Consider the following 56,262-nt stretch of genomic DNA (forward strand, 5'->3'; position numbering starts at 1 on the left):
GTCCATCAGCACCCAGGCCTTGGATACGCTCGGCACCGGCGCCGGGGGGGTGGCAACGGTGGCCGGGGCGGCAGCGGCGGCGGCAGGCGCAGGCGTAGCCGGGGTCGGAAGCGGCGTCTGGGCGGAAGCCAGGCCCACCACCAGGGTGGCGGCCAGGGCGGTGGCGGCGGAACGGAAATTCATTGGACAGCAGGCTCCAGGGGACGGCCAGGAATGGAGGGTGGAACGAAGCGGCCATTGTAAGGCCGGGCGAGCCTGGGCCGGCAGCACCAGCCCAGGCGGGTCAATCCTTGACGATCTGCGGCGAACCCAAGCCCAGACCGGCGATGCGGCCGACAAGTTCCGCGGCACTGGCATGGTCGCTGGCGGGAACGCGCAGCCGGAACAGGGTGCGGCCACCGGCGGCGATGTCGCTGATGGTCGCGCCGACAATGCCGGCCGCGTTGAGCTGGCCCATCGCGCGGTTGGCATTGTCGCGGCTGGAGAAGCTGGCGACCTGCACCATCACCGCGCCGACCACCTGCTGCGACAGGCTGGGGGCTGCTGCGGTGGCGGGCACCGTACGCACTGCGGCCGGCGCGACCGTGCGCGGCGCGGCGCTGGCGACTGCAACCGGCGCCATTGTGGGGCTGCGCACCGGCGGTGCGCTCGGCGGCAGGCTGCTGACCGCCACGTCCGGCACCGCGCTGGCCACGCCCTGTGTGGTGGCCGGCTGGCCACGCGCAGGCGTGGCGTCGGCCGGAAGGCGCTTGACCAGGCGATCGATGTCGCTGTCGGCGGTGGCACGCGCAGCCGTTACCGGGCGCGTACTGGCCGCCGCGACAGCCGTTTCGGCGGCACGGCGCTCGCGGCGCGACGGCTTCTGCGCTAGCAGGTTGCCCTCGCCCGGCTGCAACGCGCGCACCTCCACATTGCCGGTACCGCGCTGGGTGATGCCCAGCCGCACTGCGGCGGCATAACTGAGGTCGACCACACGGCCATCATGGAACGGGCCACGGTCGTTGACGCGCACAATCACCGACTCGCCGTTGTCCAGGTTGGTCACACGGGCGAAGCTGGGCAGCGGCAGCGTCTTGTGCGCGGCGGTGAACTGGTACATGTCGTAGACCTCGCGGTTGGAGGTCAGGCGGCCGTGGAACTTGGCGCCGTAGTACGACGCGGTACCGCGCTCGACATAGTTGCGGGTGTCGTCGAGCACCTTGTACGACTTGCCCAGCACCACGTACGGCGACTTGTTGCCGATGGCCGAACGCTCTTCGGCGGTCACTTCCGGCTCGGGAATGCAGGCGACGTTGGGAATGTAGTCCGGGGTGCTGTCGCGCACGCCTGGCTTGTACAGCCCCCCGGCGGTGTAGTTGCCGCGCGTGTTCGGGTCTTCCTTGGCCGCGGCATAGGGCGAGCCTTCCGGGCAATGCGCCGGGCGCGAGCCCCGACCCTGCACCACCGTGCCGCTGGGCTTGCCACCGTGGCCGGCCGTGGCCGGCTTCTTCGGCGCACTGCTGCAGGCAGCCAGCGCGAGGACGATCAAGCTCGGGACCAGCCATCTGATGTTCATGCCGGGGGCAGCTCCTGTCCGGCGATGGCCTGCGACAACTGGAACACGGCCATCGCGTACATCTTCGAGAGGTTGTAGCGGGTGATCGCGTAGTAGTTCTGGAAGCCCAGCCAGTACTGCTTGCCGGTGCTGCCCTCAAGCGTGATCGGCGTTGCGGTGGCGCCCGGCTGCACCGCAGCGCTGGGCTGGTAGCCGCGCTGGGCCAGGTCGGCCAGCGACCAGGTCGGCATCCATTCGGTCGGGTTGAACTCCTCGCGACCCGGCGCCAGCGTGGCCGGTACGGCCACCTGGCCACCACGGACCCAGCCGCCCTTCTTCACGAAATAATTGGCGATGGACGAGAACACATCGTCGTAGCTGGTGAACAGGTCGCGACGGCCATCGCCATTACCGTCCACGGCGTAATCGAGATAGCTGGACGGCATGAACTGGCCCATGCCCATCGCACCGGCATAGCTGCCCTTGAGCGTGGTGATGTCCAGCTTTTCCTCACGGCCCAGCTCGAACAGCTTGGCCAGCTCATCGCGGAAGAACAGCTCGCGGCGCACTTCGCGTTCCAGCTTGGCCGGGTCGCCACTGCGCGGGTAGTAGAACGCCAGCGTGTACAGCGCATCGAGCACGCGGTGGTTGCCGGCATTTTTCCCGTAACTGGTCTCCACGCCGATGATCGCCACGATCACCTCGGCCGGCACGCCGGTGCGCTGCTGCACGCGATCCAGTTCGACACGATGCTGGGCCAGGAACGCGCGGCCGCCATCGATGCGTGCCTTGCTGATGAACATCGGCCGGTATTCGTTCCACGGTTTGACCCGTTCGGCCGGACGCGACATGGCGGCGATGATCGGCTGGCGCACCTGCGCCTGGTCGAGCACGCTGCTGATCTGCTCCGGCCTCAGGCCATAGCGCTTGGCGGTATCGGCAATGAAGCGGGCCCGTGCAACCTCGAACGGCACCGGGGTGAGATCGACCGGCGGTGCGGTGGCGGCAGCGGCTTCAGGCGCGGCCTCGGCCGGACCATGGGCCTTGGCGGACGGCTGGCGCGGCGTGCTGCTGGCCTGCGGCGAAGACGGTGGGGACTTCGGCTGGGTCGCGCAGGCGACCAGGCCGAGGGTGAGCATGCAGGCCAGAGTGCGTCGAATCATCGTCGCAGGTTAGCAGGTCATGGATGAATTAAAACCCCTAACACCATGAATCACAACGATTTGCCCCCGTTCAGCGGGAAATGTGAAGACGTCGTGATCGGGCTTCCCCATTCAGATAGAGGTGGCCGGTTGCGTCCCCATCCCCGCAGACGCAACCGGCGACCGGATCCGGTCGGTACCTGCGCGGCTGCCGCTCCCCAGTGACAGTTCCCCGCGCTCCCTGTACCCGTTGGATCAGTACTGCTCCCGCCCGACGCCCCCTCGCGCTGCATCGATTGACGGCGCGCCGTGCCGAACGGGCCGCCATTGTGCAGGCCGATTACGACAAGTCCATTGATCAAGATCAACGCGGCGTAAAAATGTGAACCAGCTAACGTTTTTTGCGGACTTTGGTCAGCGGGTGTGCTGTCGTGCAGCGTTGTGAGAACGCTTCCATAACCGGCGTTGCGCAGAGTCAGGAAGTTTCCAGCCGTCGGCTCAGCCCCTCGTGGGTGGTGTCTGGGTGGTCGCGGAAAGGAGAAGCCGCGGGTGGGCCGGTCGGGTTGGGTGCGCGGGGGACGCCGTGAATCCGTCCCTGGAGGCTTGGCAGCCGCATCCATGCGGCTGACACCCCCGCGTACCCAACCCGACCGGCCTCTGACAGATTTCGGAGGTCTGCCACCCACGGAGAAGAAAAAGAAGATCAAAAGATCGCGACGCTGCGCTTGCTCGTGACCCGAGCATGGATCGGCTCTACACAAGGCAATGAAGCGACCCGCCAGGCCGACCTGTCCGTGGCCGGGTAGATGGGCTGCGCAGGGGCGTGAGCCGCATGGATGCGGCGACCGAGCTTACATGGATGTACTTGCAGCGTCCCCTGCGCGGCCCATCTACCCGGCCCCACCCATGAACTGCTTTGCGCGGTCATCCACGAGGGGCTGCGCCGTTGGCTGGAAACCCTATCCCCCGTGCACGGGTCGGTGCCCGCGCACCGCCATCACCAGCCCGATACCCGCCAGCAGCGACACCGCCGAGGTACCGCCATAACTGATCAACGGCATCGGAATGCCCACCACCGGCAGCAGGCCGGAAATCATCCCGCCGTTCACCAGTACGTACACGAAGAACGCCAACCCCAGGCTGCCGGCCAGCAACCTTGCGTGCGTGTCGCGGGCGTGCACCGCGATCCACAGGCAGCGGCCGACCACGAACAGGTACAGCGCAAACACGGTGGCCACGCCGATCCAGCCGAACTCTTCGGCCAGCACCGAGAACGCGAAGTCCGTGGTGTACTCAGGCAGGAAGTCCAGCGTGGCCTGGGTGCCCTGCCCCCAGCCACGACCCTGCCAGCCACCGGAACCGATCGCGATGCGTGACTGCAGGATGTTCCAGCCGGTGCCGAGCGGGTCTGCCGCCGGATCGAGGAAGGTCAGCACGCGATCCTTCTGGTACTGACGCAACAGACCGAACCATGCCAGGGGTGCGGCCACCGCAAGCCCTGTTGCCCCGGTCGCCACCCATCCCCAGTGCAGGCCCGCCAGCAACAAGGCGAACACGCCGCTGGCGGTGACCAGCGTTGCGGTACCGAGGTTGGGCTGCATCAGGATCAGTACTGCAGGCATGCCGATCAGCACCGCAGCCGTCAGTACCGTGCGTGGCGACGGCGGCAGCGGTTGGCGATGCAGGTACCAGGCCATCATCAGCGGCAGGCTGAGCTTGAGCAGTTCGGACGGTTGCAGGTAGAACACGCCGAGGTTGAGCCAGCGCTGCCCGTATTTGCCGGTGCCGACCACGTAGACCGCCATCAGCGGCAGCATCGACAACGCATACAACGCTGGTGTCCACGCCCGCAGGCGCAGCAGCGAAACACGCGACAGCAGCCACATCGCCACCAGGCCACCGGCAAAGCGCGCCGCCTGCCCGGCCACGGGGCCGGACACGCTGTGCAGCACCGCCAGGCCGACGCCCATCAGGATCAACAACGCAACCAGCAACGGCAGATCGATCGTGCGCACCGCCTCACGGCAGCCGCCAAGCAGTCGTTTCCATTCCACACGGCCACGGTAGCAATGCGTGCTTGCGTGAAGCTGTCAGCGCGGTGCCGCATTTGTAGAGTCGAGCCATGCCCGACTGCCTTTCATACAGCAGAAGCAGCCGAGCATGGCTCGGCTCTACAAGAATCAGGAGCAGGAAGCGCGGCGGCTAGCCGTAGCCGCCGTGCACCGGGTTGTGGCTGCGCACCGCCATCACCAGGCCGAAGCCGGCCAGCAGTGACACCGCCGAGGTACCGCCGTAACTGATCAGCGGCATCGGCACGCCCACCACCGGCAGCAGGCCGGAAATCATCCCGCCGTTGACCAGTACGTAGACGAAGAATGCCAGTCCGGTGGCCCCGGCAAGCAGGCGCGAATAGGAATCGCGCGATTGGCTGGCAATCCACAGGCAACGCCCGATCACCAGCAGGTACAGCGCCAGCACGGTGGCCACGCCGATCCAGCCGAATTCCTCGCTCAGCACCGAGAACGCGAAGTCGGTGGTCTGCTCGGGAATGAAGTTCAGGTGCGACTGCGAGCCCTCGCCCCAGCCCTTGCCATCGAAGCCCCCGGAACCGATCGCGATCTTCGACTGGATGATGTTCCAGCCGGCGCCAAGCGCGTCCATTTCCGGGTCCAGGAACATCATGATGCGGTCCTTCTGGTACGGCCGCAGCAGCCAGAACCAGGCCACCGGCGCGACCGCGGCCACGCCGCCTACGCCCAGCCCGACCCACCACCACGGCAGGCCTGCCAGCAGCAGCACGAACACGCCACTGGCGGCGATCAGCACACCGGTGCCGAAGTCCGGCTGCAGCATCACCAGGCCGGTCGGTACGCCGATGATGACCAAGGCCACGAGCACGGTATTGAAGCGCGGTGGCAGCGGCATCCTGTGCAGGTACCAGGCCACCATCATCGGCAGGCTCACCTTCAGCAGCTCGGCCGGCTGCAGGTAGAAGAACTTCAGGTCCAGCCACTGCCGGCCATACTTGCCGGTGCCGAGCACGAACACCGCCAGCAACGGAATCATCGAGATCGCATAGATCATCGGCGTGGCCGAGCGGATGCGCAGGATAGGCACGCGCGAGATGCCCCACAGCGCCGCCATGCCCACCGCGAAGCGCGCGCCCTGGGCCATCACCAGGCTGTCGCCTCCGGCACTCTTCAGGGTCGCCAGGCCGATCACCATCAGCGCGCCGAGGGCCAGGCACAGCACCCAGTCCAGCGTACTGAAGAAGCGGCGCAGCATGTCGCCGGCCCAACGCAGGAACACTCTCATCGTGCGGGCTCCGCAGGGGTCAGCCGTGGCGTGGCCGGCAACGCGGCGGCCTGCGCATCCGGCTGCGGCGCGGGTGCAGGCGCCGGTGCAGGCACGCCGATCAGCACCGGATGTTCTCCCACCTGTGCAGCGGCAAGGTCGCCGGCCTGGCGCGCGCTCGCGTCTTCGTTGTCGAACGCGGTGGCGCCGATGGCAGTGGTGCCGCGCTCGCTGTCCAGCGGCTGCATGCCTTCGGGCATCTTGCCCAGCAGGTAGGCATCGAACACCTTGCGGGCGATCGGCGCCGCGGCTGAACCACCGTAGCCACCGCCTTCCACCGCCACCGCAATCGCGATCACCGGGTTTTCGACCGGCGCGAAGCCAACGAACAGCGCGCGGTGGCGCAGGTGCATCGGCAGGCTCTTCGGGTTCACTGCAGCAGTGCCCTTGCGGCTGATGACCTGTGCGGTACCGGTCTTGCCGGCCATCACGTACGGCGCACCCACCGCCACGCGCCAGCCGCTGCCGCCGGGCCGCATGGTCGCCATCATGCCCTCGCGCACGGCCTGCACGTTGTTGGGGTTGGGGCTGATCGGCTTGCTTTCGCCGGCCGGCATTGCCGTCCAGTCGCTGTCGAATCCTTCGCGCTGCTGGATCACCAGGTGCGGGGTGCGCAGCTGGCCGTCGGCCAGCGCGCTGACGCCGCGCGCCAGCTGCAGCGGGGTGACCTTCCAGTCGCCCTGGCCGATGCTGATGTTGACCGTGTCGCCCGGGAACCAGGCTTCCTTGCGGGTCTTCCGCTTGTAGGCCGGCGACGGCAGGATGCCGCCGATTTCGCCGGTGAGGTCGATGCCGGTCGGCTGGCCGAAGCCGTAGTACTCCATGTAATGGTCGAAGCGCTCGATGCCCAGGTCCAGCGCCAGCTTGTAGTAATAGGTATTGACCGATTCGGCGATCGACTTGCGCAGGTCGGTCCAGCCGTGGCCGCCGCGATGCGCATCACCCCAGCCACGTGAAGTGCCGGGCAGGTAGAACATGCCGGTGGACAGCACCTTGTCTTCCGGGCGGCGCACGCCCGAATCCAGGCCGGCCAGGCCGATCAGGGGTTTCAGCGTGGAACCGGGGGCGACGCCACCGAGCACCAGGCGGTTGAACTGCGGCCGCGACGGGTTTTCGTTCAATGCCTTGAAGTCGGCATGGGAAATGCCGTTGACGAACAGGTTGGGGTCGTAGGACGGCAGGCTGACCATCGCCAGCACTTCGCCGGTACGCGGGTCCATCGCCACCGCCGAGCCTTCCTGGTCGCCGAAGGCAGCCACCATCGCGCGCTGCAGGTCGGCGTCGATCGACAGCCGCAGGTCCGCACCGGACTGCGCGGCCACCCGGCCGATGGTGCGGATCGCGCGGCCCTGCACGTTGGTCTCGACCTGTTCATAGCCGACCCGGCCACGCAGCTGCTGCTCGTAATAGCGCTCCAGGCCGGATTTGCCGATGTGGGTCAGCGCGGCATTACCTTCGCCGAGGATTTCCAGATCCTTGTCATCGACGCGACCGACGTAGCCGATGATGTGCGCGAACAGATCGCCATACGGGTAGCGCCGGGTCAGGTAGGGTTCCAGCTCGACCCCCGGGAAACGCCAGCGGTCGACGGCAAAGCGCGCCATCTCCTCGTCGCTCATGCGCAGCTTCAGCGTGACCGGCAGGAACTTGCGGCGCGCCTTGCGCGACTTGTTGAACGCTTCCAGCTCTTCCGGGCTGATGTTGATGATCTTCGCCAGCCCTTCCAGGGTGGCGTCCATGTCCTTGACCTTGTCCGGGGTCACGTCCAGGCGGAACGCCGGCACGTTCTCGGCCAGCAGGCGGCCATTGCGGTCGTAGATCATGCCGCGCCCGGGCACCACCGGCCGCGGCTTGATGCGGTTGGCTTCCGAGCGCGTGGCATAGACGTCGTGGTCAAGCACCTGCAGCTTGAAGTACCAGCCGCCCAGCCCCAGCAGGCAGACCAGCACGCCCAGGAAACCGAGCGCCGCGCGACGGCGGAACTGCTCGGCTTCGGCGTGTGGATTCTTGACCTGGCGGCGCGGAATCATGGCTCAGCGCCCGCGCTTGCCGAAGCGCACCGCGTCCAGCAGCACGAACACCAGCGGCCACAGGCCCATGCCCAGCAGCGGGGCCCACCAGTACGACCACGGCAGGGTCGGTTCGCCCACCAGGATGTGCACCAGTGCGCTGACGATGCGGTCGTTGAACAGCAGGCCGCCGATGGCCAGCATCTGCTGCGACATCGGGAAGAAGCGGATGCGCGCGCGGAAGCGCTGCAGGATGAAAGCCAGCATCACCAGCCGCAGTGCCTGCTCGCCGAGGACACCGCCGTACAGCAGGTCGGCGATGACGCCGCTGGCGAAGGCGATGCCCAGGCCGACGCGCTCGGGCGCTTCGATGACCCAGTACGCCAGCACCAGCGCCAGCCAGTACGGGCGCAGCGGCTGCAGCAGCGCCGGCAACGGCAGCAGGCCCAGCAGCAGCGCCACCACCAGGCTGGCCGGCAGCACCCATGGCTTGTCGCGCAGGCGGCTCATCGCTGCGCCTCCGGCGTGGTCGGTTGCCGGCCAGCGGCCGGCACTACCGGAGCAGCAGGATCAGGGGAGGATGCGGGGGCAACAGACCTCGTTTGCGACGAGGGCTGTTGCCGGCCAGCGGCCGGCACTACCGGGGCGCTGACCGGAGCTGGCGTCGTTGCCGCTGGCGCGGTTCCCATGGGCACGGTGGCGCCGGTGGCCGGGCCACCCGGGGCGGTTTCTTCCAGCTGCAGGCGCAGCTCCGGCGGAATGCGGATCGCCGCGCCCGGGCGCAGCAGCAGCACGTCGCGGCCGCGGTCGAGCTGCGCCGCCGGCTTCAGTTCGCCGACCAGGAACGCATGGGTGTCGTCCGGTCGCAGGCCGGTGATGGTGCCGACCGGGAAGCCGGCCGGGAAACGACCGCCAAGACCGGAGGTGACGATCTCATCGCCCACTTCCACCCCGGCGCTGAGCGGAATATCGCGCAGTTCCAGCGTGTCGCCGCGGCCATAGACGATCAGGCGAACGCCGTTGCGGGCCACGGTGACCGGCACGGCATGGTCAGGGTCGGTCAGCAACAGCACGGTAGAGGTGCCGCCGGTGACGCTGATCACCTGGCCCATCAGGCCGCCGGCGTCGATCACCGCCTGGCCGACATGCACGCCCTCGCGGCTGCCGGCATCGAGTACCAGGCGCTGTTTGACCGGGTCCAGGTCGATGTCCAGGATCGGCGCCAGCTGCACGTCCAGGCCACTGCGCTCGGCCACGTTCAGCAGTTCGCGCAGCTGGGCATTGTCCAGTGCGGCGGTCTGCAGGCGGGTCAGGCGCGCGTTGGCCAGCAGCAGCTGGTTGCGCAGTTCGCGGTTCTCGGCGACCAGCTGGCTGTGGCTGGCGGCAGAATCCTTGACCTGGTTGCCGAGCTTGCCGGGCAGGCCGGCCAGTGCCCAGACCGGCTGCACCAGGCTGTTGGCCTGCTCGCGCAGGCGCGCCAGCCAGCCGGCCTGGTCATCGAGCACGATCAGCGTGATGGCCAACGCGAGATAGGCCAGCAACCGCAGGGGGCTGGCGGCATCACCGGATCGGGAGGCGACGGGAGGACCGGCGTAGGGCGGCACGGCAACGATTCAACTGGCAGAAGGCGGAAGGGAAACACGCGGGCGCCCCGCCGGTGCCGGCCCGCCATCACGGCGGGCCGCACCCCGGAAGGGCGCGGCGGGCAGGAACGGCCGGGACGGCTTATTCCGGCGCAAAGAACTCGTTGCCGTGCATGTCCACCAGCTCCAGCGCACGACCGCCGCCGCGGGCCACGCAGGTCAGCGGATCGTCGGCCACCTGCACGTGCAGGCCGGTTTCCTCGGAGATCAGGCGGTCCAGGTCGCGCAGCAGGGCGCCGCCACCGGTCAGCACGATGCCGCGCTCGGCGACGTCGGCGCACAGTTCCGGCGGGGTCTGCTCCAGCGCCAGCTTCACCGCGCTGACGATGCCCGACAGCGGTTCGTGCAGGGCCTCGAGCACCTCGTTGGAGCTGATCTTGATCATCTTCGGCACGCCCTCGGCGAGGTTGCGGCCGGAGATTTCCATCTCGATCACTTCCGCCTGCGGGTAGGCGCAGCCCAGCTCGACCTTGATGCGCTCGGCGGTGGCTTCACCGATCAGCATGCCGTGGTTGCGGCGCACGTAGTTGGTGATGGACTCGTCGAAGCGGTCGCCGCCGATGCGGACCGAGGCCGAATAGACGATGCCGTTGAGCGAGATCACCGCCACTTCGGTGGTGCCGCCGCCGATGTCGATGACCATCGAGCCACGGGCTTCGGTGACCGGCATGCCGGCGCCGATCGCGGCGGCCATCGGCTCTTCGATCAGGAACACGTCACGGGCACCGGCTTCCTCGGCCGATTCCTTGATCGCGCGGCGCTCGACCTGGGTCGAACCGGCCGGCACGCAGACCAGCACGCGCGGGCTCGGGCGCAGCACGCGCGACTTGTGCACCTTCTTGATGAAGTGCTTGAGCATCGCCTCGGTGTAGGTGAAGTCGGCGATGACGCCGTCCTTCATCGGGCGGATGGTGGTGATGTGGCCCGGGGTACGGCCCAGCATCTGCTTGGCTTCGGCGCCTACGGCTGCCACCGAGCGGGTGCCACCGATGGCACGGTCCTGGCGCACGGCCACGACCGATGGCTCGTTCAGTACGATCCCCTGCCCGCGCACGTAGATGAGGGTGTTGGCCGTGCCCAGGTCGATGGACAGGTCGTTGGAGAACATGCCACGGAGTTTCTTGAACATCTGAGGAAGGAGTCCTGAGGGGTGTCGTGCCCGCCGCGGGATGGCGAAAAAATGGGCAGAAATCGAGGCCGACAAGCCTAGCAACCCGCCTGCCGCCGAGCAAGGAAAAAACTAGCTGAACCCGCGTCTTCACAGGCTTTCGGCCTGATCAGGTCTCACCCGGTTCTGGCCCTGAGCGGCACCAGCGGGTAACCTTTGCGCCGTCGGGCGCCCAAGGGCGCCGTTTGCTTGCCCGCTGAACCGGGCCGGCCCACCCCAAAATTCACCGCATAGGCTTACATCGATGTCCGCTCTGATCTGTGGTTCTCTTGCCTTCGACACCATCATGGTGTTCCCGGACCAGTTCAAGAATCACATCCTGCCGGACAAGGTGCACATCCTGAACGTGTCGTTCCTGGTCCCACGCATGCGCCGCGAGTTCGGCGGCTGCGCCGGCAACATCGCCTACAACCTGCACCTGCTGGGTGGCCAGCCGATCCCGATGGGCACGGTGGGATCGGACTTCGGCCCGTACCGCGAGTACTTCGAAGGCCTGGGCATCGACCTGTCGCGCGTGCGCGTGATCGATGAGCTGTTCACCCCGCAGGCGTTCATCACCACCGATCACGACAACAACCAGATCACCGCCTTCCACCCGGGCGCGATGATGCGTTCCTACGAGAACCACGTGCGTGGCGTGCCGGGCGTGACCCTGGGCCTGGTCGGCCCGGACGGCCGCGAAGGCATGATCCAGAACGCGCAGGAATTCCACGAGGACGGCATCCCGTTCATCTTCGACCCGGGCCAGGCCATGCCGCTGTTCAACGGCCCGGAGCTGCGCGCGTTCATCGATCAGGCCGACTACGTGGTGGTCAACGACTACGAGTCGAACCTGCTGCAGGAGCGCACCGGCTGGGACGAAAAGGAGATCGTCAGCCGGGTCAAGGCCTACATCACCACCCGTGGCCCGAAGGGTGCGGTCATCCACACCCCGGAAAAGAGCTACGACATCCCGCCGGCGCACGAGCGCCGCGTGGTCGACCCGACCGGCTGTGGCGACGCCTTCCGCGCCGGCCTGATCTACGGCATCCAGAAGGGCTACGACTGGCTGACCATCGGCCGCATGGGCAACCTGATGGGCGCGCTGAAGGTCGAACACCCGGGCACGCAGAACCAGCGCTTCACCTTCGATGAGTTCAACGAGCAGTTCAAGCAGCAATTTGGCTACGCGCTTAGCGCGTAACCAAATTGCTCGCGCATTCCACCTTATCCCCGCGCCTTCGGCGCGCCCCCTTGAACAACAAGGGGGCTTTCCAGCCGATGCGCTGCTGGGAATGCTGTTGGTAGGTGTCGACCTTGGTCGACACACTGTTTGATTCCTGTAGAGCCGAGCCATGCTCGGCTTGCGCGCGCCAGCGCGATCTGACCGGAGAGCAGCCGAGCGTGGGCTCGGCTCTACATCATCAGGCGCCCTGCCAGGCAGCCAACAAGGCGCGGCAATCGGCGAAATGCCAGTCGGCACGGCCCGGCCACGGATTTTCCGGCAGATTGACCAGCACGGTGTGCGTGCCTGCGGCACGGCCGCACTCCAGGTCATAGGCGTGGTCGCCGACCATCACCGCCTCCTCAGCCCCGGTCCCCCAGCGCCGCAGATGCTGCCGCAGTCCATCCGGCGAGGGCTTGGGCACCGCCTCATCGCGGCCGATGATGTCGGCGTCATCGAACAACGCCCCGACCCCGATCGCCTCCAGCGTCAGCTTCGCCAATGCATGATCGTTGCGGGTCAGGATGCCCAGCCGGCAGCCCGCCGCCGACAGTGCGCGCAGCAGCTTCACCGCACCCGGTGCCGGCAGTGCATCCTGGGCCAGCGCGCGCTCATGATCCAGCAGCCACGCGCGCTTGGCCTGCGCCGGTGCGTCCGGCAAGGCCGCAATATGGTCAAGGATGTCTTCCTCGGCGGCAATCTGCAGCGCGCGGCGGATCGCGGCGAAATCATGCACGGCGACGGTCAGCGTGCCATCCAGGTCGAACACCCAGTGCCGGATCGCGGACAACGCGTGCACTGCGCTGCCCGCCGCAACCCTTACTGCCACCACTGCGGCATGCGGCTGGCGTCGACGCCACCGGTTTCGAACACAGCGGTGCGGGTGCCACCGGCCTTGACCGGGAACTCGATGCTGATCGATTTGCCCTTGCGCGCCAGCTTCCACAGCGCCTTCTGATCGGTGATGAACAGGGCGATGGCTTCATCGGTCTTCGGGCGCCACGCGGCCATGGAAATCGGCTTGCCGTCGTCCACGGTCACTTTCACCGTGCACTGCGGGCAACGGAAATCGCCGGCCTGCAGCACCAGGTACGCATGCCGCTTCCACTCCGGATGATCGCGGAACACCAGCTGCACCGGCTTGGCGCCGCTGCCATCCACGTCCACCCGTTCCTTGCTGTAGATCTGCGCCGAAACCTGGTTGCCCTTGTTGCCCACCGGGATCTGGTTGTACTGCCACAGCGCCTGCATGCGGCGCAGGTCGCGCGCGGCATCGCCCTTGGCCTTGACCTCGTCGAAGCCTGCGGCGATGCGCTCGGCGGCCGCGGTGTCCTTGTACTGGTCCAGCAGCGAGGCGCCGTGCAGGCGCGCGCGCTCCCAGTCCTGCGCGGCCACGGCCATGTCGTACTGCTTGGCCACGTCTTCGGCCTTGGCCTCCTTCTGCGCCTGCACGGCGGCTGCGGCGGCTTCCTGCGCCTTGCGTTCTTCCTCGGGGTTGCTGCAGGCGGCCAGCGCCAGCGTGCAGGCGGTGAGCAGGATCAGTCGTTTCATGGCGGAGGTCCTTTGCGAGTGCATCCCGATTCTATCGGCAGCGAAAAGCGGATACACCAACGGCGGGTTTCCCCGCCGTTGGTGGTGAAGCAGTGACCGGTTGCCGGCCAGCGGCCGGCACTACCGCTTACTTGGCTTCAGCCTTGGCCAGCATGTCCTGGACCGAGGCGGTGGTGATCGGGTGGTAGCCCGGCTTGGCCCTTTCGAAGGCCTGCTTGGCCAGCTCCAGCCCCTTCGGGGTCTTCACCAGTTCGGCGTAGATCGGCAGGATCAGCTTGCGACGGCCGACGCGCTCGATGAATGCCGCCGCGCCTTCATTGGCCTGCTCGTAGCCGCTGCGGATCGCCAGCGGGTACCAGCGCATGGCGATTTCGCCATTCGGGGTGCCGGTGAAGTGGAAGGCCTTGTCCAGCGTGGCCAGCTTGTCCAGCGGCTGGGTCGCGCCCAGGCCGTCGATGAAGCGCACCCATTCCTGGGTGCTCCAGTCGGCGATGACCTGGCTGCTGGGCACGGTGCCGGCGCTGGCAAAGGCGATGCGTGCGGTATCGACGCTGCTGAAGTTGCGCGACTGCGCCTTGGCCGCAAACGCCGGGATACCCGGCTCGTCCAGCCATGCCTTCAGTTCGGCCTCGGTCACTGCCGACGGATTCTTCGGCAGCAGGTTCTTCTTCATGTAGTCGACGAACTGGTCGGTGTTCGCGCTCTGGAAAGCATGGTCATCGAACCAGCCGCGCAGGAACGGATCGAAGGTCTCGCGGCCGAAGCGCTGCTCCAGGAACTCCAGGAACCATGCACCCTTGACGTAGGCGACCTGGCTGAGCGCTTCGTCGGGGTCGCGCTCGTTCAGCGGCGGCAGCGCCAGCGCCTGGTCGGCCGGGCTCATGTCCTTCACTTCGGCCAGCAGGTCGGTCTGGTCGATCTGCTTCTCCATCTCGGCCATCTCCTTGCCGTACAGGGCTTCGGTGATGCGGCCCTGGACGTAGGTAGTGAAGCCTTCATTGAGCCAGATGTCCTTCCAGCTGGCGTTGGTCACCAGGTTGCCCGACCAGCTGTGCGCCAGTTCATGGGCGACCAGCGAGACCAGCGACTTGTCGCCGACGATCACGGTCGGGGTGGCGAAGGTCAGGCGCGGGTTCTCCATGCCGCCGAACGGGAACGACGGCGGCAGCACCAGCATGTCGTAGCGGCCCCAGCGGTATTCGCCGTACAGCTTCTCGGCGGCACCGATCATCTTCTCGGTGTCCTCGAATTCCTTGGCGGCCTTGTTGACCATGGTCGGCTCGGCCCAGACGCCGGAGCGGCCGGAGATCGGCTCGAACACCAGGTCGCCGGCCGCGATGGCCAGCAGGTAGGACGGAATCGGCTGCGGCATCTTGAAGGTGTAGTCACCGTCACGCGCGGCCTTCGGATCGTTGTCGGCGCTCATCAGCACCATCACGTCCGGGCGCGAGACCACGTGCGCGCTGTAGGTGAAACGCACGCTCGGGGTGTCCTGCAGCGGCACCCACGAACGGGCGTGGATGGCCTGCGACTGGCTGAACATGAAGGGCAGCTTCTTGCCCTCGGTCATCGACGGTGCCAGCCACTGCAGGCCCGAGGCGGTCGGTGCGGTGTGGTAGGTCACTTCCACCTTGGCCGGCTGTTCCGGGGCCTCGATGGTCAGCTTGCTGCCGAACACCTTGTCGGCCGGGGCCAGTTCGAACTTCAGCGGGCTGCGCGCGCCGTCGGCGGCAACGGCCTCGACCTTGGACACGGTCAGCTCGCGGGTGTCGAGCACCAGTTGCCTGGCGTCCTTCTGTTTCCATTCCAGGGTGTAGGTGGCGGTACCGCCGATCTGCTTCTGGTCGAAGTCCAGCTTCAGATCCAGCGCGATGTCCTTGATGACGACCTTGTCCGGCTCGGCGTACGAGCTTTCGTCGTGGCTGCGGTTCTCGGCGTTCACGGGGGCGGCAGGGGCCTTTGCGGCAGTCGGGGCGGCGGCGGGCGCGGCCGCCTCCTGGGAGCAGCCGGCGGCCAGGGCCACGGCCAGCGGAAGGAGCATCAGCGGATTACGCATGAATCGGGACCGTTACGGGGATCAAACCCCAATGGTAACTCCCTCCGGCCGCGCAGGCGTTGCGCGGTGCGGGGTAATGGCGGCCCACAGCACCGGTAGTGCCGGCCGCTGGCCGGCATCCGCACGGACGATGACCGGGCACGGGGATGCCGGCCAGCGGTCGGCACTACCCGGACACCGGGCTTACAGCTTGTAGCCCGAGTGGATCGAGACGATGCCGCCGGTCAGGTTCTTGTAGTGGCAGCGCTCGAAGCCGGCCTGCGCCATCATCGCCTTCAGTTCGTCCTGCGGCGGGTGCTTGCGGATGCTCTCGGCCAAGTACTGGTAGCTGTCCGAATCGTTGGCGAACAGCTTGCCCAGCTTCGGCAGGATCTTGAACGAGTGGAAGTCGTAGATGGGCTTGAACCAGTCCGCGGTGACTTCGGAGAACTCCAGCACGCGGGCCTGGCCGCCCACTTTCAGCACGCGGTACATCTCGCGCAGGCCAGCGTCCTTGTCGGTCACGTTGCGCAGGCCGAAGGCAATGGTGACCAGATCGAAGCTGTTGTCCGGGAACGGCAGGGCTTCGGCGTTGCACTGCACGTAGTCCAGGCCGAGCACCAGGCCGCGGTTGGTCAGGCGGTCACGGCCGACCGACAGCATGCCGGCGTTGATGTCGCCCAGCACCACCGAGCCCTCGGCGCCGACGCGCTCCTTCAGCAGGGCGGCGATGTCGCCGGTGCCGCCGGCCAGGTCGAGCACGCGGTCGCCCGGCTTCACCTGCGCGGTCGCCACGTAGTAGCGCTTCCACGCCCGGTGCACGCCCAGGCTCATCAGGTCGTTCATCAGGTCGTAGTTGCGCGCGACCGAGGTGAACACCTGGCCGACCAGCTTCTGCTTGTCCTTGGCGGCGACGTCGCGGAACCCGAAATGGGTGGTACCGGCTTTGTAGGGGGATTCGCTCATGGCCCCGATTATCGCACCGCCGGGGGCCAGCGGCACCCCCTGCCCGTATCATGGCGGGCCACGACTTACCGGAGCCCCGCATGATCACCACGCCCGACTACCAGGCCCTGCTGCAGACCGCCATCGCCGAAGCCCGCCAAGGCCTGGCCGAGGGCGGCGTGCCGATCGGCGCGGCCCTGTACCACAACGACGGCCGCCTGCTTGGCTGCGGCCACAACCGCCGCGTGCAGGAAGGCGACCCGTCGGTGCACGGCGAGACCGATGCGTTCCGCAAGGCCGGCCGCCAGCGCCGTTACCAGGACACGATCATGGTCACCACCCTGGCACCGTGCTGGTACTGCTCTGGCCTGGTGCGCCAGTTCAACATCGGCACCGTGGTGGTGGGCGAATCGCGCACCTTCCAGGGCGGCATCGACTGGTTGCGGGAAAACGGCGTCAACGTGATCGACCTCGACAACCAGGAATGCGTCGACCTGCTCGGCGATTTCATCAGCCGCCATCCGGACATCTGGAACGAAGACATCGGTGAATGAGCCACACACCGTCATCCGTTGAACCCGTTTAATGAACGCTTCAGTGCCGCCACCTCTTAGTGCGGACAGCGTTTGCGGCCATTGAAGTGACCGCGCGCACAGTCAGCTGGACTGCGTGCACACACTGCGGTAACACCCCACCCGGCTGACACGCCTAGGGTGGGGTTACCGGGGCTCGTTTCCCCGGCGGAGCCAGCCATGTGCGCGCACGCCGTACGACTTACGCCCGACCCGATCCTCGAATCCATCCGCGAACGCCTGCAGCAGCACTTTGCGCTGCACCGGCGCAGTGCGTCGTTCTGGAGTGCCTACCAGGGCCTGCAGCTGGAACTGGTGCGCGGCCAGCCACGCGATCACGAGCGACTGTGCAACGCGATGGCCACCATGGCCGAGCAGATGGGGGCGGTCGAGCACGCGCAACTGATCAGCAATCGCCACACCGGCTCCACATCCCGCTGACGCGGCATGCACCGGCAGATACGCCACACTCCGATGAACCCCCACTCCCTTTCCACTCAACCGAACTGGATTGTCATGCACGCTGAATTCCCCACCATTCCTCCGGTCATCAACGTAGACGCCGAGCTTGACCACTGGCGCCGCCAGCATGCCGAGGGCGCACTGCCGCACAACTCGTTCGGCTCCTACGTGCCGTGGATCAAGTTCGCCTGTGATTCGCTGATCACCCAGCCGCGCGCCAGCGAGGCCGAACGTGACGAAATGTTCCAGACCCAGTACGCCCTGCAGATCATGCCGCGGCTGAGCGAAGCACAGGCCCGCGAGTTCGTCGACCTCTGCTGGCAGCACGTCTATCAGAGCAGCCCGGTGCGCAGCCTGCAGGCGCCACGACTGCAACGCATGCGCGCCTGACGGCCGCTGCACGGCGCCTCCACGCGCCACTGCCGATCATCCTCGTCACCTGAGTGGGACGACGACGATGAAAGCACGAAACCTGTTCAATACGATCGCCAAGAAGGCCGCGGCCGCCACGGGCTCGCCGTGGACCTTCCTGGCTGCAGTGGCGATCGTGGTGATCTGGGGCATCAGTGGCCCGGTGTTCGGCTTCAACGACACCTGGCAGCTGGTGATCAACACCGGCACCACCATCATCACCTTCCTGATGGTGTTCCTGATCCAGCACACGCAGAACGCGGACACCGCCGCGATGCAGATCAAGCTGGACGAGCTGATCCGGGCAACCGCCGAGGCCAACAACGAGCTGCTCGATCTGGAAGAACTGGACGAGGCACGCCTGGAAGAGATCCGCGCCGAGTACGAGCAGATGGCGCGCGAAGCCGGCGATGCGCTCGCGCGGGTGCGCGCCTGCCATGCAGCGCGGCGCGACGATGAAGCGATCTGACGGTAGCGCCGGGCCATGCCCGGCGAGCGCGATACCCGGAAGAATCCCACACGGGCCATCGCCCTCGGCTGATAACGGCGGACATCCCATCAGTGCAGACTGGCGCCATGTCCAGCCGTCACCTGGAACGCAGCCTCCACTCCCGTATCGGGGGCTACTACGTCCTCACCACGGTCGTACGCCACCGGCGTCCGGTCTTTGAAGATCCACGTTGTGCAACGTGTCTTGTGGATGCATTGAGGTATGTTGAACGCATGGGCCTCAGTCGGTCCTTTGCTTGGGTCGTCATGCCTGACCATCTGCACTGGCTGATGCAGCTGCGCGACGGATCACTGGCGCGCATGATGGGAACGGTGAAATCCCGCAGCAGCCGGTTGCTGGGGCAGCAGTTCGGCATACAGACGCCTTTGTGGCAGCCGAGCTATTTCGATCACGCGGTACGCAGCGAGGAAGCCTTGAGGCGCCATGCGTTGTACATCCTGGGCAACCCCATCCGAGCAGGGTTGACCCTGCATCTCGATGAATATCCGTTTGCATGGTGCCGTTGGCCCATGCGGTAGCGCCCGGCCATGCCCGGCGAGCACGAAGTGCGGTCCGCCCAGACGTCAGGCATGCAGGAACGAAAAGCCGCCGGGCGTGGCCCGGCGCTACCGGTATCGAATTGCTGCTCAGCTGCGCTCGTGCCAGCCACCGCCCAGCACCTTGTACAGCGTGATGCGGTTGACCTGCTGCGCCAGCTGCGCCTGCAGCTGGGTCTGTTGTGCGTTGTAGGCGGTACGTCGCGCATCCAGCAGGGTCACGAAGCTGTCCAGGCCCGCGTCGTAGCGCGCCTGCGACAGGCGGTTGGCCTGTTCGGCCGCTTCCACCAGGCGCTGCTGTGAACGCACCTGCTCGTCCAGGCTGACATTCAACGCCAGCGCATCGGCGGTTTCGCGGAAGCCCACCTGGATCGACTTCTCGTACTGCGCCAGAGCGATATCACGATCGGCGTTGGCGATGGCCAGGTTGGCGCGCAGCTTGCCGCCCTGGAAGATCGGCAGCGTGATCTTCGGCAGGAAGCTCCACACGCGCGTACCGCTGTCGAACAGGTTGGACAGTTCGCTCGAACCACTGCCGATGCTGCCGGTCAGCGAGATGCTCGGGAAGAACGCCGCGCGTGCCGCACCGATATTGGCGTTGGCCGCCAGCAGCTGGTGTTCGGCGGCCATGATGTCCGGGCGCTGCAGCAGCACGTCGCTGGGCAGGCCTGCCGGCGGCGGTGCCAGTGCCAGCAGCTGCGGTTCGATGCCGTCCGGCAGCAGTGCCGGATCGAGCTGGCCACCGGCCAGCAGCGCCAGCGCGTTGCGGTCCTGGGCCAGCTGGCCACGCAGGCGCGCAGCATCGGTGCGCGCGGTCTCGACCAGCGTGCGGGTCTGGGTCAGTTCCAGTGCCGAACTGCCGCCACGCTCGTGGCGGGCCTCGGCCAGGCGCAACGAATCTTCGTAGGTCTTCAGCGTGGCCTCGGCGATCTCCAGGCGCTGCGCGTCGGCACCATACGTCAGCCACGCAGTTGCGGTCTCGGCAACCAGGCTCAACTGCGCGTTGCGGCGGTTGGCGGCCACCGCGAAGTACTGCTGCAGCGCGGCTTCACTGAGATTGCGCACGCGGCCGAACAGGTCCAGCTCGAACTCGGCCACGCCAACGCCGGCGGTGAACTGCTCGCTGACACCGGCATCGGTACCGCGACGGTCCATCTGGCCGGTGACGGCCACGCCAGGCACGCGATCAGCGCGCTGCACGCGGTACTGGCCGCGCGCGCGTTCAACGTTGAGCACGGCCACGCGCAGATCGCGATTGTTCTGCAGCGACTGCTCGATCACCTGCTGCAGGCGCGCATCGGTGAAGAAGTCGCGCCAGCCGACGGCGGCGGCATCGGCCACCTCGCCCTGCGCGGCCTCGGCCGGCCACTGCGCCGGGATCGCCGGGGCGACAGCGGTGTTCTTCGGCACCAGGGTGGAGCAACCTGCCAGCGCGAGCGCGGCGGCCAGGGATACAGCAAGAGAAGAGAATTTCATGGCGACACCTTGGGGGTCACGGTGGTAGCGCCGGGCCATGCCCGGCGGCTACGCGGTGAGGCATCCGCCGGGCATGGTCCGGCGCTACCGGATTTCATCACTCGGCGGTCTTGCGCTTGAACACGCGCTGCACCACCACGAAGAACAGCGGCACGAAGAACACGCCGAGCACGGTGCCGACGATCATGCCGCCGAGCACGCCGGTGCCGATCGCCTGCTTGGCACCGGAGCCGGCGCCGGTGGAGATCGCCAGCGGTACCACGCCCATGCCGAAGGCGAGCGAGGTCATCACGATCGGGCGCAGGCGGTCGCGCACGGCGTGCATGATCGACTCGATCAGGCTGGCGCCCTTTTCCAGGTTTTCCTTGGCGAACTCGACGATCAGGATCGCGTTCTTGCTGGTCAGGCCCACCGTGGTCAGCATCGCCACCTGGAAATAGATGTCGCGCTCCAGGCCCTTGAAGGTGTTGGCCAGCACCGCGCCGAGGATACCCAGCGGGGCCGCCAGCAGCACCGCGGTCGGTACGCTCCAGCTTTCATACATCGCGGCCAGGCACAGGAACACGATCATCAGCGACAGTGTGTACAGCAGTGGCGTCTGCGAGCCGGCCTGGCGTTCCTGGTAGGACATCGCCGTCCACTCGATGCCGAAGCCCGCCGGAAGCTGCTTGGCCAGCTGCTCGATCTCGGCCATGGCATCGCCGGAGGCGACACCCGGGGCCGGTTCGCCCTGGATCTCCATCGCCGACACACCGTTGTAGCGCTCCAGGCGCGGCGAACCGTAATCCCAGTGCTTGGTGGCGAATGCACTGAACGGCACCATCTCGCCCTTGTCGTTCTTCACGGACCAGAGGTCGAAGTCCTCCGGGACCATGCGGAACGGCTGGTCGGCCTGCACGAACACGCGCTTGACGCGGCCACGATCGACGAAGTCATCGATGTACGAGCTGCCCCACGCAGCGGCCAGCGTGCCGTTGATCTGGTCGATCGACAACCCCAGCGAGGTCGCCTTGGCCGCGTCGATGTCGATGCGGAACTGCGGCGTGTCCTCCTGGCCGTTCGGGCGCACGTTGGCCAGCTTCTTGCTGCCGGCGGCCAGGCCGAGCAGCTGGTTGCGTGCGGCGACCAGTGCCTCGTGGCCCTGGCCGCTGTTGTCCTTCAGGAAGAAGGTATAGCCCGAGGCAGTACCCAGTTCCGGAATGGCCGGCGGCGGGAAGGCAAAGATGAAGGCATCCTTGATCTGGCCCAGGGCCGCCATCGCACGACCGGTGATCGGCATCACGCCATTGTCGGCGTCACGCTCGCTCCAGTCCTTCAGCTTGACGAACGCCATGCCGGCGTTCTGGCCCATGCCGGCGAAGCTGAAGCCCTGCACGGAGAACACCGAATCCACCGCATCCTTCTCGTTCTGCAGGAAGTGGTTCTCCAATGCCGCGATCGATTCCAGCGTGCGCTCCTGGGTGGCGCCGACCGGGGCCTGCACCAGCGCCATCAGCACGCCCTGGTCTTCGTTGGGCAGGAACGAGCTGGGCAGGCGCACGAACAGCACGCCCATCAGCACGAACAGTGCCGCCACGATGCCCATGAAGCGCCACGGACGATGGATGATGCCGCGCACACCACGCTGGTAACTTTCGCTGGTGCGGTCGAAGCCACGGTTGAAACCGTTGAAGAAGCGACCGACCAGGCCGCGGTGGGCAACATGATGCTCACCCTTCTTCAGCGGCTTGAGCATGGTCGCGCACAGTGCCGGCGTCAGCACGATCGCCACCAGCACCGACAACGCCATTGCAGAGACAATCGTGGCCGAGAACTGCCGGTAGATCACGCCGGTGGATCCGCTCATGAAGGCCATCGGCACGAACACCGCCGACAGCACCAGGCCGATACCCACCAGCGCACCGGTGATCTGGCCCATCGACTTGCGGGTCGCTTCAAGCGGCGACAGTCCTTCCTCGGACATGATGCGCTCGACGTTCTCCACCACCACGATGGCATCGTCCACCAGCAGACCGATCGCCAGCACCATCGCGAACATGGTCAGCATGTTCACCGAGAAGCCCAGCATCGCCAGCACGCCGAAGGTACCCAGCAGCACCACCGGCACGGCGATGGTCGGGATCAGGGTGGCGCGGAAGTTCTGCAGGAACAGGTACATCACCACGAACACCAGCACGATCGCTTCGAGCAGGGTCTGCACCACGCCCTTGATCGACACGCGCACGAACGGGGTGGTGTCGTACGGGATCTCGGCCTTCAGTCCGGCCGGGAAGAAGCTCTTCATGTCTTCCAGCGCAGCGTCCACGCCGGCCGCAGTATCCAGCGCGTTGGCGCCGGTGGCCAGGGTGACCGCCAGGCCGCTGGCCGGCTGGCCGTTGTAGCGGGTGACGAAGTCGTAGGACTCAGCCCCCAGTTCGACGCGGGCGACATCACCCAGGCGCAGCTCGGCACCGTCCTGCGCGCCGCGCACGATGATGTTGCGGAACTGTTCCGGGGTCTGCAGGCGCGACTGCGCGTTGATGGTGGCGTTGAGCTGCTGGCCCTTCACCGACGGCGCACCGCCGAGCTGGCCGATCGCCACCTGGGCATTCTGTGCCTTGATTGCCGCAGTCACTTCCGCGACGGACAGGCCATAGGTATGCAGCTTGTTCGGGTCCAGCCAGATGCGCATGGCGTACTTGCCACCGAATACCTGGATGTTGCCCACGCCTGGCACGCGGCTCAGGCGATCGACGACATTGGAACCGACGTAGTCGGCGATGTCGTTGGCGTCCATGCTGCCGTTCTCGGACACGAACGCGATGACGTTCAGGAAGCCCGAGCTGGACTTGGCCACGTTGATGCCCTGCCGCTGCACTTCCTGCGGCAGCAGCGGCATGGCCAGCTGCAGCTTGTTCTGCACCTGCACCTGGGCGATGTCCGGGTTGGTGCCGCTCTCGAAGGTCAGGGTGATGGTGGCCTGGCCGTTGGACGAGCTGTTGGAGGAGAAGTAGATCAGGCCATCAAGGCCCTTCATGTTCTGCTCGATGATCTGCGTCACCGAGTCCTCGACCACCTTGGCCGATGCACCCGGGTAGGTGGCGCTGATTTCCACCGCCGGCGGCGCGACGTTGGGGTACATCGAGACCGGCAGCTTGAACAGGGCCAGGCCGCCGGCGAGCATGATGATGATGGCGATCACCCACGCGAAGATGGGTCGATCGATGAAAAAGCGTGCCATGGGGTTCTCCGCTTACTTCGCGTCGCCGGCCGGGGCGGCAGGCTGGGCGGCTGCCGCCGGCTTGGCCGGTGCGTCGCCCTTTTCGGTGGCCCTGACCGGCATGCCGGGGCCGATCTTCTGCAGGCCTTCGACGATGACCTTGTCACCGGCCTTCAGACCCTCCTCGACCAGCCACTTGTCGCCGACCGTGCGGCTGACCTTGACCGGGCGTACTTCGACCTTGTTGTCCTTGCCGACCACCATCGCGGTGGTGTCGCCCTTCGGATCGCGGGCGATGCCCTGCATCGGCACCAGCACTGCATCACTGCGCACGCCGCCGCCGATCACTGCGCGCACGTACATGCCCGGCATCAGCAGGCCATCCGGGTTGTCCACCTTCACGCGCAGGCCGAAGCTGCCGGTGGCCGGATCGACGCTGACTTCGGAGAACTCCAGCGTGCCCTTGTGCTCGAAGGTGCTGCCGTCTTCCATCAGGATGCTGACCGGCAGCGCCTGGTTATCCTGCAGGCGGCCAGCGGCCAGCTCACGGCGCAGCTGCAGCAGCTCGGCCGAGGACTGGGTCAGGTCGACGTAGATCGGGTCCAGCTGCTGCACGGTGGCCAGTGCATTGGCCTGGCCGGCGCTGACCAGCGCACCCTGGGTAACGCTGGACTTGCCGATGCGGCCGCTGATCGGCGCGGTGATGCGGGCATAGCCGAGGGTGACGTTGGCCGCGTCCAGCGAGGCCCTGGCGGCACCGACATCGGCCTCGGCCTGCTTCTGCGCGGCCACGGCGTTTTCCAGGTCCTGCTGGCTGACCGCGTCGACCTTGGCCAGCTCGGTGATGCGCTTGGCGCTCAGGCGCGCGGCGTTGGCCGTGGCTTCGGCGCGGGCCAGCTGGGCGCGGGCGCTGTTGGCCTGGGCGCGGTAGCTGGCGTCCTCGATCTGGTACAGCGGCTCGCCGGCCTTGACCATGCCGCCTTCGGTGAACAGGCGCTTGGCAACGATGCCGTTGACCTGCGGGCGCACTTCGGCGACCAGGAAGGCGTTGGTACGGCCCGGCAGTTCGCGGGTCAGGCCCACGGTTTCGGACTTCAGCGTGACCACGGTGACGTCACCCGGGCCCTGCTCGGGGGCCTGGGGTTGGCCACCGCAGGCAGCCACGGCTGCGGCGATGGCCAGCGACAGTGCAAAGGGTCGGATTCGGCTCAGCAACATGACGGAAAGGCTCTTAGGGCAAGGAATCTCAAATCGCGCTGATACAGGCCGAAAGCGCCAGCAGGCAACGCGCACCAGCGGGGAGTGGGAGCCGGACCGGCCTGCCACGCACACGACGGGAATGATGGGAGCGAAATATACATACATGCTTGTTTGTTTGTAAACCGGTACAATTCAGCCACGTTTCACCCGCACTCGTACCTACCCATGGCCCGCAAGACCAAAGAGGACACCCAGGCAACCCGGGAAGGCATCCTTGACGCCGCCGAAGCCTGCTTCCATGAACACGGCGTGGCCCGTACCACGCTGGAGATGATCGGCGCCCGCGCCGGCTATACCCGTGGCGCGGTGTACTGGCACTTCAAGAACAAGAGCGAGGTGCTGGCCGCGATCGTCGAGCGGGTGCACCTGCCCTTCATGCAGGAACTGGAGCGCACCTCCACCGACCAGCGCGACACCCCGGTGCACGACCTGCGCGCGGTGATGATCCACTCGTTCATCGAGCTGTCCGAGGACGAACGCCTGCGCAAGACCATGGAAATCATGCTGCGCAGCGATGCGTCGGCCGACACCAGGGTCCTGACCGAAATGCAGCAGGCCGGCTTCCGCGATGCGCTGGACCGGATGGAGCGCGCCCTGCGCCGCGCCAAGGACCTGGGCCAGCTGCGCGAGGGCGCCGACCCGAAGATCGCCGCACGCATGCTGCACGCCACCGTGCTGGGCGTGCTGCACGGCGCGATGGTCGAACCGGAACTGATGGACCTCAAGCGCGATGGCATGCTCGCGCTGGACATGACCCTGGCCGCCTACGTGAAGGATGGTGTGTTCGTTCCCGGCACCGTCCCCGAGCCGCTGCCCGAGGCGTGAACGAGGCTGCTCCCATCACTGCGGCACCCCCTGCAAGGGCAGATCGATGATCCTGGACAACGTGGTGTGGGGCTTCATCGGGTGTGGCAGCGTCACCGAGAAGAAGAGCGGGCCGGCCCTGGCCAACACGCCGGGCTCACGGGTAGTGGCGGTCATGCGCCGCAATGCCGCATTGGCCGAAGACTATGCACGCCGCCACGCGATTCCGCGCTGGTACGCGGACGCCGATGCACTCATCGCCGATCCGGAGGTGAACGCGGTCTACGTTGCAACACCGCCCTCCACGCACATGCACTACGCATTGCAGGCGATTGCTGCAGGCAAGCCGGTCTACATCGAAAAGCCGATGGCCATGAACCACGACGAGTGCCAGCGCATCATCGCGGCCAGCGCCCGCAGCGGCGTGCCCGTGTTCGTGGCCTACTACCGCCGTGCCCTGCCCCGCTTCGCACAGGTGAAGCAGCTGCTGGACAGCGGCGCGATCGGTACGCCGCGCAGCGTGCGCGCCACCCTGCATCGGCCACATTCGGCGGCTGCCGCATCGCCGGGCTTCTGGCGAACCAACCCCGCCATCGCCGGCGGCGGGCTGTTCGTCGACCTGGGCTCACACACGCTGGACCTGCTCGACCATCTGCTGGGGCCCCTGAGCGACGTGCGCGGCCTGGCCAGTTCGTTGACCGGCGCCTACGCCGCCGAAGACAGCGTCTCGATGTGCTTCCGCACCGGGGTGGGGGCGCACGGCATCGCGCAATGGAGCTTCTGCGCGTTCCGCCGACAGGACGAGGTCGAGATCACCGGCGACCTGGGGCAGCTGCGCTTTGCCACCTTCGAGGACGTTCCGGTGGTGCTGGAGACCGAAGCGGGCGTGCAGGTATTCGATATCCCGAACCCGCCATCGGTCCAGCAGCCGTTGATCGCCTCCGTCGTGGACGAACTGCGCGGCCACGGGCACTCGCCCTCGAACGGCATCAGCGCCGCCCGCACCAGTGCAGTGATCGACCAGGTACTGCAGGCCTACCGCGCCCGGCAATCGCGCTGAGCGCCAACGCAAAAGGCCGCCCTGCGGCGGCCTTTTCTGTTGCAGCGGATGGAGTCAGGGCCCTCGCCACGGCGAAGGATCCGACCTCGATGCGCACTACAGGATGTAGCGGCTCAGGTCCGGGTCCTGCACCAGCTCACCCAGGTGTGCATCGACGTAGGCGCTGTCGATGGCCAGGGTTTCTCCATCGCGGTCCGGTGCCTCGTAGCTGAGCGAATCCAGCAGGCGCTCCAGCACCGTATGCAGGCGGCGCGCGCCGATGTTTTCCTGGCGCTCGTTCACCTGGAACGCGATCTCGGCCAGGCGCTCGATGGCATCGGCAGTGAAACTGACCTTGACGCCTTCGGTGGCCAGCAGTGCTTCGTACTGCTTGGTCAGCGCCGCCTTCGGTTCGGTCAGGATGCGCACGAAGTCGCCCTTGCTCAACGCGCCCAGCTCAACGCGGATCGGGAAACGGCCCTGCAGCTCCGGAATCAGGTCGCTGGGCTTGGCCAGGTGGAACGCGCCCGACGCGATGAACAGGATGTGGTCGGTCTTGATCGTGCCGTACTTGGTGGACACGTTGGAGCCTTCCACCAGCGGCAGCAGGTCGCGCTGCACGCCTTCGCGGGAGACATCGCCACCGCCCACGTTGTCGCCGCGCTTGGCAACCTTGTCGATCTCGTCGATGAAGACGATGCCGTGCTGCTCGCAGGCCTCGATTGCCGCAGTGCGGATATCGTCCTCGTTGACCAGCTTGCCGGCCTCTTCCTCGATCAGCAGCGGACGCGCGGCCTTGATGGTCAGCGTGCGCTTGTGCGCCTTCGCGCCGCCACCCAGGTTGGCGAACATCGACTTCAGCTGCTGGCCCATTTCCTCCATGCCCGGCGGGGTCATGATGTCCATGCTGACATTGGCCGCCAGGTCGAGCTCGATCTCACGCTCGTCCAGCTCACCGTTGCGCAGCATCTTGCGGAACTTGATGCGGGTCTCGTTGTCCTGCGCCGACGGTTCGTTGCGGGCGACTTCAGGATCGAAACCGATGCCGCCGCTACGACGCGGCAGCAGCGCATCGAGGATGCGGTCTTCGGCGCGTTCTTCGGCCTGGGTACGCACGCGCACCTTGGCCTGTTCGCGATAGAGCTTGACCGCGGTGTCGGCCAGGTCGCGGATGATCTGCTCGACGTCCTTGCCGACGTAGCCCACTTCGGTGAAGCGCGTGGCTTCGACCTTCACGAACGGCGCGTTGGCCAACGTAGCCAGGCGGCGCGCGATCTCGGTCTTGCCGACGCCGGTCGGGCCGATCATCAGGATGTTCTTGGGCATCACTTCATTGCGAAGCTCCGGCGCCAGCTGCATGCGGCGCCAGCGGTTGCGCAGGGCGATGGCCACGGCACGCTTGGCGTCGTGCTGGCCCACGATATGCCGGTCCAGTTCCTGCACGATCTCGCGCGGGGTCATGGTGGCGGAGGATACTTCGATCTTCGACATGGATGTGCTCACGAATTCGTTGTCTACGATGCCGGAACCGAACGGCCCCGGACGGTAGCGCCGGGCCATGCCCGGCGAATCTGGAATGTCTGTGACGGGTTCCCCGTCACAGCTCCTCGACCACCACGTTGCGGTTGGTGTAGATGCAGATGTCGCCGGCGATGCCGATCGCTTCACTGGCAATCGTGCGCGCATCCAGTTCGGTATGTGCCATCAGCGCGCGCGCAGCCGACAGTGCATACGAGCCACCGGAGCCGATGGCGATGATGCCGTCCTCCGGTTCGATCACATCGCCGGTGCCGCTGATGATCAGCGAGGTTTCCTTGTCAGCCACGGCCAACAGGGCTTCAAGCTTTCCGAGGCGGCGCTCGGTGCGCCAATCCTTGGCCAGCTCGACCGCGGCGCGCTGCAGCTGGCCGTGCTTTTCCAGCTTGGCCTCGAACAGCTCGAACAGGGTGAAGGCATCGGCCGCGGCGCCGGCGAATCCGGCCAGCACCTGGCCGTCGCGGCCAAGGCGGCGCACCTTGCGCGCGTTGCCCTTCATCACGGTGTGGCCCAGCGTGACCTGGCCGTCGCCGGCAATGGCCACGTGCTCGCCGCGACGGACGCAGACGATGGTGGTGGCGTGGAAAACGTTGGGGTTCTGACTGGGGTCCATGATGCCTCCGGGGTGACAGAACCAGAGGTGGGGACTGCGCTGCGCCCTTCAAGCCACCCGCGACCGGCCGCCGCAGGGGCAACGTTCAGCTTTCTCCGCTGCCGTCGTTGCTGCGTCGGCGCTTCGCGCGCGGGTGCGCGGCGTCGTAGACCTTGGCCAGGTGCTGGAAATCGAGGTGGGTGTAGATCTGCGTGGTAGCGATGTCGGCGTGGCCGAGCAGTTCCTGCACGCCGCGCAGGTCACCGGACGACTCCAGGATGTGGCTGGCAAAACTGTGCCGCAGCATGTGCGGGTGCACCTGCTTGAACAGGCCCTGGCGCTGCGCCAGCTGGCGGATGCGGATCTGTACCGCACGCGGGCTGATCGGCCCGTTGCGGCCGGGGAATACCGGCGAAGACGGGCCGCCACCACTTTCCGCGCGCCACGCCTGCAGCGCTTCGCGCGCCGGCCGGCCGAACGGCACCCTGCGCTGGCGGTTGCCCTTGCCCAGCACGTTGACCAAGCCGCTGTCGAAATCCAGATCGCGCCAAGTCAGCGCGCAGACTTCGCTCAGGCGCAGGCCCGAGGAATAGAACAGCTCCAGCAGCGCGCGGTCACGCCGGCCGAGGTCGCCGTCCGGCTCCAGCTCGACCAGCTGCACGGCCTCATCGGCATCGAGAACCTGCGGCAAGCGGCGCGGCGCGCGCGGGGCCTTCAACGTCGCTGCCGGGCTGGCCTCGATGCGTCCGTGCTTGAGCAGCCAGGCGTAGAAGCTTCGGCAGGCCGACAGGCGGCGCTGCAGGCTCTTGGCCGACAGGCCGCGGCGATGCTCATCGGCCACGAACTGGCGCAACGCTTCGGCATCGAGTGCCTCCACGGCTACGCCACGCGGCTCGGCCCAGGCCGACAGCGCGTCCAGGTCGCGGCGGTAGGCGTCGAGTGTGTGCGCCGACATCCGCCGCTCCACCTGCAGATGCTGCAGGAACGCCTGTACCGCGCTCATCGCCGTCGTGCCCTGCTCAGCTCGGGAAGCGCTTCAGGCCAGTGGCCAGGGCGTCGCCCATCATGCGCAGGAACAACGTGCCCATGCCCGGGTAGAAACGGTTCGGATCATGGCTGCCGACCGCGATCAGGCCAACCCCCGGCAGCGGCAGCAGCGCGGTGGTCTGCACCTCCTCGCTGCGCGCGCCGTACAGCACGGCGTTCTTCTCCGGCTGCAGGCGGCCGCAGATCGGCTCGCCGTCCTTCAGGCAGTCGCGGAACGGGCCCAGTTGCGGATCATCGGCGGCGATCACCTGCAGCCAGTCGGCCTGTTCCAGCCCGGCCACCGGCGCATGCACCACCAGCCGCACCAGGTCGCCGGCGAAGTCTTCCTGCAACGAAGCGGCCATCGCACGCAGAGTGTCGGCCGCATTGTCCTGCTTCATCAGTGCCAGGGTCAGCTGATGCGTGCGCACCGCCAGCCGCTCGTTGACCTGGGCGGTCGCGCCCAGGTCGGCCAACCGTCGCGCCAGCTCGCGGTTCTTCTCGCGCAGCACTTCCAGCTGGTAGCTGGCCAGCGATGCGGTCGGGCCGTCATCGCGCGGCACCACCAGGGTCAGGGCCAGGTCCGGGAACTGTTTGAGGAAGCCGGGATGACGCCGCAACCAGGCAGCGACTTCGTGGGCCCCGAGCTTGTCGACGGTTTCGCTCATGCCATCCACTCCCCTTCGAAGACGAATGCGGTCGGGCCGGCCATCACCACAGGCTGGCCATCCCCCGGCCACTGGATGCGCAGGTCACCACCGGGCAGGCTGATGCGGGCATCGCGCTGCAGGCGGCCGCGCTGCATCAGGGTCACCGCAGCGGCGCAGGCGCCACTGCCACAGGCCAAGGTTTCGCCGACGCCGCGCTCGAACACGCGCAGGCGGGCGTGCGCCGGGCCCATCACCTGGGCGAAGCCCACGTTCACCGAGCGCGGGAACGAGGCATGCTGCTGCAGCAGCGCACCGACGCGCTCGACCGGCGCAGCATCGATCAGGCCGACTTCGATCACCGCATGCGGGTTGCCCATCGACACTGCGGCGAAGCGCACGCTTTCGCCCTGCAGCGGCAGCAGGTATTCCTCGCGCGGATGGGCGAAGCCCATCAGCGGCACGTTGGCCGGCTCAAAGGCAGGCACGCCCATGGTTACGGCGAACTGTCCGTCACCGAGCACCTTCACTTCATGGCTGGCCAGCGGGCTGTCGATGACGAACGCATCGCCCTGCGCACTCCCTTGGCGCACCAGCCAGGCCGCGATGCAGCGCGCGCCATTGCCGCACTGCTCGGAATTGGAACCGTCGGCATTCCAGATGCGGTACGAGGCCACCGAGCCTTCCGCACGCGGCGCTTCGATGGTCAGGATCTGGTCGCAGCCGACGCCGGTGTGGCGGTCGGCAAGGCGCGCGGCCAGTTCGGGCGTAGGCGGCGCGGTGCCGTCACGCAGGTCGATCACTACAAAATCATTGCCCGCGCCGTGCATCTTGCTGAAGCGCAGCGCCGTGGAACTGGCCTTACTCATCCCCGCTGCCCGCCTTCTTCGCTGGCGCGGGTGCCGGCTGAGTGGTCGTTGCAGCCGGGTCGACGGTCGTGGCGGGGGCAACGGCGCCCTGGGCCTCCGCCGGGGTCGCCTCGGTGGCGGGCTCGGCAGCGGGTTCGACGGTTTCTTCCACCGGCACCGGCTTCTGCGGCAGTACCAGCGGGCCCTTGTTGCCGCAGGCGGCGAGGAGCAGCAGCGGGGCCGCTGCCAGCGGAATCAGGATGGCGTTTCGATGGGGGATCTTCATGGCCCGAGTATAGCCATTGGCGGCTGAGCGGTTGGTGCAGGGAATCGGGTTGCCGGCCAGCGGCCGGCACTACCGCAGGCGCTCAATCCTCGGGAGGCGGAAGCGGCCGCGTCCACAGCCAGATCGCCACCACGGTCATGCTGCCGATCGAGAACCACTTCACCCAGGCAATCGGTACGCACCACAGCATGATGGCGGCGCATACCGCCATGGTGATCGTGGCCATCCACTTGCCGTAGCGGCTGACCGCCCCGTGTGCCTGCCAGTTGGCGATGGCCGGGCCGAAGCGTGGATGCTGCAGCAGCCAGTTGTGCAGGCGCTCGGAGCCACGCGAGGCGGCCCAGGCCGAAATCAGGATGAATACGGTGGTCGGCAGGCCCGGCACGAAGATGCCGACGATGCCGGTGCCGAGGCTGACATACGCCAGCAGCCACCACGCCCAGCGGAAACGCACCACGCGCGGAGGCGTGGCGGCATCGCGAGGGGCGGAAGGATCTGGCGCGCTCATGGCCGCAAGGATACCGGTTCAGGGTGCCAGGCAGCGCCCGGCACCCTGTCGCGATCACGGCTGGGCGATGCCCAGCTGCTGCAGCACGAACGCGTACGACTCGGACAGCTCGCGGTAGCGCTGGAAGCGCCCCGACTTGCCGCCGTGGCCGGCTTCCATGTTGGTGCGGAACAGGATCGGGTAGTGGCCGGTGTTGTCGTCACGCAGCTTGGCCACCCACTTGGCCGGCTCCCAGTACTGCACCTGCGAATCCCACAGGCCGGTACCCACGAACAGCGCCGGGTACGCCTGCCGCTTCACGTTGTCGTAGGGCGAGTAGGACAGCATGTAGTCGTAATACTGTTTCTGTTCCGGGTTGCCCCACTCGTCGTACTCATTGGTGGTCAGCGGAATGGTCGGGTCGAGCATGGTGGTGACCACGTCGACGAACGGGACCTGCGCCACCATCACCCGGTAATCCTGCGGGGCCTGGTTGGCCACCGCGCCCATCAGCAGGCCGCCGGCGCTGCCACCGGACGCGGCCACGCGATCCTTCGCCGCCCAGCCCTGTGCGACCAGGCCGCGGGTGACGTCGATGAAGTCGTTGAAGGTGTTCTGCTTGTGCAGCAGCTTGCCGTTCTCGTACCAGTCGCGGCCCATTTCCTGGCCGCCGCGGATGTGGGCGATGGCATACACCACGCCGCGGTCGAGCAGGCTTACCGCGGTCTGATTGAAGTACGGGTCCATCGACATCCCGTAGCTGCCATAGGCGTACTGGAACAGCGCGCCCTTGCCATCCTTCTGGTAGCCCTTGCGGTAGACCAGCGACACCGGCACCTTCACGCCATCGCGCGCGGTGATCCAGACGCGGTCGGTTTCGTACTTCGACGCGTCATAGCCGATCACCGGCTGCACCTTCAGCTGGCGGCGCTCACCGGTGGCGGTGTTCAGTTCGAACACGGTGGTGGGGGTGGTCATCGAGGTGTAGACGTAGCGCAGCCAGGGCGTATCGGCCTCGGTGTTGTCGCCCAGGCTCATCGAGTACGCTGGCTCATCAGCCTTCACGTAGTCGCTGCGGCCATCCTTGAACAGCAGGCGGATGCGTTCCAGGCCCTCGGAGCGTTCGGCGATGGCGGTGTAGCCATCGAACAGTTCGAAGCCTTCGATGAACACCGCATCGTCGTGCGCGATCCAGTCCTTCCACTGCGCACGCGAAGTGGCATCGGTCGGCGCGGTGACCAGCTTGAAGTTCTTCGCGCCGTCGTTGGTGCGGATCACCCAGCGGCCGTCGTAGTGGTCGGCATCGTACTCGACGTCACGCTGGCGAGGGGCCAGCACGGTGAACGTGGTCGGGTCGCCGGCCGGTGCGTAGCGCTCTTCCGAGGACACGGTGCTGTGCACGCCGATGGTGATGAAGCGATCATCGCGGGTGCGGCCGATGCCCATGTAGAAGCTGTCGTCCTTCTCTTCGTAGACGACGGTGTCGGCGCTGGCTGGAGTGCCCAGCACGTGCTTCTTCACGCGCACGGTCAGCAGCGTTTCCGGATCGTTCTCGACATACAGCACGGTGCGGTTGTCGTCGGCCCAGACCAGGTCGCCGGAGCTGCCGGTGATCACATCGGGCAGCACCTTGCCGGTGGCCAGATCCTTGAAGCGGATCGTGTACTGGCGGCGGCCCACATCATCCTCGGCCCAGGCCAGCAGCTGGTTGTCCTGGCTCACTTCCATCGAGCCGACGCTGAAATAGCCCTTGCCGGCGGCCATGGCGTTGACGTCCAGCAGGATCTCCTCGGCGGCCTCCATGCTGCCCTTGCGGCGCGCGTGGATCGGATAGTCCTGGCCGGTCTCGAAGCGGCTGTAGTACCAATAGCCGCGCTCACGCGCCGGCACGCTGGAATCATCCTGCTTGATGCGGCCGACGATCTCCTTGTACAGGGTGTCTTCGAGCGGCTTGAGCGGCGCCAGCACCTGGTCCGCGTAGGCATTCTCGGCCTGCAGGTAGGCCAGCATGTCCTTGTTCTCGCGCTTGTCGTCGCGCAGCCAGTAATAGTCATCGTTGCGGGTCGCGCCGAACGGCGCCTTGACCACATGCGGATGCTTGGCGGCATCCGGCGGAACAGGCGGAGTGGCGGCGGTGGCAGTAGTGGTCATCAGGCTGGCGAGCAACAGGCAGAGAGTGGATTTCATGTAGTGGGGTTCCTTGAACTGCAATGCAATGGCGTCCTTGTGCCCGAGTCTGGGTTGCAGGAGGGCTGCGGGCAACCCTGCGGATCGTCATGGGGAGTGCCGGCCGCTGGCCAGCAACCTCACGAACCCGGAGACGGTCGGAATGCCGGCCGGCGGCCGGCACTACCAGAACGCATGACCCAGACGCGCGGCGTACCATGGGCACATGAGCACCCTGCCCCACACGCCGGGCTACAGCCGGCGCAGCCATGAAATCGCTCCATTCCACGTGATGTCCCTGCTGGCCCGCGCACAGGCGCTGGAGCAGGCCGGCCACGATGTGATCCACCTGGAAATCGGCGAACCGGACTTCACCACCGCCGAACCTGTCGTGCGCGCCGGCCAGGCCGCATTGGCCGCCGGTCATACCCGCTACACCGCCGCACGTGGCCTGCCGGCTCTGCGTGAGGCCATCAGCGGCTTCTATCGCAGCCATTACGGGCTGGATATCGACCCTGAACGCATCCTGGTCACACCGGGTGGGTCCGGTGCGCTGCTGCTGGCCAGCAGCCTGCTGGTCGATCCCGGCCGCCACTGGCTGCTGGCGGACCCCGGCTATCCGTGCAACCGCCACTTCCTGCGCCTGGTGGAAGGCGGTGCGCAACTGGTACCGGTCGGGCCGGAGACCGCCTACCAGCTGACCCCGTCACTGGTGGAACAGCACTGGGATGCCGACAGCGTCGGCGCGCTGGTCGCCTCACCGGCCAACCCGACCGGCACCGTGCTTTCCGCCGACGATCTGGCCGCACTGTCGCAGGCCCTGCACGCGCGGGGCGGCCACCTGGTGGTGGACGAGATCTACCACGGCCTCACCTATGGCCTGGATGCGCCCAGCGTGCTGCAGGTGGATGACAGCGCGTTCGTGCTGAACAGCTTCTCCAAGTATTTCGGCATGACCGGCTGGCGGCTGGGCTGGCTGGTGGCACCGCCGGCCGCGGTACCGGACCTGGAGAAGCTGGCGCAGAACCTGTACATCAGCGCCTCGAGCATCGCCCAGCATGCCGCCCTCGCCTGTTTCAGCGAGGAATCGATGGCGATCTTCGAACAGCGCCGCGAAGCGTTCCGCCAGCGTCGCGACTTCCTGCTGCCCGCACTGCGTGAGCTGGGCTTCCGTATCGAGGTCGAGCCGCAGGGCGCGTTCTACCTGTACGCAGACGTCAGCGCGTTCACCGACGATGCGCAGGCGTTCTGCGCCCACTTCCTGGAAACCGAGCATGTGGCATTCACGCCCGGGCTGGATTTCGGCTTCCATCGTGCCAACCAGCACGTGCGCCTGGCCTATACCCAGGAGGTGCCGCGATTGCAGGAGGCGGTGGCGCGGATTGCGCGCGGATTGAAGCGTTGGCAGGGATCACGTTGACGGTAGTGCCGGCCGCTGGCCGGCAACGGCATCATCCACGCATTCCCGGTTTGCCGGCCAGCGGCCGGCACTACCGGATAAAGAAAAACGCCGCCCTGGGGCGGCGTTTTCCGTTCTGCTTACTTGCCGCCCAACCGCTCCCACAGGAAGCTGTAGGCCAGCGCCGACATGTGTGCGGCCTGCGCGTTGTTGGCGGCGCCGCCGTGGCCACCTTCGATGTTCTCGTAGTAGGTCACGTCCTTGCCGGCGTCGATCATCTTCGCCGCCATCTTGCGGGCATGGCCCGGATGCACGCGGTCATCGCGCGTCGAGGTCGTGAACAGCACCGGCGGGTACTTCTTCTTCGCATCGAACAGATGGTACGGCGAGAAGGTCTTGATGAACTCCCAGTCGCTGGTATCCGGGTTGCCGTACTCGGCCATCCACGATGCGCCTGCCAGCAGGTGGTTGTAGCGCTTCATGTCCAGCAGCGGCACCTGCACCACCACCGCACCGAACAGCTCCGGGTACTGGGTCAGCATGTTGCCGGTCAGCAGGCCACCATTGCTGCCGCCCTGCACGCCCAGGTGCCTGGCGCTGGTGATCTTGCGCTTGACCAGATCGCGCGCCACCGCGGCCATGTCTTCATAGGCCTTGTGGCGGTTCTGCTTCAGTGCCGCCTGGTGCCAGCGCGGCCCATACTCGCCACCGCCACGGATGTTGGCGACCACGTACACGCCGCCCTTTTCCAGCCAGGCGCGGCCCATGCCACCGGAATAGCTCGGGGTCAGCGAGATCTCGAAGCCACCGTAGCCGTACAGCAGGGTCGGATTGGAACCGTCCAGCTTCATCGCCCGATCGTGCACAACGAAGTACGGCACGCGGGTGCCATCCTTGCTGGTGGCGAAGTGCTGCTCGATCGCCTTGCCCTTGGCATCGAAGAAGGCCGGCATGGTCTTCAGCGTTTCCGGGGCCTGGCCGATCTCGGCCAGCGCCAGCGTGGTCGGGGTCAGATAGTCGGTGGCCGTCAGCCACACCGCGTCGCTGTCATTGCTGTCGACCGCAGCCACGCCCAGCGTGCCGAAAGCCGGTGCACCAACGAAGCGGCTGGTCTGCCAGCCATTGGCGCCCGGCGTCAGCACCGACAGGCGGTTCTTGACGTCGTCCAGCACGTTCAGCACCAGATGGTTCCTGGTCCAGGTGGCGCTGGCCAGCGAGGTGGTCGCGGTCGGGGTGAACAGCACGTCGAACTCGCGCTTGCCGGCCAGGAAGTCATCCAGCTTGGTGGCCAGCAACGAACCGGACGCATAGGTCTTGCCCCCGACAGTCCACGGATCACGCAGCTCCAGGGTCAGCCATTGCTTGTGCAGGCCCTTCTCGGCCGAATTCGGCGCGTCGATCTTGGTCAGCGTGCCATCGTCACCGCGCAGGTAGATCTCGTTGTTGTAGAAGGCGAGCGTGCGGCTGACCAGGTTGCGTTCGAAGCCCGGAGTGTCATCGTGCGTCGCCGCGATGTACATGTCTTCCGGCTTGCCTTCGTACACCGTCGTGGCCGAGGCCATCGGAGTGCCACGCTTCCACAGCTTGGCCACGCGCGGGTAGCCGGAGGTGGTCATCGAGCCGGCACCGAAGTCGGTGTAGACGAACACGGTATCGCGGTCGATCCAGTTGAGGCCGCCCTTCGACTCCGGACGGAAGAAGCCATCCTTGATCCAGGTCTTGTTGGCCAGGTCGAATTCGCGGGTGACGTCGGCATCGGCGCCGCCGCGCGACAACGCGATCAGGCAACGGCTGTAGTCCGGGCGCAGGCAATCGGCGCCGTGCCAGACCCAGTTCTCACCCTCGGCCTTGTTCAGTGCATCCAGGTCGAGCACGGTTTCCCACTGCGGCGAGGCCTTGCGGTATTCGGCCAGGGTGGTGCGTCGCCACAGGCCACGCTCGTGCTGCTGGTCCTTCCAGAAGTTGTAGTAGTAGTCGCCGATCTTCTGCACGGCGGGAATCTTGGCATCGGAGTCGAGCACCTCGCGGATGCTGGCTTCCATCTGCTTGAAGGCCGGGGTCTGCGCAAGGCGCGCCTCGGACTTGGCGTTCTGTTCCTTGACCCAGGCCAGCGGCTTGTCGCCGGTTACGTCTTCGAGCCAGGCGTAACGGTCGGTGTCTTCAGCGGCCACGGCGGTCCCCACCGAGGCAGCGGTCATCATGCCAGCCAACAGGCAGGCGGAAGCGAATCGTGACATTGCAGCTCCAGGCAGTCATAAGCCTTGGAACGCTAGCATGGATCACCGCTGTCGCCCCCGTGTCGAAGGTCAGGCCGCGGCGGTGGCGCCGCGACGGCGGCGGGCCGCACCGCCACCGCGTCGGTCCGCCTGTCCACCGGTGTGACGCGCCCGCCGCAGCCACGACAGGCGCGGCAACGGGAAGCGCAGCAGCGCCCACCAGGCCACCAGCGGCATGCCCACCAGCCACATCGGCAACCAGCCCAGCCACGCGCTGCTACCACGCGCGGCCGGCCAGACCAGGACCAGTGCCACACCGGCCAGGGCCAACTGCCGCACGCTGCGCAGCAGGCGCGGGTCGGCACATTCAAGGCTGACGCGTTCAGCTGCAGGGCGACGGACGGAACGTGCGTTCATGGGGCTTCTCCGGTAGACAGTGCAACACAGCTTGGTCAATGCCCTTCTCAAAGGCTGCGACACCATTGACGGATCGCGCACGCTCAGTCGACCATGCTCACGCAAAGCCCTCCTGAGCCCGCTCCCGCATGACTTCGATCCGCCCGCTCTGCGCCATGCTCTTGGCCCTGTCCCTGGCGGGCCCCGCCGTGGCCGCCAGCGAGCCGCCATCGCCCCGTGCCAGCGCCCCACGCGTCGCCGACCCGGATGCGCCGATCGACCTGAAGCGCTTCATGGGTACCTGGTACGTGATTGGCCGCGTGCCGAACTTCGTCGAGCGCGGCCATGTGGCCAGCGTCAACGAGTACGAACTGCGCGACGCGCACAAGGTCGGCATCACCTACCGCTATCGTGATGGCTTCGGCGAACCCCTGCAGGAGATCCGCGCACGCGCCAGTGTCGACCCGGACAGCGGCAATCACGGCTGGCGCACCTGGTTCTATCGCGTGGTGCCCACCCATTCACGGGTGCTGGAAGTAGCACCGGATTATTCCTGGGCACTGATCGGCTACCCGGGCCGCGAGATGGCCTGGATCTTCTCGCGCACACCGGACATGGACAAGGGCCTCTACAAGGAACTGGCCGAGCGCCTGCGTGACGAATACGGGGTGAACACCGACAAGCTCAAGCGTGTGCCACAGCGCCCGGAGCAGGTCGGCAAGCTGGGTTACGAAGTACCCAACGTGCGTTGAGAGAGCGCCGGGCGCAGATGTAGTGCCGGCCGCTGGCCGGCAGCTCCGGCACACTTGGAGCAGCGCATCGTTGCCGGCCAGCGGCCGGCACTATCTGAGGCGGGCTACTTGCGGGTGTAGTGCGCGACCAGACGGTCGCCGAGCATCTGCAGCAGCTGCACCAGGATCAGCAGCACCACCACGGTAACCAGGGCCACGTCGGTGCGGTTGCGCTGGTAGCCTTCGCGCAGCGCCAGGTCGCCCAGGCCGCCGGAACCGATCGCGCCGCCCATGGCAGTGAAGCCAACCAGAGCAACGGTAGTGACCGTGGCGGCGGCAATCAGGCCCGGCCGCGCCTCGGGAAGCAGCACCCGGGTGACCAGTTGCCAGGTGGTGGCACCCATCGACTGCGCGGCCTCGACCACGCCGCGGTCCACTTCGCGCAGCGCGGTTTCCACCAGGCGCGCGTAGAACGGCGCCGCACCGATGACCAGCGCCGGCAACGTGCCGAGCACGCCGATCGACTGGCCCATCAACCACAGCGACACCGGGATCAACACCACCATCAGGATGATGAAGGGTACCGAACGCAGCAGGTTCACCACGATCGCCAGCGCGCCATAGACCAGTGGCCGGCGCTTCATCTGCGGCGCGCCGAACACGTACAGCAGCACGCCCATCGGCAGGCCGATGGCCAGGGTAAGCGGCAGCGAGCCGGCCATCATCAGCAGCGTCTCGAGGGTGGCCTTGCCGATATCCACCCACTTGTCCGCATCCAGGTGGCGGAAGAAGCCGCCGGCAGTAGCGATGATCATCGACGCAGTTCCTCAACGTGCACGCCGGCGGCCACGAACGCGGCCTGCGCGGCGGACTGGTCACCGCCCACCAGGGCGACGACCAGCTGGCCATACGGGGTGTCCTTGATCCGGTCGATACGGCCGGACAGGATGTTGTAGTCGACCCCGGTCTGCCGCGCGACGCTGCCGAGCAGGGGTTCGTAGGTGTCGCCACCGAGGAACGTCAGCCGCACGATGCGGCCACCGACGGCATCGAAATCGCGATGCAGCGCACCTTCGTCCATGTGCTCCGATTCGCTGACGAAACGGCGCGTGGTCGGATGCTGTGGATGCAGGAACACCCGGGTGACCGGCCCGGTCTCGACCATCTGGCCGGCGTCGAGCACGGCGACGCGGTCGCAGACGCGGCGGATCACGTCCATCTCGTGGGTGATCAGCACGATGGTCAGGCCCAGCTCGCGATTGATCTTCGACAGCAGCGACAGCACCGATGCCGTGGTCTGCGGATCGAGCGCACTGGTGGCCTCGTCGCACAACAGGATCTGCGGACGCGTTGCAAGTGCGCGGGCAATGCCGACGCGCTGCTTCTGGCCACCGGACAGCTGCGCCGGATACTTCTGCGCATGCGCTTCCAGGCCAACGGTCTGCAGCAGCTCGACCACGCGTGCGTCGATCTCCGCCTTCGGCGTGCCGGCCAGCTCCAGCGGGAAGGCGACGTTGCCGGCCACCGTGCGCGAAGACAGCAGGTTGAAGTGCTGGAAGATCATGCCGATGCGCCGGCGCAGCGAGCGCAGGCCGTCCGCGTCCAGTGCGGTGACATCCTCGCCACCGATCAGCAGACGCCCACCACTGGGTTCTTCCAGGCGGTTGATCATGCGGATCAGCGTCGACTTGCCGGCGCCGGAATGGCCGATGATGCCGAATACCTCACCGGCCTCGATGGTCAGGTCCAGCGGCTGCAGCGCGCTCACTGCGCGGCCGGCAACGGCATAGGATTTGTGCAGGCGCTGGAACTCGATCACGGGCGTGGCTCACCGGCTGGGTGACGGAAGGGGGCGTGCAGCCTACCAGCGCAGGCGGTCGCGCGCCCGCGCCATGGGCCAGAATGTTATTCCTTTTGGTTCTAAGCCGCTGCCCACGGTAGCGCCGGCCGCTGGCCGGCACCTGCAGCGGTCCCTCCGGCGCGAGGGGTTGCCGGCCGCCGGCCGGCCCTACCCCGGCTCAGGGGTGGTCCAACGGCTTCGGCGGCTCCTGCCGGTTCACCCGCTCGCGATGCAGCAGGTACAGGCCGGACGCAACGATGATCGCCGCCCCCACCCAGGTATAGCCATCGGGCAGCTGGCCCCAGAACGCCAGGTCCCAGCCGATCACCCAGACCAGCCCGCTGTACTCCAGCGGCGCGATCATCGAGGCCTCGCCCAGCTGGAAGGCCCTGGTCAGGGCGATCTGGCCCAGCGCTCCGGCCAGGCCCATGCCGCCGATCAGCGGCGCATGTGCCAGTTGCAGTGGCACCCAGCCGGGAAGGGCCAGCAGGCCGGCACCGATGGCCATGATCACCAGGAACCAGACCACCATCGACTGCGAGGTATCGGTGCGGGTCAGCAGGCTGACCGTGATCGCGGCTACGGCATAGGCGGTGGCCGCGGCCAGCACCATCAGCCCAGGCACCGAAATGAAGCCGTCCACGCCCGGCCGCAGCACGACCAGCACGCCGACCAGGCCGATGCCGATGGCCACCCAGCGCCGCGGCCCGACCCGTTCGCCCAGCAGCGGCACCGACAGCGCAGCGATCAGCAGCGGGGCGACGAAATAGATGGTGTAGGCAGTGGACAGCGGCAGGTCGCGCAGGGCGAACACGAAGCAGCCGATCATCGCCATGCCCAGCGCACCACGCAGCAGGTGCAGCCCCCAGCGGCGCGGCACCAGTGAACGCGGCCCGGCGCTGGCCAGCACCCAGACCAGCACGAACGGCAACGAGGCCGCGCCGCGCAGGAAGGTCACTTCCAGGGTGGGGTAGCTGGCCGACAGCTGCTTCATGCCGGCGTCCATCAGCGAGAAGCAGGCGACCGCAGCGACCATCCAGGCCACTGCGCGCGAGGGAGAGCGTTGCACGTTCATGGCCCATTATCGCCCGGTCGTCGCTTTCTGTAGAGCCGAGCCCACGCTCGGCTGCTCTTCACAAAGCAGCCGAACGTGGGCTCGGCGCTACAAAGGGCGGGCATAGGGCCCTCGCGATAGAATGGCTGCCACTGAATCCTGCGGAGCATCGCCATGCCTTCCTTCGACGTCGTGTCCGAAGTCGACACCCACGAACTGACCAACGCCATCGACCAGGCCAACCGCGAACTGGCCACCCGCTTCGATTTCAAGGGCGTGGATGCCAAGTTCGAGCGCGATGGCGATGTGATCAACCAGTTCGCGCCGACCGAGTTCCAGCTCAAGCAGATGAACGACATCCTGCGTGCACGCCTGGCCGCGCGCGGCATCGATGTGCTCAGCCTCGAATTCGGCGACATCGAGACCAACCTGGCCCAGGCCCGGCAGAAGATCACCGTCAAGCAGGGCATCGAGCAGAAGGTCGCCAAGAAGATCGCCGCTGCGCTGAAGGAGGCCAAGCTGAAGGTTGAAAGCCAGATCAATGGCGACAAGCTGCGCGTGCAGGGCAAGAAGCGCGATGACCTGCAGGACGCCATCTCCGTGCTCAAGGCCGGCAAGTTCGAGCTGCCGCTGCAGTTCAACAATTTCCGCGATTGATCTGGCCGCCGGGCATGGCCCGGCGCCGGCACCTGCGGTGCGACGGCGCGTTGCAAGCGACGCGCCTACAATGTCCGCCCCGCCAGCCGACGTGCCCGCCATGACCGACGCCCAACTGCCCACCGAGGACCCGATCGCCGCCACCCGCCTGTGGCTGGAACGCATCGTCATCGGCCTGAACCTGTGCCCGTTCGCCAAGGCGGTGTATGTGAAGGACCAGGTCCGCATCGTGCTCAGCGATGCGACCACGACGGAAGCCCTGGTTGAGCAGCTGGCCGAGGAACTGGTCCTGCTGCGCGATACGCCGGCCGAGCAGATCGATACCACGCTGATCGTGCATCCGCAGGTGCTGACCGATTTCCTCGACTACAACGACTTCCTCGACAACGCCGATGCGGCGATCGAGGCGCTGGACCTGCAGGGCATCCTGCAGGTGGCCAGCTTCCATCCGGACTACCAGTTCGAAGGCGTGGCGCCGGGCGATGCCAGCAACTACACCAACCGTGCGCCCTTCCCCACCCTGCACCTGCTGCGCGAAGACAGCGTGGCGCGCGCGGTGGACGCGTTCCCTGATCCGGACGTGATCGTCGAGCGCAACATCCAGACCTTGGACCGTATCGGCGTGGACGGCTGGCATCGCCGCCTGCGTGGCGAAGACCTGTCGTGAGCACGGTGCCGCCGATTGCCGCTTGGCCGGCCGCGCCGCTGTCGGGCAAGGTGGTGCTGGTCACCGGCGGCGCCAACGGCATCGGCCGTGGCATCGCCCAGTGCGTGCTAGGTGCAGGTGGCCGCGTGTTGATCGGCGACCTGGACGTGGAAGCCGGCCAGGCCTGCCTGCGCGAGTGGCAACGCGGTGAGGACGCCGCATTCCAGCACCTGGACATTACCGACGAAGCCAGTGTGCGCGACTTCATTGCCACGGCCCTGCAGCGTTTTGGTCGCATCGACGGGCTGGTCAACAACGCGGGCATCGCCGGTGCGCACGGCTCGCGGCTGCAGGACATGGACTGGGATGAATGGCAGCGCCGCCTGTCGTCGCTGCACGGCGCTTTCCTGTGCAGCAAGCACGCGTTGCCGGCGCTGACAGCCAGCGCCGCCGGCGCCATCATCAACATCGCCTCGACCCGCGCCTGGCAATCCGAAGCGCACAGCGAGGCCTATGCGGCGGCCAAGGGTGGCCTGGTGGCCTTCACCCATGCGCTGGCGATCAGCGCCGGCCCGGCGGTGCGGGTGAACAGCATCAGCCCGGGCTGGATCGGCACCAGCGAGTGGCAGGCACCCTCACGGCGACACGAGCCGGAGTACTCGGCCATCGACCACGCACAGCATCCGGTCGGCCGGGTCGGCCACCCCGAGGACATCGGCGCGCTCGCGGTATACCTGCTGTCGTCGCTGTCCGGCTTCAGCACCGGCCAGGATTTCATCGTCGACGGCGGCATGACCCGGAAGATGATCTACGCCGAATGACCCACCACCGGTAGTGCCGGCCGTTGGCCGGCGTTCCGGTAGATCCACGCCATGCGTGGAGGGCGGTGAAGTGCCAACCAAGGTTGGCACCTACCCGACGCCTTACGCCATGCCCGAGTGACGCAGCAGCGCGTCGATCTGCGGTGCACGGCCGCGGAAAGCCTTGAAGTTCTCCGCCGCCGGGCGGCTGCCACCGCGCGACAGGATCTCATCACGGAAGCGTGCACCGGTTTCCGCCAGTGCCTGCGGCGCTTCCTCGAACGCGGCATAGGCGTCGGCGCTGAGCACCTCGGCCCACTTGTAGCTGTAGTAGCCCGCGGCGTAACCGCCCGCAAAGATGTGGCTGAACTGGTGCGGGAAGCGGTTCCAGGCCGGCGGGTGGTTCACCGCCACTTCCGCGCGCACGCGGTCGAGCAGCGCCAGCACGCTGTCCTGCGCTGGCTCGAACTGGCTGTGCAGCAGCATGTCGAACAGGCCGAACTCCAGCTGGCGGACGGTGGCCATGCCGCTGTGGAAGTTGCGCGCGGCCAGCATGCGCTCGTACAGCGTGCGCGGCAGCGGCTCGCCACTGTCCACGTGCGCGGTCATCGCCTGCAGGTGGTCCCATTCCCAGCAGAAGTTCTCCATGAACTGGCTGGGCAGCTCAACCGCATCCCATTCCACGCCGTTGATGCCGGCCACGCCCAGTTCGCCGATGCGGGTCAGCAGCTGGTGCAGTCCGTGGCCCATCTCATGGAACAGCGTGGTCACTTCGTTGTGGCTGAAGGTGGCCGGCTTGCCGTTGGCACCCCGGCCGAAGTTGCACACCAGGTAGACCAGCGGCGTCTGCACGCTGCCGTCGGCGCGCACGCGACGGTTGCGGCAATCATCCATCCACGCCCCGCCGCGCTTGCCCTCGCGTGCGTACAGGTCCAGGTAGAACTGGCCGACCAGCGCGCCCTGCGCATCGACCAGGCGGAAGAAGCGCACGTCTTCGTGCCAGACCGGCGCGCTGTCCTCCTGCACGCGCAGGCCGTACAGCTGCTCGATCACCGAGAACAGGCCGCCCAGTACCTTCGGTTCGGTGAAATACTGCTTCACTTCCTGCTCGGAATAGCTGTAACGCGCCTGCTTCAGGCGGTCGGCGGCGAACGCCAGGTCCCAGGCCTGCAGGGCATCGATGCCCAGCTGCTCGCGCGCGAACTGCTCCAGCTCGGCGCGGTCCCTGGCGGCGAACGGCTTGGCGCGCGAGGCCAAGTCACGCAGGAAACCGAGCACTTCGGCCGGGTCCTGCGCCATCTTGGTCGCCACCGAGTAATGGCCGTACGAATCGAAGCCGAGCAACGCAGCCAGTTCGGCGCGCAGGGCCAGGATGCGGTCGATGTTGCCGCTGTTGTCCAATGCGTCATCGCCGAATTCGGACGCACGCTGGGCGCTGGCGCGGTACAGGATCTCGCGCAGGTCGCGGTCCTCGCCCCAGGTCTGCACTGGCAGGTAGCACGGCATCTGCAGGGTCAGTTTCCAGCCGGCCTTGCCGTCCTTCTGTGCTGCGGCATGCGCGGTGGCCTTCACGTCTTCCGGCAGGCCCTTCAGCCGCGCTTCGTCTTCGATGATCAGCGACCAGGCATCGGTAGCGTCGAGCACGTTCTGCGAGAACTTCGCCGACAGCGCCGACAGTTCTTCCTTGATCGCAGCAAAACGCTGCTGGGCCTCGGGCGCCAGCTCGGCGCCGCCCAGGCGGAAGTCGCGCAGGGTGTTGTCCAGCACCTTGCGCTGGGCTTCATCGAAATGCGCCGCCTCCGGGCTGGCGGCCAGCGCCTGGTACTGCCGATACAGCGCCAGGTTCTGCCCCAGCGCACTGGCGAAGCGGGTCATCCGCGGCAGGTTGCTGTTGTAGGCCTCGCGCAGTTCCGGGGTGTTGACCACGCCCTGCAGGTGGCCGACCAGGCCCCAGGCGCGCCACAGTCGCTCGGTCGCGTCGTCCAACGGGGTGACGAAGGTCTCCCAACGCACCGGCTGCACCTGCTCGGCCGCGCTGACGGCGGCTTCGGCCTCGGCCAGCAGCACATCCAGCGCCGGCGCGACGTGCTCGGGGCGGATCGCCTCGAAGCGCGGCAGGCCGGAAAAATCGAGCAGGGGGTTGGCAACGGTCACGGCAGATCTCCAGGATACGGGCCCGGCACCCGGGCAGCCCTCCAGATATGGCGCTGCCGGGCGCGGCTGACAAGGGGGCACGGCATTCACATCGGCCTTACGCGCGCCCCCCGAAGCTCTGGATGCGGGGGAGTCCGCAGCGGCACGTACCGAACGAGGCCCCACATGGAAGGTCTGGCTGCAGTTGCATCCGCCTCACCGGCGCGGTCGCTGGCACTGTCTGCCAGCGCGGCCGAACTGGCCTGGATCGCCGCGCTGTGCGATGCCGGCGACGACGCCCCGCGCCACCTGCAGCAGTTGCAGGCGGTGCTGCAGCAGGGCGGCACGTTCAATGAAAGCCAGGAGTGGTACCCGTTCGAAGTGGTCGAGCGCGGCGCCAGCCAGCTGCAGCTGGGCCATGAGCGCGAGTTCGTGATCTGCGTGCTGCTGTGGTTGCAGGCATTGGCCCAGGGCCGCGCCAGCATCCTGGATCCCACCCTGCACCTGGATGACCGCGCGATGGACATCGAGGCCTTGCCCGATGCACTGCGCGACGCGGTGCTCGACGCCTTCACCGCAGCGGGTTACTGAGACACCGTCGCGGACGCCGACATGGCCCGGCGACAACGTCGGCCGTCCTACAACGCTTCCAGGCTGCACCACGGCAATTCGGGCAGTCCCTGCCCGGCCACCGCAGCGGCCAGCTGTGCGTCGGCGCCGTCGACATCAATGCCCTGGCGCGCGTACCACGCCGGATCGTAGTAGCTCTGCGCATAGCGCTCGCCGCTGTCGCACAGGATGCTGACGATGCTGCCCTGGTGGCCCGCCTCGCGCATCCACTGCGCCGCCTGCAGCACGCCGATGAAGTTGGTGCCGGTGGAGCCACCGACGCGTCGGCCGAGCTGGCGGCTGACATGGCGCATCGCAGCCAGGCTCAGCGCGTCGGGTACCTTGACCATCGCATCGACGCTGGTCGGGATGAAGCTCGGCTCCACCCTTGGCCGGCCGATGCCTTCCACGCGCGAACCACCACTGCAGGTCAGGTCGCGCCAGTCCTGTTCACCGGCCACGGCGGCCCGGTAGCCGTCGAAGAACACCGACACTTCCGGGTCCGCGCACAGGATGCGGGTGTCGTGGCGGCGGTAGCTGACATAGCGGCCCAGGGTGGCGGCGGTGCCGCCGGTGCCGGGGCTGCACACGATCCATTCCGGAACCGGGCTGGGCTCTTCGGCCATCTGCTTGAAGATGGACTCGGCGATGTTGTTGTTGGCACGCCAGTCGGTCGCGCGCTCAGCGTATGTGAACTGGTCCATGAAGTGGCCACCGGTTTCACGGGCCAGCTTTTCCGAATCACAGTTGAGGTCGCAGGCGCGTTCGACCAGGTGGCAGCGGCCGCCTTGGAACTCGATCGCGGCGATCTTTTCAGGCGAGGTGGTGGCCGGGATCACCGCAATGAACGGCAGGCCGAGCAGGCGCGCGAAATAGGCTTCGGACACCGCCGTCGAGCCGCTGGACGCTTCGATCACCGGTCGCCCTTCGCGCAGCCAGCCATTGGCCAGCGCATACAGGAACAGCGAGCGCGCCAGCCGGTGCTTGAGGCTGCCGGTGGGATGGCTCGACTCATCCTTCAGGTACACATCGATGCCCTCGAACCCGGGCAGCGCCAGCGGGATCAGGTGGGTATCGGCGGAGCGGTTGAAATCGGCTTCAATCTTGCGGATGGCGGCGGCCACCCATTCACGCTGCGACATGGCGGGCAATCGTTGTCAGGACGGAACGGTGCGATCCGGCCATTGTACGTCGCGGTACCGTCAGGTGCTGGCCGGTAGAATGCCCCCATCCGGCCGGCAACGGCCCTGTCTGAAGGACCTCCCCCCATGACCATTCCCGCCCTGCGCGATGTCCCCGGCGTCGCCGCCCAGGCCCCGGCCGAAACCACCGGCTTCGTGTTCAACCACACCATGCTGCGGGTGAAGGACATCACCGCCTCGCTGGACTTCTACACCCGCGTGCTCGGCTACCAGCTGATCGACAAGCGCGACTTCCCGGAGGCCCAGTTCAGCCTGTACTTCCTGGCCTACCTCCCGGCCGGCGTGGTGGTACCGGAAGACGACAGCCAGCGCCGCCTGTGGATGGCCGGCCTGCCGGGCGTGCTGGAACTGACCCACAACCACGGCACCGAAACCCAGGACGGCGCGGTCTACCACGACGGCAACAGCGACCCGCGCGGCTTCGGCCACATCTGCGTGTCGGTGCCGGACATCGAGGCGGCCTGCCAGCGCTTCGAGGACCTCGGGGTAACCTTCCAGAAGCGGCTGACCGACGGCCGCATGAAGAACCTGGCCTTCATCAAGGACCCGGACGGCTACTGGGTCGAGATCATCGCCAACGTCTGACCCGGAAAGGGGCACAATTCCGGTAGCGCCGGGCCATGCCCGGCGGCCTTGAGCAGGCCGCGCTGCGCGCTCGCCGGGCACGGCCCGGCGCTACCGACTCCGTCCCCTTTTTGAAGAGGTTCGTATGGAAACGATGGAACTGCACCGTGGCCGCCTGATCGACCACATCCAGCTGGTGGTGCGCGACCTGGCCGCCAGCCGCCGCTTCTACCAGGCAGTGTTCGATACGATCGGCATCCCACTCGGCGGCGAAGGGCCGGACTTCTTCTGGGCCGACGAGCTGTTCATTTCCAGCGCCAGCAGCCGTGCCGCCGCCGGCCAGCTGACCGGCCGCCATCATCTAGCCTTCCAGGCCCGCGACAGCGCCACGGTCGATGCCTTCCACACCGCTGCTATCGCCGCCGGTGGCACAGACAACGGCGCACCGGGCGAGCGCCCCTACCACCCGGGCTACTACGGCGCCTTCGTGCTCGACCCCGATGGCAACAACATCGAAGTGGTCTACCACGGCCCGGCGAACTACAGTGCCGACTCGGTGAAGGTGACGTTCTGACTTCACCGACGCCGTGAACGAAGAAGCCGGGCAATGCCCGGCTTCTCTGTTTCCAGCGCTGCAGCCCTCAGTGGGCGGCCATGTAGATGTCCTGCAGCACGGCCTTTTCCAGTTCCAGCTCGCCCAGCAGGTTCTTCACGATATCGCCCAGGCTGAGGATGCCGACCAGCTGGTTGCCGTCGGTCACCATCAGGTGACGGCGACGCGAGTACGTCATCAGCGACATGGCCTGCTTCAGCGTGGCGTCCGGCGCAATGCCCTCCAGGCCCGTGGACGGCAGGCTGGAAATCACCCGGCGGCCGGCCTGCGGGCCATCGTCGGCCAGGGTGCGCACGATGTCCTTCTCGGAGATGATGCCGACCGGGGCATCGTCCTTCATCACCACCAGCGCAGCGATCCTGTTCGCGCTCATCTTGTGGGCGGCGGCACCGATGGTGTCTTCGGCATCGATGGTGATGACAGCTTCTTTCTTGGATTGCAGGAGTTCGCGGACGTTCATTCTTGTTTCCTGGTGCAGGTCACTGAAGTCAAAAAAGTGTGCTCTTCCGATACGCCCCCTCCCCGGGAACAGACCTTTCAGCGCACGTCTGGCGCACCCGTCTGCCGCATGGGAGGCATCGGCAGACGACGTGCTGCAACGCGAACGAGGTGTGGGTTCAACCGCTCAACCCGGACCTCGGTCAAATCGATTCTACGACTGCGACCATCGGTCACTACCGGCATCGATAGGACAGTTCGTCGTGGGAACCAGCTGACGATCCAGAGAATGGCACCGCGGCTGAAACCGCCGCTGAATACAAGCGCAGTTGCGCATTAAAGATTGATTGCCCGCTGCCGACAGCGGACAGAACACCCGGCGGCAATCCCACTTCGCACTGTCCGGCCAAACGAAAGGGCCCACGCGGGGCCCCTTCGCTTGCAGCATCCAACCGGAGCGATGGGTATTACTCCACCGTCACGCTCTTGGCCAGGTTGCGCGGCTTGTCCACGTCGGTGCCGCGTGCCAGCGCAGTGTGGTAGGCCAGCAGCTGCACCGGGATGGTGTGCACGATCGGGCTGAGCACGCCGGCGTGGCGCGGGGTGCGAATCACGTGCACGCCTTCGGACGCGTTGAAGTTGCTGTCCTGGTCGGCGAACACGAACAGCTCGCCGCCACGCGCGCGCACTTCCTGCATGTTCGACTTCACCTTTTCCAGCAGGCTGTCGTTGGGGGCGATCACCACCACCGGCATGTCCTCGTCCACCAGCGCCAGCGGACCATGCTTCAGCTCACCTGCCGGGTAGGCCTCGGCGTGGATGTAGGAAATCTCCTTGAGCTTGAGCGCGCCCTCCAGCGCGATCGGGTAATGCAGGCCACGGCCCAGGAACAGCGCATTGGACTTGCGCGCAAAGCGTTCGGCCCACGCCGCGATCTGCGGTTCCAGGTTCAGCGCGTGCTGCACGCTGCCCGGCAGGAAGCGCAGCTGCTCCAGGTAATCCGCTTCCTGCGCCGCGTCGATGCGGCCATGCAGCTTGCCCAGCACCACGGTCAACTGGAACAGCGCGGCCAGCTGGGTGGTGAAGGCCTTGGTCGAAGCCACGCCGATCTCGGCGCCGGCACGGGTGTAGCAGACCAGCTCGCTGGCGCGCGGAATCGCGCTTTCCGGCACGTTGCAGATCGACAGCGTGTGCTTGTGGCCAAGCGCCTTGGCGTACTTCAGTGCCTCCATCGTATCCAGCGTTTCGCCGGACTGGGAAATGGTCACGACCAGATGCTTCGGGTTCGCATAAGCGGCGCGGTAGCGGTACTCGCTGGCAATCTCCACGCTGCACGGCAGGCCGGCGATGGCTTCGATCCAGTAGCGCGCGGTCAGGCCTGCGTAGTAGCTGGTGCCGCAGGCAATGATCTGCACGCCCTCGATGCCCGACAGCACCGCCTCGGCGTTCTTGCCGAACAGCTCGGCCGGGAAGCCACCGGCGTCGATCGCCGCTTCGATGGTGTCGCCCAGCGCACGCGGCTGTTCGTGGATTTCCTTCTGCATGAAATGGCGGTACGGACCCAGCTCCAGCGAGGCCAGCGACACATCGGACAGATGCACGTCGCGCTCGACCGGCTGGTCATGCTCGTCGAAGATGCGCACGCCATCGCGACGGATCTCGGCGGTGTCGCCCTCTTCCAGGAAGATCACCTTGCGGGTGGCCGAGATCACCGCCGAGACGTCGGAGGCGACGAAATTCTCGCCCTCGCCCAGGCCGATCAGCAGCGGGCAGCCCATGCGCGCGCAGACGAAGCGCTCCGGCTCGGCGCGGCTGACCACGGCCAGCGCATAGGCACCGGTCAGCTCTTTCACCGTGTGCTGCAGCGCCACCAGCAGGTCATCGCCGTCCTTCAGGTGGTGGTGGATGAGGTGGGCGATGACTTCGGTATCGGTCTGCGACTCGAAGGTGTAGCCCAGCGCACGCAGCTTCTCGCGCTGCTCCTCATGGTTCTCGATGATGCCGTTGTGCACCAGCGCCACGCCATGGCTGATATGCGGATGCGCGTTGGCCTCGGTGACACCACCGTGGGTGGCCCAGCGGGTGTGGCCGATGCCCAGCACCGCATTGAAGCCCTCTGCCTCGGCCGCGGTGGCCATTTCCGACACACGACCGGTACGACGCACGCGGCGTACATCGCGGCGCTCACCCTGGTCGACTACCGCAATACCCGAGGAATCGTAACCACGGTATTCAAGACGCTTCAGCCCCTCGATCAGTACCGGCACCACGTCGCGATCAGCGATCGCACCCACGATTCCACACATGTCACGCGTTTCCTTGAAGACGATCGGCGCATTCTAGCCCGCGCGTCCGGCGTCGCCCTCCTGTCCGCTTAATGAAAGTGTCCGGAAAGGTGTCCGCGGACACCCGGACACTTCGCCTCCTCATCCAACCTGTTGAACCAAAAGGAAATAAGGTTGGCACGCAACCTGCTTGGTACTGGTTACCACCGTCAGGCACGCATCCGATGATCCGCGACACCTCCGCACAGGACCAGATCGTTTCCACCGCCCCGGCCGGCACCTCCCGCGTGGCCTGGCACCGCTATCGCTGGCCGGCGCTGGGTGCCATCGCGCTGCTGGCCGGCATCGGCTGGGCGGTACATGCCTGGTCCAATGCCAGCCGCTCCTTCGACAACAGCCGCGTGCGCATCGCCGAAGTGAAGCGCGGCGACCTGGTGCGCGACATCGCCGCCGACGGCCGCGTGATCGCCGCCAACAGCCCGATCCTGTATGCCATCTCGGCCGGTACCGTGGACCTGAAGGTGGTCGCCGGTGACGTGGTCAAGAAGGGCCAGGAGCTGGCGATCATCGACAGCCCGGAACTGCGCAGCAAGCTGGCCCAGGAACAGGCAACGCTGGCCGGGCTGGAAGCCGAGGCCAGCCGCGCCGCGCTGGACGCGACCCTGGCCCGCGCCAAGTCCCGCAAGGAAACCGACCAGGCCACCATCGAGCGTCAGGCCGCCGACCGTGACCTGCAGCGCTACCAGCGCGGCTACGACGGCGGCGCGGTACCGCAGATCGACCTGGCCAAGGCCAAGGATTCGCTGAAGAAAGCCGACATCGCCCTCGCCAACGCCACCACCGATGCGCGCCTGCAGAGCCAGGGCGCCGACCTGGATGCCCGCAACAAGCGCCTGCTGGCCGACCGCCAGAAAGCGGTGGTGGCCGAAGTGCAGCGCCAGGTCGATGCGCTGACGCTGCGCGCGCCCTTCGATGGCCAGGTTGGCCAGGTGCAGGCCGTGCAGTCCACCAACCTGGCCGCCAACGCGCCGGTGCTGGGCGTAGTCGACCTGTCCAAGTTCGAGGTTGAGATCAAGGTGCCGGAGAGCTTCGCCCGCGACCTGGCGATCGGCATGCCGGCCCAGCTGACCGGTGGCAACGGCCAGCCGTTCCCGGGCGAGATCAGCGCGGTATCACCGGAAGTGGTCAACGGCGAGGTCAACGCCCGCGTGCGCTTTGCCAGCGCGCAGCCGGAAGGCCTGCGCCAGAGCCAGCGGATGTCGGTGCGCGTGCTGCTCGATACCCGCAAGGACGTGCTGAAGGTCGAGCGCGGCCCGTTCGTCGAACAGGGCAACGGCATGGCCTACGTGATGGATGGCCGCACCGCCGTGCGCCGTCCGGTGGAACTGGGCGTCAGCAGCCTGGGCGAAGTGGAAATCAAGTCCGGTGTGCAGCCAGGCGACCGCATCGTGGTCTCCGGCAGCGACCTGTTCAAGGACGCCGAACGCGTCTCCGTCAACTGACACCTGATACCTGAATCCTGGAGAGAGGACACCCCATGTACATGCTCGAAATGCGTTCGGTCGCCAAGGTCTTCCGTACCGAACAGGTGGAGACCCACGCTCTGCGCTCGCTGGAACTGCAGGTCAAGGAAGGCGAGTTCGTCGCCGTCACCGGCCCGTCCGGTTCCGGCAAGACCACGTTCCTCAACATCGCCGGCCTGCTGGAAACCTTCACCAGCGGTACCTACCTGCTGGACGGGCAGGATGTGAGCACGCTGGGCGACGACGCACGCAGCCGCCTGCGCAACCAGAAGATCGGCTTCATCTTCCAGGGCTTCAACCTGATTCCCGATCTGAATCTGTTCGACAACGTCGACGTACCGTTGCGCTATCGGAAGATGAGCGCCAACGAGCGCCGCGAGCGCATCGAGAAGGCGCTGACCCAGGTCGGCCTGGGTTCGCGCATGAAGCACTACCCGAATGAGCTGTCCGGCGGCCAGCAGCAGCGCGCGGCCATCGCACGCGCCCTGGCCGGCAGCCCTCGCCTGCTGCTGGCCGACGAACCGACCGGCAACCTGGATACGCAGATGGCGCGCGGTGTGATGGAACTGCTGGAGGAGATCAACGCCGCCGGCACCACCATCGTGATGGTCACCCATGATCCGGAACTGGCCGCGCGTGCGCAGCGCAACGTGCACATCGTCGATGGCCAGGTCACCGACCTGGTGCGCGAGCCGGTGCTGGCCACCCCGCCGCGCCACATCGTCGCCGTCAACGAGTGAGGGGCCGGCCATGTTCGCCTACTACGCCCGACTGGCGGTGCGCAGTTTCCGCCGCAACAAGGTCCTGACCGCGCTGATGGTGGTGGCCATCGCCCTCGGCATCGGTGCCTCGATGACCACCCTGACCGTGTTCCATGTGCTGTCCGGTGACCCGATTCCCGGCAAGAGCGACCGGCTGTTCTACGTGCAGCTCGATGCCGCGACCGGCGCCTATGTCGCGGGCGAGGAACCGGAAACCCAGTTGACCCGCTTCGACGGTGAAGCGCTGCTGCGCGAGGCCAAGGGCGAGCGCCAGGCGCTGATGAGCGGCGGCGGCGGCACCATCGAACCGGACAACAGCACCCTCAAGCCCTTCAGCATCGACACTCGCTGGACCTCGGCCGATTTCTTCCCGATGTTCGAGGTGCCGATGCAGTACGGCCGCCCCTGGACGCGCGAGGACGATGAAGGCCGCGCACGCGTGGTGGTCATCTCCAAGGCGCTCAACGACAAGCTGTACCAGGGCGCCAACAGCGTGGGCCGCGACCTGCGCATGGAAGGCCAGAGTTACCGCATCGTCGGCGTGATGAAGGAATGGAGCCCGGAGCCGCACTTCTACGACCTGACCACCGGCAGCTACGGCAAGAACGAGGACCTGCTGCTGCCGATCTCCACCTCGTTCGACCTGAAGCTGGGCAGCAACGGCAACATGAACTGCTTCGGCGAGAATCCCGATGGCAACAGCTACTCGCTCAACGCACCCTGCGCGTGGCTGCAGTACTGGGTGGAGATGGACCCGGCCAAGGCCACCGACTACCGCCGCTACCTGGAGAACTATTCGAGCCAGCAGCGCCAGGCCGGCCGCTTCAAGCACCCGCCGAACGTGCGCCTGCGCACCGTGATGGAATGGCTGGACTTCAACGGCGCGGTGCCCAGCGACGTGCGCCTGCAGCTGTGGCTGGCACTGGGTTTCCTGGGTGTCTGCCTGGTCAACACGGTGGGCCTGCTGCTGGCCAAGTTCCTGCGCCGCAGCGGAGAGATCGGCGTGCGCCGCGCACTCGGTGCCAGCCGTGGCCAGATCTTCCTGCAGTGCCTGGTGGAAGCCGGCGCGGTCGGCGTGGTCGGGGGCGTGCTGGGCATCGGCCTGGCCCTGCTCGGCCTGTTCGCGGTGCGCCAGCAACCGGTGGAGTACGCAAAGCTGGCCCACCTTGACGGCAACATGCTGCTGCTCGCGCTGGGCCTGACCCTGTTCGCCAGCCTTGCCGCCGGTTTCCTGCCTGCCTGGCGCGCCATGCAGGTCACTCCGGCCATCCAGCTCAAGTCGCAGTAAGCAACCGAACGAGGACTCCCATGGACATCCGCCCCATCCTCAGCACGCTGCGCCGGCACAAGACTGCCGCTGCCCTGATCGTGCTGGAAGTCGCACTGACCTGCGCCATCGTCTGCAACGCGCTGTTCCTGGTCAGCCAGCGCGTGGAGAAGATCAGCATGCCCAGCGGCATCGCCGAGAACGAACTGGTGATGCTCCGCGTCAGCGGCATCGGCAAGCAGACCGATGCCATGGCCCGCACCCGTGAGGACCTGGCGTCATTGCGTGCGCTTCCCGGCGTCAGCAACGTCACCATCATCAACCAGGTGCCTTTCCGCAACGGCTCGTCCAGCAGCAGCATCTCGCGGGAGATCGACCAGGAACGGCCGACCACCAACGCTTCGATGTACACCCTGTCCGAGAACGGGCTGGCCACGATGGGCATCAACCTGATCGCCGGCCGCGATTTCCTGCCCGGCGAGTACCAGAACTTCGAAGACGCCAGCAAGGGGGGCGCCAAGGAAAACGCCATCCCGGTCATCCTCACCCAGGCCACCGCCGCCAAGATGGAACCCAACGGCAGCGCGCTGGGCAAGACCTACTACATGGGCAAGCAGCCGCTGCACGTGGTCGGCATCGTCGACACGCTCAGCACGCCCAACGGCTGGAATGACAACTGGACCAA

At 66.9% G+C, this 56,262-nt stretch carries 53 protein-coding genes (2 of these 53 only partly in view); 20 read left to right on the top strand and 33 right to left on the bottom strand.

Annotation, left to right across the window (positions count from 1 at the left end; translation table 11 throughout):
• The 9 genes from G370_RS0111195 to G370_RS0111235 all read right to left on the bottom strand — a co-directional run.
• Nucleotides 1-183, bottom strand: the start of a protein-coding gene (locus tag G370_RS0111195) for a D-alanyl-D-alanine carboxypeptidase family protein (RefSeq protein WP_019660678.1). 1,038 nt of this gene lie to the left of the window's left edge; only the first 183 of its 1,221 coding nucleotides appear in the window; the start codon lies at nt 181-183; the stop codon falls past the left edge of the window.
• Between the two features lie 100 nt (nt 184-283).
• Nucleotides 284-1,555, bottom strand: a complete 1,272-nt coding sequence (locus tag G370_RS0111200) for a septal ring lytic transglycosylase RlpA family protein (protein ID WP_019660679.1) — start codon at nt 1,553-1,555, stop codon at nt 284-286.
• A complete protein-coding gene (mltB, locus tag G370_RS0111205) occupies nt 1,552-2,697 on the bottom strand; it encodes a lytic murein transglycosylase B (protein ID WP_019660680.1) in 1,146 nt (381 codons plus the stop codon). The genes G370_RS0111200 and mltB overlap by 4 nt, the downstream gene beginning before the upstream one ends.
• Before the next feature lie 938 nt (nt 2,698-3,635).
• Nucleotides 3,636-4,730 (bottom strand): rod shape-determining protein RodA, encoded by a 1,095-nt coding sequence (gene rodA / locus G370_RS0111210; RefSeq protein WP_026347091.1) that lies wholly within the window; start codon nt 4,728-4,730, stop codon nt 3,636-3,638.
• 148 nt (nt 4,731-4,878) lie between these two features.
• Nucleotides 4,879-5,991, bottom strand: coding sequence for a rod shape-determining protein RodA (rodA, locus tag G370_RS0111215; protein ID WP_019660682.1), 1,113 nt, complete (start codon nt 5,989-5,991; stop codon nt 4,879-4,881).
• Nucleotides 5,988-8,060, bottom strand: coding sequence for a penicillin-binding protein 2 (mrdA, locus tag G370_RS0111220; RefSeq protein WP_019660683.1), 2,073 nt, complete (start codon nt 8,058-8,060; stop codon nt 5,988-5,990). Before mrdA ends, rodA (G370_RS0111215) begins: the two co-directional genes overlap by 4 nt.
• A 3-nt stretch (nt 8,061-8,063) precedes the next feature.
• Nucleotides 8,064-8,549 carry a rod shape-determining protein MreD gene (gene mreD, locus G370_RS0111225; protein ID WP_019660684.1) on the bottom strand — a complete coding sequence of 162 codons (486 nt, stop codon included), beginning with the start codon at nt 8,547-8,549 and terminating at the stop codon, nt 8,064-8,066.
• Nucleotides 8,546-9,643 carry a rod shape-determining protein MreC gene (gene mreC, locus G370_RS0111230; RefSeq protein WP_019660685.1) on the bottom strand — a complete coding sequence of 366 codons (1,098 nt, stop codon included), beginning with the start codon at nt 9,641-9,643 and terminating at the stop codon, nt 8,546-8,548. Before mreC ends, mreD begins: the two co-directional genes overlap by 4 nt.
• Nucleotides 9,644-9,764: 121 nt before the next feature.
• Nucleotides 9,765-10,811, bottom strand: a complete 1,047-nt coding sequence (locus G370_RS0111235) for a rod shape-determining protein (protein ID WP_005419402.1) — start codon at nt 10,809-10,811, stop codon at nt 9,765-9,767.
• A 283-nt stretch (nt 10,812-11,094) separates the two neighbouring features.
• Between G370_RS0111235 and G370_RS0111240 the strand changes: the two genes are divergently transcribed.
• Entirely contained in the window at nt 11,095-12,033 is a 939-nt protein-coding gene (locus G370_RS0111240; RefSeq protein WP_019660686.1) for a carbohydrate kinase family protein, read from the top strand.
• 220 nt (nt 12,034-12,253) lie between these two features.
• On the opposite strand, the gene G370_RS0111250 is transcribed toward G370_RS0111240, so the two are convergent.
• The 4 genes from G370_RS0111250 to ubiE all read right to left on the bottom strand — a co-directional run bounded on the left by G370_RS0111250 (nt 12,254) and on the right by ubiE (nt 16,606).
• A complete protein-coding gene (locus G370_RS0111250; RefSeq protein WP_019660688.1) occupies nt 12,254-12,886 on the bottom strand; it encodes an HAD family hydrolase in 633 nt (210 codons plus the stop codon).
• On the bottom strand, nt 12,874-13,605 hold the full coding sequence (locus G370_RS0111255; RefSeq protein ID WP_019337678.1) for a hypothetical protein: 732 nt from the start codon (nt 13,603-13,605) through the stop codon (nt 12,874-12,876). The genes G370_RS0111250 and G370_RS0111255 overlap by 13 nt, the downstream gene beginning before the upstream one ends.
• A 127-nt stretch (nt 13,606-13,732) precedes the next feature.
• Nucleotides 13,733-15,661 carry a M1 family metallopeptidase gene (locus tag G370_RS0111260; protein WP_019660689.1) on the bottom strand — a complete coding sequence of 643 codons (1,929 nt, stop codon included), beginning with the start codon at nt 15,659-15,661 and terminating at the stop codon, nt 13,733-13,735.
• A 183-nt stretch (nt 15,662-15,844) separates the two neighbouring features.
• Nucleotides 15,845-16,606 (bottom strand): bifunctional demethylmenaquinone methyltransferase/2-methoxy-6-polyprenyl-1,4-benzoquinol methylase UbiE, encoded by a 762-nt coding sequence (gene ubiE, locus G370_RS0111265; RefSeq protein WP_019660690.1) that lies wholly within the window; start codon nt 16,604-16,606, stop codon nt 15,845-15,847.
• Between the two features lie 80 nt (nt 16,607-16,686).
• On the opposite strand from ubiE, the gene G370_RS0111270 reads away from it, so the two are divergent.
• From G370_RS0111270 to G370_RS01000000120805, 5 genes are all read left to right on the top strand, one after another.
• Nucleotides 16,687-17,139, top strand: a complete 453-nt coding sequence (locus G370_RS0111270; RefSeq protein WP_005419409.1) for a nucleoside deaminase — start codon at nt 16,687-16,689, stop codon at nt 17,137-17,139.
• A gap of 198 nt (nt 17,140-17,337) precedes the next feature.
• Entirely contained in the window at nt 17,338-17,598 is a 261-nt protein-coding gene (locus tag G370_RS0111275; protein ID WP_019660691.1) for a hypothetical protein, read from the top strand.
• Nucleotides 17,599-17,673: 75 nt separating this feature from the next.
• A complete protein-coding gene (locus tag G370_RS0111280) occupies nt 17,674-18,009 on the top strand; it encodes a hypothetical protein (protein WP_019660692.1) in 336 nt (111 codons plus the stop codon).
• A gap of 67 nt (nt 18,010-18,076) precedes the next feature.
• Entirely contained in the window at nt 18,077-18,499 is a 423-nt protein-coding gene (locus G370_RS0111285; protein WP_019660693.1) for a low affinity iron permease family protein, read from the top strand.
• Between the two features lie 107 nt (nt 18,500-18,606).
• On the top strand, nt 18,607-19,059 hold the full coding sequence (locus tag G370_RS01000000120805; protein ID WP_026347092.1) for an REP-associated tyrosine transposase: 453 nt from the start codon (nt 18,607-18,609) through the stop codon (nt 19,057-19,059).
• A gap of 108 nt (nt 19,060-19,167) precedes the next feature.
• On the opposite strand, the gene smeF is transcribed toward G370_RS01000000120805, so the two are convergent.
• The 3 genes from smeF to smeD form a co-directional block, all read right to left on the bottom strand.
• Nucleotides 19,168-20,553: a multidrug efflux RND transporter outer membrane subunit SmeF gene (gene smeF / locus G370_RS0111295; RefSeq protein ID WP_026347093.1), complete on the bottom strand. Its 1,386-nt coding sequence runs from the start codon at nt 20,551-20,553 to the stop codon at nt 19,168-19,170.
• A 97-nt stretch (nt 20,554-20,650) separates the two neighbouring features.
• The gene (gene smeE / locus G370_RS0111300; protein WP_019660696.1) at nt 20,651-23,773 is read right to left on the bottom strand and encodes a multidrug efflux RND transporter permease subunit SmeE; all 3,123 of its coding nucleotides are present in this window, start codon (nt 23,771-23,773) and stop codon (nt 20,651-20,653) included.
• 12 nt (nt 23,774-23,785) lie between these two features.
• Nucleotides 23,786-24,970: a multidrug efflux RND transporter periplasmic adaptor subunit SmeD gene (smeD, locus tag G370_RS0111305; protein WP_019660697.1), complete on the bottom strand. Its 1,185-nt coding sequence runs from the start codon at nt 24,968-24,970 to the stop codon at nt 23,786-23,788.
• Between the two features lie 207 nt (nt 24,971-25,177).
• Between smeD and smeT the strand changes: the two genes are divergently transcribed.
• Nucleotides 25,178-25,837, top strand: a complete 660-nt coding sequence (smeT, locus tag G370_RS0111310) for an efflux transporter SmeDEF transcriptional repressor SmeT (RefSeq protein WP_019660698.1) — start codon at nt 25,178-25,180, stop codon at nt 25,835-25,837.
• Nucleotides 25,838-25,883: 46 nt separating this feature from the next.
• Nucleotides 25,884-26,876: a Gfo/Idh/MocA family protein gene (locus G370_RS0111315; protein WP_019660699.1), complete on the top strand. Its 993-nt coding sequence runs from the start codon at nt 25,884-25,886 to the stop codon at nt 26,874-26,876.
• Between the two features lie 96 nt (nt 26,877-26,972).
• On the opposite strand, the gene hslU is transcribed toward G370_RS0111315, so the two are convergent.
• The 8 genes from hslU to G370_RS0111355 all read right to left on the bottom strand — a co-directional run bounded on the left by hslU (nt 26,973) and on the right by G370_RS0111355 (nt 34,464).
• A complete protein-coding gene (gene hslU / locus G370_RS0111320) occupies nt 26,973-28,346 on the bottom strand; it encodes an ATP-dependent protease ATPase subunit HslU (protein ID WP_026347094.1) in 1,374 nt (457 codons plus the stop codon).
• 106 nt (nt 28,347-28,452) lie between these two features.
• Nucleotides 28,453-29,004 (bottom strand): ATP-dependent protease subunit HslV, encoded by a 552-nt coding sequence (hslV, locus tag G370_RS0111325; RefSeq protein WP_005411093.1) that lies wholly within the window; start codon nt 29,002-29,004, stop codon nt 28,453-28,455.
• Between the two features lie 85 nt (nt 29,005-29,089).
• Entirely contained in the window at nt 29,090-29,986 is an 897-nt protein-coding gene (xerC, locus tag G370_RS0111330; protein WP_019660701.1) for a tyrosine recombinase XerC, read from the bottom strand.
• 16 nt (nt 29,987-30,002) lie between these two features.
• Complete coding sequence (locus G370_RS0111335) at nt 30,003-30,677, bottom strand: DUF484 family protein (RefSeq protein WP_019660702.1); 675 nt, start codon at nt 30,675-30,677, stop codon at nt 30,003-30,005.
• Nucleotides 30,674-31,525, bottom strand: a complete 852-nt coding sequence (dapF, locus tag G370_RS0111340; protein WP_019660703.1) for a diaminopimelate epimerase — start codon at nt 31,523-31,525, stop codon at nt 30,674-30,676. The genes G370_RS0111335 and dapF overlap by 4 nt, the downstream gene beginning before the upstream one ends.
• Nucleotides 31,518-31,790 (bottom strand): LPS translocon maturation chaperone LptM, encoded by a 273-nt coding sequence (gene lptM, locus G370_RS0111345; RefSeq protein WP_019660704.1) that lies wholly within the window; start codon nt 31,788-31,790, stop codon nt 31,518-31,520. Before lptM ends, dapF begins: the two co-directional genes overlap by 8 nt.
• Before the next feature lie 82 nt (nt 31,791-31,872).
• Nucleotides 31,873-32,298 carry a YbaN family protein gene (locus G370_RS0111350; protein ID WP_019660705.1) on the bottom strand — a complete coding sequence of 142 codons (426 nt, stop codon included), beginning with the start codon at nt 32,296-32,298 and terminating at the stop codon, nt 31,873-31,875.
• 54 nt (nt 32,299-32,352) lie between these two features.
• Complete coding sequence (locus G370_RS0111355) at nt 32,353-34,464, bottom strand: S9 family peptidase (protein ID WP_019660706.1); 2,112 nt, start codon at nt 34,462-34,464, stop codon at nt 32,353-32,355.
• A 205-nt stretch (nt 34,465-34,669) separates the two neighbouring features.
• Between G370_RS0111355 and G370_RS0111360 the strand changes: the two genes are divergently transcribed.
• Nucleotides 34,670-35,863, top strand: coding sequence for a pyridoxal phosphate-dependent aminotransferase (locus G370_RS0111360; RefSeq protein WP_026347095.1), 1,194 nt, complete (start codon nt 34,670-34,672; stop codon nt 35,861-35,863).
• Nucleotides 35,864-35,982: 119 nt separating this feature from the next.
• Here the strand turns inward: G370_RS0111360 and G370_RS0111365 are convergent, their stop codons facing one another.
• Both G370_RS0111365 and G370_RS0111370 read right to left on the bottom strand, forming a co-directional pair.
• Nucleotides 35,983-38,079 carry a prolyl oligopeptidase family serine peptidase gene (locus tag G370_RS0111365; protein WP_019660707.1) on the bottom strand — a complete coding sequence of 699 codons (2,097 nt, stop codon included), beginning with the start codon at nt 38,077-38,079 and terminating at the stop codon, nt 35,983-35,985.
• Nucleotides 38,080-38,148: 69 nt separating this feature from the next.
• Nucleotides 38,149-38,475 carry a hypothetical protein gene (locus G370_RS0111370; RefSeq protein ID WP_019660708.1) on the bottom strand — a complete coding sequence of 109 codons (327 nt, stop codon included), beginning with the start codon at nt 38,473-38,475 and terminating at the stop codon, nt 38,149-38,151.
• Between the two features lie 128 nt (nt 38,476-38,603).
• On the opposite strand from G370_RS0111370, the gene G370_RS0111375 reads away from it, so the two are divergent.
• Nucleotides 38,604-39,206: a lipocalin family protein gene (locus tag G370_RS0111375; RefSeq protein WP_019660709.1), complete on the top strand. Its 603-nt coding sequence runs from the start codon at nt 38,604-38,606 to the stop codon at nt 39,204-39,206.
• Nucleotides 39,207-39,310: 104 nt separating this feature from the next.
• On the opposite strand, the gene G370_RS0111380 is transcribed toward G370_RS0111375, so the two are convergent.
• From G370_RS0111380 to G370_RS0111390, 3 genes are all read right to left on the bottom strand, one after another.
• The gene (locus G370_RS0111380) at nt 39,311-40,000 is read right to left on the bottom strand and encodes a methionine ABC transporter permease (protein WP_019660710.1); all 690 of its coding nucleotides are present in this window, start codon (nt 39,998-40,000) and stop codon (nt 39,311-39,313) included.
• A complete protein-coding gene (locus G370_RS0111385; protein WP_019660711.1) occupies nt 39,997-41,004 on the bottom strand; it encodes a methionine ABC transporter ATP-binding protein in 1,008 nt (335 codons plus the stop codon). Before G370_RS0111385 ends, G370_RS0111380 begins: the two co-directional genes overlap by 4 nt.
• A 199-nt stretch (nt 41,005-41,203) precedes the next feature.
• Nucleotides 41,204-42,100 carry a DMT family transporter gene (locus G370_RS0111390; RefSeq protein ID WP_019660712.1) on the bottom strand — a complete coding sequence of 299 codons (897 nt, stop codon included), beginning with the start codon at nt 42,098-42,100 and terminating at the stop codon, nt 41,204-41,206.
• Between the two features lie 153 nt (nt 42,101-42,253).
• Between G370_RS0111390 and G370_RS0111395 the strand changes: the two genes are divergently transcribed.
• From G370_RS0111395 to G370_RS0111405, 3 genes are all read left to right on the top strand, one after another.
• Nucleotides 42,254-42,736 (top strand): YajQ family cyclic di-GMP-binding protein, encoded by a 483-nt coding sequence (locus G370_RS0111395; RefSeq protein ID WP_019660713.1) that lies wholly within the window; start codon nt 42,254-42,256, stop codon nt 42,734-42,736.
• Nucleotides 42,737-42,836: 100 nt separating this feature from the next.
• Entirely contained in the window at nt 42,837-43,403 is a 567-nt protein-coding gene (locus tag G370_RS0111400) for a DUF1415 domain-containing protein (RefSeq protein WP_026347096.1), read from the top strand.
• Entirely contained in the window at nt 43,400-44,203 is an 804-nt protein-coding gene (locus G370_RS0111405; protein ID WP_019660715.1) for an SDR family oxidoreductase, read from the top strand. Before G370_RS0111400 ends, G370_RS0111405 begins: the two co-directional genes overlap by 4 nt.
• 102 nt (nt 44,204-44,305) lie before the next feature.
• Here G370_RS0111405 and G370_RS0111410 read toward each other — a convergent pair whose 3' ends face one another.
• Nucleotides 44,306-46,336: a M3 family metallopeptidase gene (locus tag G370_RS0111410; protein ID WP_019660716.1), complete on the bottom strand. Its 2,031-nt coding sequence runs from the start codon at nt 46,334-46,336 to the stop codon at nt 44,306-44,308.
• Between the two features lie 165 nt (nt 46,337-46,501).
• Between G370_RS0111410 and G370_RS0111415 the strand changes: the two genes are divergently transcribed.
• Entirely contained in the window at nt 46,502-46,906 is a 405-nt protein-coding gene (locus G370_RS0111415; RefSeq protein WP_005419475.1) for a hypothetical protein, read from the top strand.
• 47 nt (nt 46,907-46,953) lie between these two features.
• On the opposite strand, the gene G370_RS0111420 is transcribed toward G370_RS0111415, so the two are convergent.
• Nucleotides 46,954-48,066 carry a PLP-dependent cysteine synthase family protein gene (locus tag G370_RS0111420; protein ID WP_019660717.1) on the bottom strand — a complete coding sequence of 371 codons (1,113 nt, stop codon included), beginning with the start codon at nt 48,064-48,066 and terminating at the stop codon, nt 46,954-46,956.
• A gap of 126 nt (nt 48,067-48,192) precedes the next feature.
• Here G370_RS0111420 and gloA point away from each other — a divergent pair, with 126 nt between their 5' ends.
• Nucleotides 48,193-48,711 carry a lactoylglutathione lyase gene (gloA, locus tag G370_RS0111425; protein ID WP_019660718.1) on the top strand — a complete coding sequence of 173 codons (519 nt, stop codon included), beginning with the start codon at nt 48,193-48,195 and terminating at the stop codon, nt 48,709-48,711.
• Nucleotides 48,712-48,835: 124 nt separating this feature from the next.
• Complete coding sequence (locus G370_RS0111430) at nt 48,836-49,264, top strand: VOC family protein (RefSeq protein WP_019660719.1); 429 nt, start codon at nt 48,836-48,838, stop codon at nt 49,262-49,264.
• 67 nt (nt 49,265-49,331) lie between these two features.
• Here G370_RS0111430 and G370_RS0111435 read toward each other — a convergent pair whose 3' ends face one another.
• Together G370_RS0111435 and glmS are read right to left on the bottom strand one after the other, a co-directional pair.
• Entirely contained in the window at nt 49,332-49,763 is a 432-nt protein-coding gene (locus G370_RS0111435) for a CBS domain-containing protein (RefSeq protein ID WP_014648481.1), read from the bottom strand.
• A 445-nt stretch (nt 49,764-50,208) separates the two neighbouring features.
• Entirely contained in the window at nt 50,209-52,047 is a 1,839-nt protein-coding gene (gene glmS / locus G370_RS0111440) for a glutamine--fructose-6-phosphate transaminase (isomerizing) (RefSeq protein WP_019660720.1), read from the bottom strand.
• A 203-nt stretch (nt 52,048-52,250) separates the two neighbouring features.
• Between glmS and G370_RS0111445 the strand changes: the two genes are divergently transcribed.
• The 4 genes in view from G370_RS0111445 to G370_RS0111460 are tightly spaced (at most 35 nt apart) and all read left to right on the top strand, a layout consistent with a single transcriptional unit that may run on beyond the window.
• Nucleotides 52,251-53,528: an efflux RND transporter periplasmic adaptor subunit gene (locus tag G370_RS0111445; protein WP_019660721.1), complete on the top strand. Its 1,278-nt coding sequence runs from the start codon at nt 52,251-52,253 to the stop codon at nt 53,526-53,528.
• A 35-nt stretch (nt 53,529-53,563) separates the two neighbouring features.
• Nucleotides 53,564-54,289, top strand: coding sequence for an ABC transporter ATP-binding protein (locus tag G370_RS0111450; protein WP_014648484.1), 726 nt, complete (start codon nt 53,564-53,566; stop codon nt 54,287-54,289).
• 10 nt (nt 54,290-54,299) lie between these two features.
• Complete coding sequence (locus G370_RS0111455) at nt 54,300-55,598, top strand: ABC transporter permease (protein ID WP_019660722.1); 1,299 nt, start codon at nt 54,300-54,302, stop codon at nt 55,596-55,598.
• A gap of 20 nt (nt 55,599-55,618) precedes the next feature.
• Nucleotides 55,619-56,262, top strand: the 5' portion of a protein-coding gene (locus G370_RS0111460) for an ABC transporter permease (RefSeq protein WP_019660723.1). Its footprint extends 574 nt past the window's final position; the window shows 644 of its 1,218 coding nt (coding positions 1-644); it begins with the start codon at nt 55,619-55,621; its stop codon lies beyond the right edge, outside the window.

Origin of the sequence: Stenotrophomonas hibiscicola ATCC 19867 (assembly GCF_000382065.1) — a bacterium.
Classification (GTDB): Bacteria; Pseudomonadota; Gammaproteobacteria; order Xanthomonadales; family Xanthomonadaceae; genus Stenotrophomonas; species Stenotrophomonas hibiscicola.

What these genes read in the sequence shown, in the direction of transcription:
- smeE (WP_019660696.1), bottom strand. Translation starts at nt 23,773, where the DNA reads ATGGCACGCTTTTTCATCGATCGACCCATCTTCGCGTGGGTGATCGCC.
- G370_RS0111420 (WP_019660717.1), bottom strand. Translation starts at nt 48,066, where the DNA reads ATGTCGCAGCGTGAATGGGTGGCCGCCGCCATCCGCAAGATTGAAGCC.
- G370_RS0111370 (WP_019660708.1), bottom strand. Translation starts at nt 38,475, where the DNA reads ATGAACGCACGTTCCGTCCGTCGCCCTGCAGCTGAACGCGTCAGCCTT.
- G370_RS0111445 (WP_019660721.1), top strand. Translation starts at nt 52,251, where the DNA reads ATGATCCGCGACACCTCCGCACAGGACCAGATCGTTTCCACCGCCCCG.
- G370_RS0111450 (WP_014648484.1), top strand. Translation starts at nt 53,564, where the DNA reads ATGTACATGCTCGAAATGCGTTCGGTCGCCAAGGTCTTCCGTACCGAA.
- G370_RS0111400 (WP_026347096.1), top strand. Translation starts at nt 42,837, where the DNA reads ATGACCGACGCCCAACTGCCCACCGAGGACCCGATCGCCGCCACCCGC.
- G370_RS0111235 (WP_005419402.1), bottom strand. Translation starts at nt 10,811, where the DNA reads ATGTTCAAGAAACTCCGTGGCATGTTCTCCAACGACCTGTCCATCGAC.
- smeD (WP_019660697.1), bottom strand. Translation starts at nt 24,970, where the DNA reads ATGTTGCTGAGCCGAATCCGACCCTTTGCACTGTCGCTGGCCATCGCC.
- mltB (WP_019660680.1), bottom strand. Translation starts at nt 2,697, where the DNA reads ATGATTCGACGCACTCTGGCCTGCATGCTCACCCTCGGCCTGGTCGCC.
- rodA (WP_019660682.1), bottom strand. Translation starts at nt 5,991, where the DNA reads ATGAGAGTGTTCCTGCGTTGGGCCGGCGACATGCTGCGCCGCTTCTTC.
- G370_RS0111335 (WP_019660702.1), bottom strand. Translation starts at nt 30,677, where the DNA reads ATGAGCGAAACCGTCGACAAGCTCGGGGCCCACGAAGTCGCTGCCTGG.
- mrdA (WP_019660683.1), bottom strand. Translation starts at nt 8,060, where the DNA reads ATGATTCCGCGCCGCCAGGTCAAGAATCCACACGCCGAAGCCGAGCAG.
- G370_RS0111390 (WP_019660712.1), bottom strand. Translation starts at nt 42,100, where the DNA reads ATGAACGTGCAACGCTCTCCCTCGCGCGCAGTGGCCTGGATGGTCGCT.
- gloA (WP_019660718.1), top strand. Translation starts at nt 48,193, where the DNA reads ATGACCATTCCCGCCCTGCGCGATGTCCCCGGCGTCGCCGCCCAGGCC.
- G370_RS0111350 (WP_019660705.1), bottom strand. Translation starts at nt 32,298, where the DNA reads ATGAGCGCGCCAGATCCTTCCGCCCCTCGCGATGCCGCCACGCCTCCG.
- G370_RS0111240 (WP_019660686.1), top strand. Translation starts at nt 11,095, where the DNA reads ATGTCCGCTCTGATCTGTGGTTCTCTTGCCTTCGACACCATCATGGTG.
- G370_RS0111375 (WP_019660709.1), top strand. Translation starts at nt 38,604, where the DNA reads ATGACTTCGATCCGCCCGCTCTGCGCCATGCTCTTGGCCCTGTCCCTG.
- glmS (WP_019660720.1), bottom strand. Translation starts at nt 52,047, where the DNA reads ATGTGTGGAATCGTGGGTGCGATCGCTGATCGCGACGTGGTGCCGGTA.
- G370_RS0111355 (WP_019660706.1), bottom strand. Translation starts at nt 34,464, where the DNA reads ATGAAATCCACTCTCTGCCTGTTGCTCGCCAGCCTGATGACCACTACT.
- G370_RS0111200 (WP_019660679.1), bottom strand. Translation starts at nt 1,555, where the DNA reads ATGAACATCAGATGGCTGGTCCCGAGCTTGATCGTCCTCGCGCTGGCT.
- hslU (WP_026347094.1), bottom strand. Translation starts at nt 28,346, where the DNA reads ATGTCGAAGATCGAAGTATCCTCCGCCACCATGACCCCGCGCGAGATC.
- hslV (WP_005411093.1), bottom strand. Translation starts at nt 29,004, where the DNA reads ATGGACCCCAGTCAGAACCCCAACGTTTTCCACGCCACCACCATCGTC.
- G370_RS0111430 (WP_019660719.1), top strand. Translation starts at nt 48,836, where the DNA reads ATGGAAACGATGGAACTGCACCGTGGCCGCCTGATCGACCACATCCAG.
- G370_RS0111395 (WP_019660713.1), top strand. Translation starts at nt 42,254, where the DNA reads ATGCCTTCCTTCGACGTCGTGTCCGAAGTCGACACCCACGAACTGACC.
- G370_RS0111380 (WP_019660710.1), bottom strand. Translation starts at nt 40,000, where the DNA reads ATGATCATCGCTACTGCCGGCGGCTTCTTCCGCCACCTGGATGCGGAC.
- G370_RS0111360 (WP_026347095.1), top strand. Translation starts at nt 34,670, where the DNA reads ATGAGCACCCTGCCCCACACGCCGGGCTACAGCCGGCGCAGCCATGAA.
- G370_RS0111365 (WP_019660707.1), bottom strand. Translation starts at nt 38,079, where the DNA reads ATGTCACGATTCGCTTCCGCCTGCCTGTTGGCTGGCATGATGACCGCT.
- G370_RS01000000120805 (WP_026347092.1), top strand. Translation starts at nt 18,607, where the DNA reads ATGTCCAGCCGTCACCTGGAACGCAGCCTCCACTCCCGTATCGGGGGC.
- G370_RS0111260 (WP_019660689.1), bottom strand. Translation starts at nt 15,661, where the DNA reads ATGCGTAATCCGCTGATGCTCCTTCCGCTGGCCGTGGCCCTGGCCGCC.
- xerC (WP_019660701.1), bottom strand. Translation starts at nt 29,986, where the DNA reads ATGAGCGCGGTACAGGCGTTCCTGCAGCATCTGCAGGTGGAGCGGCGG.
- G370_RS0111280 (WP_019660692.1), top strand. Translation starts at nt 17,674, where the DNA reads ATGCACGCTGAATTCCCCACCATTCCTCCGGTCATCAACGTAGACGCC.
- G370_RS0111255 (WP_019337678.1), bottom strand. Translation starts at nt 13,605, where the DNA reads ATGAAACGACTGATCCTGCTCACCGCCTGCACGCTGGCGCTGGCCGCC.
- mreD (WP_019660684.1), bottom strand. Translation starts at nt 8,549, where the DNA reads ATGAGCCGCCTGCGCGACAAGCCATGGGTGCTGCCGGCCAGCCTGGTG.
- smeF (WP_026347093.1), bottom strand. Translation starts at nt 20,553, where the DNA reads ATGAAATTCTCTTCTCTTGCTGTATCCCTGGCCGCCGCGCTCGCGCTG.
- G370_RS0111455 (WP_019660722.1), top strand. Translation starts at nt 54,300, where the DNA reads ATGTTCGCCTACTACGCCCGACTGGCGGTGCGCAGTTTCCGCCGCAAC.
- smeT (WP_019660698.1), top strand. Translation starts at nt 25,178, where the DNA reads ATGGCCCGCAAGACCAAAGAGGACACCCAGGCAACCCGGGAAGGCATC.
- ubiE (WP_019660690.1), bottom strand. Translation starts at nt 16,606, where the DNA reads ATGAGCGAATCCCCCTACAAAGCCGGTACCACCCATTTCGGGTTCCGC.
- G370_RS0111285 (WP_019660693.1), top strand. Translation starts at nt 18,077, where the DNA reads ATGAAAGCACGAAACCTGTTCAATACGATCGCCAAGAAGGCCGCGGCC.
- dapF (WP_019660703.1), bottom strand. Translation starts at nt 31,525, where the DNA reads ATGAGTAAGGCCAGTTCCACGGCGCTGCGCTTCAGCAAGATGCACGGC.
- G370_RS0111435 (WP_014648481.1), bottom strand. Translation starts at nt 49,763, where the DNA reads ATGAACGTCCGCGAACTCCTGCAATCCAAGAAAGAAGCTGTCATCACC.
- G370_RS0111270 (WP_005419409.1), top strand. Translation starts at nt 16,687, where the DNA reads ATGATCACCACGCCCGACTACCAGGCCCTGCTGCAGACCGCCATCGCC.
- G370_RS0111415 (WP_005419475.1), top strand. Translation starts at nt 46,502, where the DNA reads ATGGAAGGTCTGGCTGCAGTTGCATCCGCCTCACCGGCGCGGTCGCTG.
- G370_RS0111315 (WP_019660699.1), top strand. Translation starts at nt 25,884, where the DNA reads ATGATCCTGGACAACGTGGTGTGGGGCTTCATCGGGTGTGGCAGCGTC.
- G370_RS0111275 (WP_019660691.1), top strand. Translation starts at nt 17,338, where the DNA reads ATGTGCGCGCACGCCGTACGACTTACGCCCGACCCGATCCTCGAATCC.
- lptM (WP_019660704.1), bottom strand. Translation starts at nt 31,790, where the DNA reads ATGAAGATCCCCCATCGAAACGCCATCCTGATTCCGCTGGCAGCGGCC.